40 protein-coding genes and 2 pseudogenes (1 of these 42 running past the window's edge) are annotated in these 57671 nt (G+C 65.1%); 16 read left to right on the top strand and 26 right to left on the bottom strand.

Features of this window, described 5'->3' with window-relative positions; translation table 11 throughout:
* The 13 genes from GEV06_11650 to GEV06_11590 all read right to left on the bottom strand — a co-directional run.
* On the bottom strand, positions 1-1360 hold the 5' portion of the coding sequence (locus tag GEV06_11650; protein ID MPZ18551.1) for a hypothetical protein. Its footprint begins 143 nt before the window's first position; 1360 of the gene's 1503 nt are visible here — the first part of the coding sequence; it begins with the start codon at positions 1358-1360; the stop codon falls past the left edge of the window.
* Entirely contained in the window at positions 1357-2586 is a 1230-nt protein-coding gene (locus GEV06_11645) for a glycosyltransferase (protein MPZ18550.1), read from the bottom strand. Before GEV06_11645 ends, GEV06_11650 begins: the two co-directional genes overlap by 4 nt.
* Positions 2583-4301, bottom strand: a complete 1719-nt coding sequence (locus tag GEV06_11640) for a glycosyltransferase (GenBank protein ID MPZ18549.1) — start codon at positions 4299-4301, stop codon at positions 2583-2585. Before GEV06_11640 ends, GEV06_11645 begins: the two co-directional genes overlap by 4 nt.
* A complete protein-coding gene (locus GEV06_11635) occupies positions 3857-5257 on the bottom strand; it encodes an oligosaccharide flippase family protein (GenBank protein ID MPZ18548.1) in 1401 nt (466 codons plus the stop codon). The genes GEV06_11640 and GEV06_11635 overlap by 445 nt, the downstream gene beginning before the upstream one ends.
* Positions 5250-6371 carry a glycosyltransferase gene (locus GEV06_11630; GenBank protein MPZ18547.1) on the bottom strand — a complete coding sequence of 374 codons (1122 nt, stop codon included), beginning with the start codon at positions 6369-6371 and terminating at the stop codon, positions 5250-5252. The genes GEV06_11635 and GEV06_11630 overlap by 8 nt, the downstream gene beginning before the upstream one ends.
* 31 nt (positions 6372-6402) lie before the next feature.
* The gene (locus GEV06_11625; protein ID MPZ18546.1) at positions 6403-7155 is read right to left on the bottom strand and encodes a hypothetical protein; all 753 of its coding nucleotides are present in this window, start codon (positions 7153-7155) and stop codon (positions 6403-6405) included.
* Between the two features lie 22 nt (positions 7156-7177).
* Positions 7178-8767, bottom strand: a complete 1590-nt coding sequence (locus GEV06_11620; GenBank protein ID MPZ18545.1) for a hypothetical protein — start codon at positions 8765-8767, stop codon at positions 7178-7180.
* 22 nt (positions 8768-8789) lie between these two features.
* Entirely contained in the window at positions 8790-10226 is a 1437-nt protein-coding gene (locus tag GEV06_11615; GenBank protein MPZ18544.1) for an exopolysaccharide biosynthesis polyprenyl glycosylphosphotransferase, read from the bottom strand.
* 1073 nt (positions 10227-11299) lie between these two features.
* A complete protein-coding gene (locus GEV06_11610) occupies positions 11300-12244 on the bottom strand; it encodes a hypothetical protein (GenBank protein ID MPZ18543.1) in 945 nt (314 codons plus the stop codon).
* On the bottom strand, positions 12228-14123 hold the full coding sequence (locus GEV06_11605; protein MPZ18542.1) for a hypothetical protein: 1896 nt from the start codon (positions 14121-14123) through the stop codon (positions 12228-12230). The genes GEV06_11610 and GEV06_11605 overlap by 17 nt, the downstream gene beginning before the upstream one ends.
* Positions 14124-14219: 96 nt before the next feature.
* Entirely contained in the window at positions 14220-15164 is a 945-nt protein-coding gene (locus GEV06_11600; protein ID MPZ18541.1) for a TonB family protein, read from the bottom strand.
* Positions 15165-15249: 85 nt separating this feature from the next.
* Entirely contained in the window at positions 15250-17010 is a 1761-nt protein-coding gene (locus GEV06_11595; protein MPZ18540.1) for a TonB family protein, read from the bottom strand.
* Positions 17007-17381, bottom strand: coding sequence for a BlaI/MecI/CopY family transcriptional regulator (locus GEV06_11590; protein ID MPZ18539.1), 375 nt, complete (start codon positions 17379-17381; stop codon positions 17007-17009). The genes GEV06_11595 and GEV06_11590 overlap by 4 nt, the downstream gene beginning before the upstream one ends.
* Positions 17382-17857: 476 nt before the next feature.
* Here GEV06_11590 and moaA point away from each other — a divergent pair, with 476 nt between their 5' ends.
* Positions 17858-18880 (top strand): GTP 3',8-cyclase MoaA, encoded by a 1023-nt coding sequence (moaA, locus tag GEV06_11585; GenBank protein MPZ18538.1) that lies wholly within the window; start codon positions 17858-17860, stop codon positions 18878-18880.
* A 118-nt stretch (positions 18881-18998) separates the two neighbouring features.
* On the opposite strand, the gene GEV06_11580 is transcribed toward moaA, so the two are convergent.
* From GEV06_11580 to GEV06_11560, 5 genes are all read right to left on the bottom strand, one after another.
* Positions 18999-20027: a zinc-binding alcohol dehydrogenase family protein gene (locus tag GEV06_11580; GenBank protein MPZ18537.1), complete on the bottom strand. Its 1029-nt coding sequence runs from the start codon at positions 20025-20027 to the stop codon at positions 18999-19001.
* An 83-nt stretch (positions 20028-20110) separates the two neighbouring features.
* Positions 20111-20473, bottom strand: coding sequence for a cupin (locus GEV06_11575; GenBank protein MPZ18536.1), 363 nt, complete (start codon positions 20471-20473; stop codon positions 20111-20113).
* Between the two features lies 1 nt (position 20474).
* Positions 20475-21038: a hypothetical protein gene (locus tag GEV06_11570; protein MPZ18535.1), complete on the bottom strand. Its 564-nt coding sequence runs from the start codon at positions 21036-21038 to the stop codon at positions 20475-20477.
* 65 nt (positions 21039-21103) lie between these two features.
* A complete protein-coding gene (locus GEV06_11565) occupies positions 21104-22531 on the bottom strand; it encodes a hypothetical protein (protein ID MPZ18534.1) in 1428 nt (475 codons plus the stop codon).
* 439 nt (positions 22532-22970) lie between these two features.
* Entirely contained in the window at positions 22971-25064 is a 2094-nt protein-coding gene (locus tag GEV06_11560; GenBank protein ID MPZ18533.1) for a radical SAM protein, read from the bottom strand.
* 384 nt (positions 25065-25448) lie between these two features.
* On the opposite strand from GEV06_11560, the gene GEV06_11555 reads away from it, so the two are divergent.
* Both GEV06_11555 and GEV06_11550 read left to right on the top strand, forming a co-directional pair.
* A complete protein-coding gene (locus GEV06_11555; protein MPZ18532.1) occupies positions 25449-27848 on the top strand; it encodes a hypothetical protein in 2400 nt (799 codons plus the stop codon).
* Between the two features lie 74 nt (positions 27849-27922).
* Positions 27923-28852: a glycosyltransferase gene (locus GEV06_11550; protein MPZ18531.1), complete on the top strand. Its 930-nt coding sequence runs from the start codon at positions 27923-27925 to the stop codon at positions 28850-28852.
* A 13-nt stretch (positions 28853-28865) separates the two neighbouring features.
* On the opposite strand, the gene GEV06_11545 is transcribed toward GEV06_11550, so the two are convergent.
* The 5 genes from GEV06_11545 to GEV06_11525 all read right to left on the bottom strand — a co-directional run bounded on the left by GEV06_11545 (position 28866) and on the right by GEV06_11525 (position 34029).
* Positions 28866-30716, bottom strand: a complete 1851-nt coding sequence (locus tag GEV06_11545) for a nitrite/sulfite reductase (protein MPZ18530.1) — start codon at positions 30714-30716, stop codon at positions 28866-28868.
* 154 nt (positions 30717-30870) lie between these two features.
* Positions 30871-31641, bottom strand: a complete 771-nt coding sequence (cobA, locus tag GEV06_11540; GenBank protein ID MPZ18529.1) for a uroporphyrinogen-III C-methyltransferase — start codon at positions 31639-31641, stop codon at positions 30871-30873.
* On the bottom strand, positions 31641-32321 hold the full coding sequence (locus GEV06_11535) for a bifunctional precorrin-2 dehydrogenase/sirohydrochlorin ferrochelatase (GenBank protein MPZ18528.1): 681 nt from the start codon (positions 32319-32321) through the stop codon (positions 31641-31643). Before GEV06_11535 ends, cobA begins: the two co-directional genes overlap by 1 nt.
* A gap of 204 nt (positions 32322-32525) precedes the next feature.
* A complete protein-coding gene (locus tag GEV06_11530; protein ID MPZ18527.1) occupies positions 32526-33266 on the bottom strand; it encodes a phosphoadenylyl-sulfate reductase in 741 nt (246 codons plus the stop codon).
* Between the two features lie 559 nt (positions 33267-33825).
* Positions 33826-34029, bottom strand: coding sequence for a dodecin domain-containing protein (locus GEV06_11525; GenBank protein MPZ18526.1), 204 nt, complete (start codon positions 34027-34029; stop codon positions 33826-33828).
* Between the two features lie 277 nt (positions 34030-34306).
* Between GEV06_11525 and GEV06_11520 the strand changes: the two genes are divergently transcribed.
* From GEV06_11520 to GEV06_11505, 4 genes and pseudogenes are all read left to right on the top strand, one after another.
* Complete coding sequence (locus GEV06_11520; protein ID MPZ18525.1) at positions 34307-35149, top strand: DUF1175 family protein; 843 nt, start codon at positions 34307-34309, stop codon at positions 35147-35149.
* On the top strand, positions 35146-39891 hold the full coding sequence (locus GEV06_11515) for a hypothetical protein (GenBank protein MPZ18524.1): 4746 nt from the start codon (positions 35146-35148) through the stop codon (positions 39889-39891). Before GEV06_11520 ends, GEV06_11515 begins: the two co-directional genes overlap by 4 nt.
* Positions 39892-40100: 209 nt before the next feature.
* A complete protein-coding gene (locus tag GEV06_11510) occupies positions 40101-40841 on the top strand; it encodes a hypothetical protein (protein ID MPZ18523.1) in 741 nt (246 codons plus the stop codon).
* A gap of 1037 nt (positions 40842-41878) precedes the next feature.
* Positions 41879-43207 (top strand): annotated as a pseudogene (locus GEV06_11505) (peptidase).
* Positions 43208-43470: 263 nt separating this feature from the next.
* Here the strand turns inward: GEV06_11505 and GEV06_11500 are convergent.
* Positions 43471-43559 (bottom strand): annotated as a pseudogene (locus GEV06_11500) (ABC transporter ATP-binding protein).
* 5 nt (positions 43560-43564) lie between these two features.
* Between GEV06_11500 and GEV06_11495 the strand changes: the two are divergent.
* From GEV06_11495 to GEV06_11465, 7 genes are all read left to right on the top strand, one after another.
* A complete protein-coding gene (locus GEV06_11495; GenBank protein MPZ18522.1) occupies positions 43565-44269 on the top strand; it encodes a hypothetical protein in 705 nt (234 codons plus the stop codon).
* Between the two features lie 3 nt (positions 44270-44272).
* Positions 44273-45082 (top strand): DUF1223 domain-containing protein, encoded by an 810-nt coding sequence (locus tag GEV06_11490; protein ID MPZ18521.1) that lies wholly within the window; start codon positions 44273-44275, stop codon positions 45080-45082.
* A 147-nt stretch (positions 45083-45229) separates the two neighbouring features.
* A complete protein-coding gene (locus tag GEV06_11485; protein ID MPZ18520.1) occupies positions 45230-45583 on the top strand; it encodes a hypothetical protein in 354 nt (117 codons plus the stop codon).
* 152 nt (positions 45584-45735) lie between these two features.
* The gene (locus GEV06_11480) at positions 45736-45951 is read left to right on the top strand and encodes a hypothetical protein (protein MPZ18519.1); all 216 of its coding nucleotides are present in this window, start codon (positions 45736-45738) and stop codon (positions 45949-45951) included.
* Between the two features lie 102 nt (positions 45952-46053).
* Positions 46054-48873: a hypothetical protein gene (locus GEV06_11475; GenBank protein ID MPZ18518.1), complete on the top strand. Its 2820-nt coding sequence runs from the start codon at positions 46054-46056 to the stop codon at positions 48871-48873.
* A gap of 143 nt (positions 48874-49016) precedes the next feature.
* Entirely contained in the window at positions 49017-50270 is a 1254-nt protein-coding gene (gene dgoD / locus GEV06_11470) for a galactonate dehydratase (protein ID MPZ18517.1), read from the top strand.
* Positions 50271-50416: 146 nt separating this feature from the next.
* Entirely contained in the window at positions 50417-51454 is a 1038-nt protein-coding gene (locus GEV06_11465) for a prolyl oligopeptidase family serine peptidase (GenBank protein ID MPZ18516.1), read from the top strand.
* A gap of 174 nt (positions 51455-51628) precedes the next feature.
* Here GEV06_11465 and GEV06_11460 read toward each other — a convergent pair whose 3' ends face one another.
* Both GEV06_11460 and GEV06_11455 read right to left on the bottom strand, forming a co-directional pair.
* Positions 51629-52807 carry a DUF1080 domain-containing protein gene (locus tag GEV06_11460; protein ID MPZ18515.1) on the bottom strand — a complete coding sequence of 393 codons (1179 nt, stop codon included), beginning with the start codon at positions 52805-52807 and terminating at the stop codon, positions 51629-51631.
* A gap of 18 nt (positions 52808-52825) precedes the next feature.
* On the bottom strand, positions 52826-54175 hold the full coding sequence (locus GEV06_11455; protein ID MPZ18514.1) for an amino acid carrier protein: 1350 nt from the start codon (positions 54173-54175) through the stop codon (positions 52826-52828).
* 131 nt (positions 54176-54306) lie between these two features.
* Between GEV06_11455 and GEV06_11450 the strand changes: the two genes are divergently transcribed.
* Both GEV06_11450 and GEV06_11445 read left to right on the top strand, forming a co-directional pair.
* Positions 54307-57222 (top strand): hypothetical protein, encoded by a 2916-nt coding sequence (locus GEV06_11450; GenBank protein MPZ18513.1) that lies wholly within the window; start codon positions 54307-54309, stop codon positions 57220-57222.
* A 17-nt stretch (positions 57223-57239) separates the two neighbouring features.
* Positions 57240-57671: hypothetical protein (locus GEV06_11445; GenBank protein MPZ18512.1), on the top strand; the 432-nt coding region annotated here is incomplete at its 3' end.

Genomic DNA, 57671 nt, shown 5'->3' with positions numbered 1-57671 from the left:
GCCCCGCCGCCACAACGCCGAGCGGCGCCATGGCGAGGAGGGCGAGGCCGCCGCACGCCAACCCCACGCTGTCAGCACTCGCCGCCCGCCGGTAGTACTTCCATATCTGCATGAAGACCAACCACAGAGCCATGAAGTAGAACAGCGAGCCGACAAGCCCGAACTGGACGAGCGCAGCGACGATGGTGCTGTCTCGTATCGAGATGTAGCTCTCGATCGTCCGAGAGATTTGGCCCATGCCCAGACCGAGTGGCCGTCTCGTGACGAGGTCGAGAGCAAGCTGATGGCCGGTAATGCGGGCCCGGGCGCTCGAATCCTCGCCGAGCTGCCCGAAAGTCGCGATTCTGGCATCGAACCGTTCCGCCATTTCCGGCGTCACGAACAGCGGCCCGGCGAGCACGATGGCCAGGCCAACCGTCAGGCCGACACGCAGCCGTTGCGCAGGTCTGAGCGCGGCCACCAGGAACAGCACGCCGACCAGACACGCCACCCACGCCGAGCGCACGTTGCTGAGAAGCAGCGTGACCCCGGCGATGCCCGCGGCCGGAATATCCCGCGCGCGCGGTTTGGCGATCCAGAGCAGCAAGGCCATGCCGAGAAAGGGCGCGAGCGCGCCCGGACTGTGCATGGTGCTGAAGACGCGTATCCCAAAGGGCTCGGGAAGTCCAATGGTCCCCATCTCCGCGTTGATCATCCAGCTCGTGTCCCACGGCGGGGCGGTCGTGTACTGATAGATGCCGTAGGCACCAGCCACCATTGCCGCGCGCTGAAACGTGGTCACGACCCGACGCTCGATCGCGCGCAAATGATCGGACTGCGTCGCGATATACAGGCCAAGCAGCAGCGGCGTGAAGTAATTGAGCGATTCCAAGAACGCGTCGAACCACCACGCCAGGAACCCGAACGGCACGCCGACGCCCGCCCCCATCGCCGCGAGAATGAACACCTCGCGCCCCAGGGGGCGGTCGGAGACGGGGCTGCGGCCTCGTCGAAGCACGCGCCCCATGTACGGCACGAACGAGAGCGCTGTCACGAGATAGGGCGTCAGGAGCACCATGCTCGGGTCCTGCCAGTTCGCGTAGAGGTCTGACACGCGGCGGACGAACGCGGTCAGGACCCACAACCACAACACAAAGCCCACATACGCCACCGGGCTCGTGCGGAGCAGGCGCCACCCGACCGCGACACCGCCCACGAGATACGCGAACCTGAGGGGCCCACCGGTGCGCGCCGCCATGAGCCCCCCGATCACCAGCCAGAAGAGGATCTGTGGCCACACCGTCGACGGCGTCTGTGGTGCGTCTCCGGCGTCCCCTCCCTGTCTCCGCTGCGCTCCGGCGAGGAGGTCGTGTACGCTCATGCGCCGTTTCTCCCCGCGAGGATCGACCCGTACACGTCTTCCAGTCGCCGCACGTGCCGGTCGAGCGTAGGTGGCGCTGACCAGAACGTGCGATACGCGGCCTGCCCCATCTGTGCGGCGCACGCCGGCTCCGCCATCACCCTCGCCACCTGGCGACAGAGATCGTTGATGTTGCCGCCCTTGAACCACAGGCCGGTCACGCCATGCGTGACCCAGTCGCGCGCGGCGCTCGTGTCCGGCACGATGGAGGGCACGCCCATGGCGGCGGCCTCGGCAACGACCAGTCCCTGCGTCTCGAACCACAGCGAGGGGAACACGAGCGCCCTGGCCGCGCGCAGGCGATCACGCACCTCCACAGCGGAGAGCCACCCCGTCACCTCCGCCCACGGGCACTGCTTGCGAACTGCCGTCTCCGACGGTCCCGCGCCGACGAACACGACCGGCGCGCTCAGCCGTCGCGCGCATTCTGCGAGTAGGTGTGGTCCCTTTTCTGCCGACAACCGTCCGATGTAGATCAGGCTGTTGTTCCGGTCGACGGGAACCCGCTCCGACCGTGGCATCTCGGTGAAGTTCTGCACCTGGTGCAGCCGGCTGCCGGGCGGCAAGAACTTCTTCAAGATGGGCTCGCTCGCGGCCGAGACCGAGACGAAGTCGCCACCCGGCGGCGGAAGCCCGAGTGACCGCTGCACGATCTGCCGGCCCACCCGCCACAACTTGTGCCCATAGCTATTCGCATCGCAGTTGCTCGTCACGCACGCGACCGAGAGCGGCCGCAGATGGCAGCGCTGCCCCTTCCGGTAATGGAAGAACGTCCCGTTGGGGCACACGGAAAAGAAATCGTGGAGTGTGATCACGACCTGAAACCCGCGCGACGCAGCCACCCGCACGACGGCCGAGGAGAGCGCCTTCGTCCACGAGTGGACGTGCACAATGGTGCGGGTGGCATCCAAGGGCGCGAGTACCTCGGCCAGGTGACGGGCGGCCGCCTGATTCCACACGCTCCGCGCGGCGGCGCGCAGGCGATTCGGATCTCGCCACACGTCAATCTGGTCGAGGCACACATGGCTCAGTCCCGGCACATCCTGAAGGTCCTCGGCGACGGGCCCCACCGCGGAGAAGAGAATCACCTGATGACCGCGTGCGGCGAGCCCCTTCGCGCTTCCAAGTGCGATGTTCGAGGCGCCGCCGTTCACGTAGGCGAAGTCGGTCGCCACGACAATGTTCATAGCCTCATGTCATGATCGGCACGTCCAGAAACCGAGAGTCCGTGCTGAACAGGCTCCGTCCGTCGTCCGGGCCCATTGACGCCTCCGCGCGACGCCGACGGCCGAGCGTCCGCGCGCAGGACCGCGGTATACGCCTCCTCCAGACGGTCCACCGCTCGTTCGATCTCGAATTCGTCTTCGACGCGCCGGCGATTGTGCCGGCCCATCGAGCGCTGCAGCGCTGGCGAGGTCAGGACCTCGATCAAGGCCGCCGCCAATCGGCGTGGATCTCGCGGCGGCACGAGCCGCGCTCCCGCCTCGTCGAGGAGAAACGGCGTGCCGCCCGTGGAGGTCGCCACGATGGGCACGCCGCACGCCATCGCCTCGAGCAGGCTCGTGGCCAACGGTTCCCCGTACGAGGGCAGGCAGTACACCGAGTGCGCCTGCATCAGGGCAGGGACATCACGGCGATCCACGGGGCCCAGGAGGCGGATTCTGCCGTCGTTCATCTCGGCGACGCGCGCCCGCACTTCTTCCCACTGTTCACCGGGCCCCGCGATGACCAGCGTGACGTCCGGTACCGCGCGCGCAACCTCGCCAAATGCATCCAAGAGCGTGAAGATCCCCTTGCGATAGATCACGCTCGTAAGAAACAGCACGGACGGACGCGCGGGCACCGCGCGGCGCTCGGGGAAGCCCGTGAGATCGATGCCGTGCGGAACCTCGAAAATGCGCCCTTCGTGCCGGCTCGGTTGCGCGATGCGCGACCGCGCCGCCGGCGAAGCAATCAACAGACCCGCCGCTCGTGCCTGCTGCAGTCTGGCAAGCCCACTCAGAATCATCGCCTTGACGCCGGAACGCTTCCGCCGGCCGAGGTCCAACCTGTCGGCTTCGCTCTGCCACGTCGGCACGAACGTCCCCAGGACGATCGGCGTGCGCACCCCGATGAACACCAAGCTCATCCCCGTGAAGACCGGGTTCATCTGGTGAATCACGTCGAACGAGACGCGGGCGCGCAAACGCGCGAACAGCACGCGCATGCGCACCATGAACCTGAGCCGATCCCAAATCGACAGCCGGCTGCCCGGCAGGAGCTCGTACACGTGAAAGTTGGCGGGGAGCGCGGCCAGCACATCCACCACCTGCGCCGCCACGTGCAGCTCGTGTCCGCGCTCCGCCAGTCTGCTGAGAAAAGCAAACGACACCAGCCCGTCGCCGTGCGGCCGGTGGTCGGTCAGCAGCTCCGACGGATGCGCAATGAAGATCGTGAGGCGGCGGCCGGTGCGCGATCTCATTTCACCCCCGCGGCCGTCCGCGGCCGGAGCACCGAGCTGACGATCTCCGCCCGATAGCGCGCGAGCACCGCGAGATCCGTTCCGTTGATCCACAGGCGGGGCATCGGCACGCGCAAGATCCATCGGTAGCAGGCGAGTGTCAGCCCCAGGCGCGTGATCGCGACAGTCAAGAGCGTGAGCGCCGCACCGACCAGGCCGAACCGCGGCACGAGCACGAGAAGAAGGGGCACGGTGAGGCTGATACCAGCGACCTGGATCCCTGTCACGATGCCGGGGCGTCCAGCCGCAAGGAAGCCCTGCCGGAGCATGTTTCCAAACCCCCCAATGATGATCCGGAAGACCAGGATAGGCAGAATCTGGGCAGCCGCCGCGAACGCCGAGCCGTACAGCACCCGGAGCAACAAGGGGCCAGCGGTGAGCACCGTGATGCCGATGGCGCATCCGGCCATCGAGCCCATCCGCGCGGATTGCGCCACCTTCCTGGCCATCTCGCGTGGCTCGAGACCCACCGCCCGAGGGAAGACGATCATCGAGACGGACTGGTTCACGGCCGCCACGACATTGGCGAGGCTCAGGGCCACGACGTAAATGCCCATCGATGCCGAGCTCAGCAGACCCACGACGAGCGCTTGATCGAGGTAGTGGGCGAGGATGCCGGCGAGATCGGCGCCGTACGAGCGACCGCCGTAGTGAAGCAGGCGTCGCCACATGTGTGTCACGCCGCGCAGCGTGGGACGATAGTCGCGCGCGACCGATACCAGCATCCAGACGAAGGGCGGTACCCCCGCGAGCACGTAGGTGGCCGCTGCCGATACCGGGGTCAACACGCCGTACCAGGTCTGGACGCCGAGACCGACGACGACGAGGCTCGGTGGAATCAGTTGTGACAGATTCGACCGGCCGAAGTGGCCGCTCGCCTCCCACGCGGATCGGCCCAGCATCGACAGCGCGTGGATGGGCACCACCAACAGGCACAGCTGCGCCACGAAGATGGTGTGCTCCGGCTGGCGGCGTAGCCAGAGCGGGATGACGTGCCAGGCAATCGCCGTTCCGATAATCGTGGCCAGGAAGCACAAGAGCGCGGCGGATCCCGCCAGCGCCGACGCCTGTTTCGGATCACGGCGCACGTGGTAGATGAGCGCCTTCGGGAGACCGAAGGCCGTCAGGCCGCCCACCAGTGTCGGCCAGAGGATCATCGCCGCCAGCTCTCCGCGTCCCTGCGGCTGCAGCGCGCGCGCCGCGAGAATGCCCGTGATGGTGTTCAAGCCGATCCACGTGAACCTGGACGCGATGGACCGCAGCGCAATCATCGACAGCGGCCACCTGCCGGCGCGCCGTCCCCGCTGGTGAGCCCCGCCGTCTGGGGTCGCGCTCCCGCGCGCGATGTCCTCAGCCATGCGCAGCCAACAGCCTTCTCACGTGGCCCGAGGGCGCCACGGTGTGCAAGAAGTCGCGAATCCGCCGCACGAAGACGGGCCGGTCGTATGCCGCCGCATGCGAACGCAGTCTGTCGGGCGCCCACTCGCGGCGCTCGAGCCGTTCGATCGCGTGTGCGAGCGATTCCGGCGTGGGCGCATCGAAGAACACGCCGGTCTCGTCCTCACGCACGGTTTCCGCTGCCCCGCCGCCCCGCCAGGCGACGACCGGCCTGCCGGACGCGTTGACCTCGAGTGGCGCCATCCCGAAGTCTTCTTCGCCGGGGAAGAGCAACGCTCGACAGGTCGACGCCGCCTCGGTCACCACGTCGTCAGGCTGTCTTCCCATGAACGTGACCGTTGGCCCGGCCATCTGCTGGAGCCGTGCCCGGTCTGGGCCATCACCGATCACGATCAGCTTCCGTCGCAGCAGGTTGCACGCCTGCACCGCGAGATCGATGCGCTTGTACGCGGACATGCGGGCCACGATCAGGTAGAAATCCCCCGTCTCACGGCTGATTCGGAACCGATCGACATCGATCGGCGGGGGAATGACCGTCGCGTTGCGGCCGTAACAGGTGCGAATCCGTTCGGCCACGACCTGGGAGTTCGTCACGAAGAAATCCGGCCGTGTCGCCGCGTGGAGATCCCATCGCCGGAGTGGCGCGAGCACCATGGACAGTGCGCGCTTCTCTAGACGGCTGAATCGCTCGCGCGCGAGATAGTCGTCGCGGCGCCAGATCCACCGCGTCGGCGTGTGGCAGTAGCAGACGTGCAGCGCGTCGGGTCGCGTGCGCACGCCCTTTGCGTACCCGAAGCAACTCGATACGACGAGATCGTACGCCCGCAGGTCGGCCCCCTCGATCGCGAACGGGTACAGCAGGAAGTAGTGCCGATAATAGCGACCCGGCTCTGGCAGGTGCTGCATCCATGTCGTGCGAATCTCTCGGTCGCGCAGGGCGGGAATGAGCTTCGCGGTCGCTGCGAGCGTCGTGTGCAGCCTGGCGCCGGGCAGCGCGGCCGTCAGCGCGGCGGCCACGCGCTCGGCGCCGCCCATCTGCGCGAAATTGTCGTGAAAGATCGCGATGTCGCCCACAGGGTGTTCCTGTTCACATGGAGCCGACGCGCTAGCGCGTCAGGGCATTGATCACCCAGCCGAGCGACCCGAGGGTGATAAAGCGCTCGACCTTGCTAATGCGGTTCTGCGGCACGAAGAGAAAATCGCCTGGCAGAACCAGGGGGTTCTCCGTCATGTTCTCCGGACGCTGGAGGGCCTTGGCATTCACCACGCGCGTGACCACCTTCTCGTCGTTATAGCGGCGAAACAGCACCACTTGTGAATGCTTGGCACTTCTGGTGAATCCGCCGGCCATGGCGATCGCCTCGAGCAGCGTCACGCGGCCGCGCAGCTCAAACTGGCCAGGTTCTCCGACCTGCCCCCCCACGACGAAGCGAGGCTTCTGAAAGTCCTTCAGCTCGACTTCGAGCTCCGGGTCGCGCAAGCGCGCATTCGCGTGCTTGACGATGGCTCGGCGCGCCTCGGCGGTGGTCAAGCCCCCGACCCGGACCTCTCCCACAATCGGAAGCGTCACGAACCCGTCCGGCCGCACCATCACCGTCACGTCGTACTCAGGCGTGTAGCGATACTTCACGTCGAAGACATCGCTCGGCTGCAGACGGTAGAACGACTCGGCGGCGGCGGCCGAACCGCGTGCCCCTGTGGGACTTCCCGACCCGCCTGACCGCGCCCCCCCCACGATTTCAATGGCGGCTGCAGCCGGATCCCGAGCCTGTTCAGCCGCCGCCGGCAGCGCTCCAGGAACGGGTGCCACGACGAGCAGCAACAGGGTGACGAGAGGGCGTTTCTCTCTCTGATACATGGCTGGCTCACGTTCTCAAGGGTTAACGCGATTCAACGGCCGCCGGTGAGACGCCGAGGATGGAGTGCGTCTCCGACTGGACTCGACGCCTCGACAGCTGGAACACGAGGAACTCACGTGCGAATGCCGCGCAGACGGCGAGCATCCCGGCCATGATCGCGCCGGCGACCACGCCCAGCCGCACATTGGGGCTGGCGGGGATATGCGAGACCACCGGCGACTGGGCCAGCACCACGTTCGCGATCCGTTGCCGGTCCAACACGTCGGCCACGCGAGCCTCCTCCTGCCGCTTGGCAAAGAGCTCGTACCGGCTCTTCGCATCGGCGACGTTGCGGAGGAGCTGTTCGTAACGTGGGCCGGCCTCCGCGAGCCCGATCAGGCGCTCGCGCTGTTTGGCAAGCGCGCGTTTCAGCTCGGCCGCCTTGCTCTGGAGACCCGCCAATTGGAGGTGGGCTGCGGCGCGCTCACGTTCCAACTGCTGCCAGGCAGGATTGATGCCGGTCGATTCCTCGTTCGTGCTCATCGTCAGGGCGCGCTCGAGCGCCTCCTTCGTATCGGCAACCTTCTGGTCCACCTGCTGGACGAACCGGTCGTTGGCATTGAACTTCATCAAGAGCTCGGTGCGCTCGTTGCGCAGGTTGACGAGCGTCTCGTGCAACCGCTCCACCAAGCGGACGTTTGGGATGTTGCGGAGCGTGGTCGGCACACGCTCCGGCGTCTTGGCCATCTGCGCGTCGGCGACGCGCACCCGACTGCTGTGTTCTTGCGTCTGGGCGCCCAACGCGCGAAGCTCCGCTTCGGTTTCCTGAACGGCTGCGAGCGCTTCCTGCTTCTGCGCGTCCTGGTTCACCAAGTCCGCGCTGCGCGCCAGGGCCGCCAGTTCCTCTTCCGCTTTGTGCAGGTCAACGCTCGCGTCAGCCGACTGTCCCCGAAACATCTCGTAGGTGCCGGGCATGCTGTGCATGGCGACATGGGCGGTAAGATAGGCATCCGAGACGTGCTTGACAACGGTGGCCGCTCGCTCCGGGTCTTTGCTCATATAGGACAGGTAGATGACGCTGGTCTTCCGAAGCGCCTCGGCCCGCAACCCACCCGTCAACCCGCGAACGGCGCGCTCCCTGGCGACCGCGGGCTCCTCGCCTTGATCGATGAGCGGCTGATCCATCCGCAGCTCCTTGACGACCCGGGCCATGACGTCCCAGCTTCGTATCAACTCCAGCTCGGTATTTATCATCCCTTCCGACAATTGCTGGGTGTAGACAGGCGTCGCGTCTTGGCTTGGGCCGACCACAAGAGTCTCCCGCGCATGCTTCACCAGGAATTTCGCGGTGGACTCGTACTTTCTTGGCCACAAGTAGAGGGCGATGGCCACGAGCACCATGACGAAGGCCCACACGATGAGCATCAGCGCCCAGTGCCGCCGCGCGAATCTCACCCAGTCGATGAGATCCTCGGGAAGCACCAGGCGGCCGACATCCTGGGTGAGTGCCATGCTCGCCGCGCCGTCCTGCGAATGAGGGCTGGCAGACTCGCCCCCGTTCATCGTGGCCTGCTGTCCGACGGAATCGAACGAGCTCCGTTGCATCGTCGTGTCAGAGTCCATATATGCCATTGCTCTTCACCCCACCGCGCGATCAGGCGGCCCCTGCGCCCGAGAGAACCGCAGGCACGGTCTTGAGGAGAATGCGCGCGTCCAACGACAACGACCAGTTGTCGATGTACGCCAGATCCATGTTGACCCACGTATCGAAGTTCGTATCACTGCGACCGTTCACCTGCCACACGCAGGTGAGACCAGGACGGACGCTGAAGCGACGCATCAGTCGCGCCTCGCCGAAGAGCGCGACGTCTCGCAACGGAAGTGGCCTCGGTCCGACAACCGACATGTCACCCTTCAGGACATTGAAGAGCTGCGGCAACTCGTCGAGCGACGTCTTGCGGAGGAGATGCCCAATTGGCGTGATGCGGGGATCGCGACGGATCTTGAACACTGGCCCTTGGGCTTCGTTCTGCGATTCGAGGCTGGCCTGTAAGCTCTCGGCGTTGACCACCATGGTGCGGAACTTGTACATCCGGAACACACGCCTGTTGTAGCCGTACCGCTGCTGCGAAAAGAAGACGGCCCCCCCGTCGCCCAGCTTGATGAGCAGGGCGCACACAGCCATCACGGGGGACAACACCACCAGGCCGGCTGCGGCCGCGCAGACATCGAACAGCCGCTTGATCACGGTCCGATAGTCTTCCGTGACCAGCGTCAGGCGCAACGCCGGAAACTCCTCGCCCTGCTCGAACATGGCTCTGGCAAGTGACAAGGAAAAGAAGTCGGACAGGTCGATCTGGACCTCGACGCCGACACGTTCGCAGATGCTGATGGCCTGCTGAATCTTCGCGTAGCACGACCGCACTGGCAGGCTGACGAGGACCAGGTCCACGGGATTGCGCGCCAGGATTGCTTCAAGATCGTCGAGTGTCCCGACAATCCGCTCGCGAACCTCTGGCGGCACCTCGTGATCACCGGGCGAGTCCACGAACCCGAGGAGCTGGTGCTGCACGAATCGTCGGCTCCGGATGCCGTGGAAGAGGGCGCGCGTCCGTGGCCCGGTGCCGACAATGAGGACGTTCACGCGCGCGGCCGCGCGGCGCGACAGGTCGCGCGCGATCATCGTGATGAGCGTTCGCCCGGCGACCTCCACGACCATGGCGGCCACCCAGAATGCCCCGACCATCGAGAGGCGGAACGCGCCGGTCTGGCTCGTGAGCACGAACAGCGACAGCGGCAGCGTGCCCACCGTGCTGGCGTGCACGACGAGCAGAGCCTGGCGCCAGAGAGGCTGCCGCGACGGTGAGGTGTGCAGGCCTGCGGTGGCAAAGGCGGTGTTCCACGCGACCAGGAACAGCACCAGCAGCAGGACATTCTCAACCGTGACGCGCGCCGACAGGAAGTCTTCGACGCCTTCCGGCATGTGGTCGAGATTCGCCACGGCAAAGATCGCCAGCAGGAGCAAGAATGCGCAGAGCGCGTCGAACACGCGGTTGGCCAGCGGTAACGCGGAGCGAAACCTATACGTCATGGCCGCACCTCGGGCTGCCTCCAATGGGCAAGCGGATCCAATCGATGACGTGCCTCGAGATGAGCGTGGGGCAGGGCCGGAGGCTGTGGCCCCTGAAAGCGGCTGCGAGCACGTGGTGACATGACGACCTGCCTTCGTGCGAAGGGACGTGGTTCCCGTCTGGTTGAAGAGCGACTAGATCCCCTCAATCTGGCGCGGGAAGCAATAGCTGGGCTAGCGTCGAGCCAAGCGCTCTGCCTCGGGATGTCACGAACAGCACCGGCATCGCCGTGTGGACCTCCGAAGATGAGGGGCACAATATCACAACCGAAGTAGTGTATCCATCCAAACCCCACTATGGCACCCGGGCGTAAATCTGTGATGACGGCGCGCATCGTCCCTGGAGCCAGCAAGGGCGTTGCCACAAACCGGGCAGGGGGGCCCGGCCGGCCGACTCCCCGCGAATCGCAAGGAAAGTCAAGGCGTTCTTCGCGCCACCGCCCGTCTCGTCGCGCGCCACAGTCGTGCTAGCGCGACGCGCGGCCCCTGACAGTTTTGTGGGTTCCGTTTCAGTCCCACACAACCACGTAGAGGAACGGTCTGCTATTCCGCATGGCGGCACGCACCCGATCCGGACTCCCGGCACGCACTCGGTACGTCGTTGTCGGTGGCGTCGCGGGCCATGTCGGCCGCTTCCACGGGACACTGCGCGCCGGGCCCAGCAGGTGCTACCGCGCTGCTCGGCCACCGCGCGAGACTGGCTGTCGCCGAGATACACGCCCCGCGACACCTCGAGAGCGACAACGCGCATCCCGAGTCCCTTTCTCCGAAGGCAAGCGTCTCGGGACCCACGACACCGCCGTGGCCCAGCATACACGGGCGCGTCGCAGGGTAACCAACCTGGCAAGGCGCGACGACCGAGAATATCGGGCAATATTTAAGGGAGGAGCAACGCCGCCAGCGGGGATGCATCGGCGGCCGAATGCAGCCGGCCTTTCGTCGCGGGCTGCTAGTGTGCTGTCTCAGTGATTCGCGACATAATTCCCGGGCGGGGCTTATGCCACGAATCACTGAGACAGCACACTAGATGGGACTTATGAATGCTGCTGAAATAGACGTGAGTTCTCCAAGAAGTACTTTTCATCCTCGTCATCGAAATGGCTCGAGGAATCCCCGATTCGTCCTCTGCGCGGCCGTACAGAAGTACTTTTGACCTTGTTTAACAATCCCTGCTTGAATAGCATCAATTGCAAATAATGAGTCGCCCGGTTCTTCGGGAGCTCAGGCTTCGTCAGCCGATCAGGAGGAGTCTGCCCAAGGGAAGCGATCACCTTACCCATCGTTTCGCTAAAATCATCCTTCAGATCTTCAAATCTTATCGAACACACGTTCTCTTCATTGAGCCAGGAATGCACGTGGTAGGACCAGTACGTTACCCTGTTCGCATCAATCGAATCGTCGAAGCTCCGAGTACAAGCGAAATGGTCGTTCTGTTCTCTCAGAAATTGCTTGAAGTCGCTCTTGTTCAAGAAATGATATAACGAAACCAATGTATCCCTTCCATTGCGATACACATAGAGCTTGAAAGCGTGTGCGTAAATGTAGCTGACAAACTCTTCATACTTATCTTTAGGTGTGATAATTCTGGTTTCGTCAGGTAACAAGTGACTCTTGATGATAACCCACGTATCAGCCGACAATAACTTCTTGACTACCTCATATATCGTTTCATCCTTTCTCAGAAGCGAACCGATATTGAAGTCTTTCGGAAGTCTGCGATGTGCTGGAAATATCGAATCCTTCAGGTTCGCTTGAAGTGAATCTATTAAGAAGTGCGTCCCTGATCGCCGATGAGAACTCACAAGAATCCACTTATTCATCGATAGGAGTCCTCCTTCACTAATCGTTGATTCGTCGTTGCAGGAACTCGGAGACCAGGTCTGACCGGCGCCCGAAACTATATCACGACCCGAGTAGTGCATTTGCCCCGCGATGCGGCGCCTTCGGCGAATTCTGATCTGGTTATGCGCCCGCATCACGGTCCCGGCACGCGGCCCTGGACGAGGCTCGGGATGCCGTGAGCACAGCCGAGGGGCAACGCGCGCCAAACCGGGGCCCCAACGCGCGGCTTGTGCGCGTTGGGGTGGGCAACGATCCAGGGGCGCCCGCTATCAAGGCAGCGCACCTTGGCTGGTCAGCGGCATCCTCGAGGGCAGCGCCCCCGCTATCTCTGGCGACCCACGTCGCACTGGCTGCGCCAGCAATGACCTTGCCAACGCACAGACCGCGCTCGCCGATCAGAACAAACAGCCCGGCAGATGGCGACAAATCAGGTCTCCATTGATGTGTCTCGGTCACCGGCGTGGCTGGTCGTTCAGGAACGCCAGCAGCTCCTCTGCTTTCGCCTTCATGGCAGGATCTTGCAGCGCCCGATCGAGCTGCGGCCGCGCGCGCCCCGTCCGTGACCTTGACGTAGCACCAGCCGGCGTTGTACGCCGCCTTACCTTGCATCTGCCGGCTCTCCTCGATGGACGCCTGCTGGGCAGCAATTTGGCGTGCCTTCAGATCTGGCGCCATTTCAGCGTTCTCGATCAGGGCGAGAGTGTTCCTCAGCTCTTGCTCTGCGCCCTCGGCGCAGGCACGTGCCTGCGCGAACAGGTTGCCACCGTCTGGCCAGCGCTCGAGCCCTGCAAACGTCAAGCCCAAATACCAGGTGGCCTGGCAATTGCCGCTGTCGAGCTCGACGGCTGCCTCCAGATCTCGATGCGCATCCTCCAGTTTCTTCTGGTCGTACGCAATGATGCCGGCAAGCGTGAACACATCGGTGTGATACCAGCGCTTCTTCGCCTCTTCGATATCGTCGTCCGCCGTCTCGAGCTGCTGCTGGTGATACTTGTTCCACGCGCGCCAATAGTAGGCTTCACCGATGTGAAACGCCCCCAGCTCGATGAGCCTCGTTGCCGTGGCGATCGCCTCGCCGTGTCGCGTCAGGTAGCTCTGCGTCATCGTCTTGCCGAGCAGCGCATCACGCTGTGCTGGCATCAGCTTCAGCGCGTGCTGATAGCTCTCGAGTGCCGGCGCGAACTGGGACGCCGCAAGGTAGGCATCGGCCAGCTGAAGAGCCAGCGCCGGTGACTCCGGAATTCCCTCACGCGCCTTGCGCAGCGGCTCGATCGCGCGCCAGACAGCATCGCGGCGCCTCGAGCCGAGCTCGTAGATTCCGAGGAAATAGTTGGCCTCGACGAAGCGAGGCTCGATTGCCAGCGCCCGCTCGAGCTGCCGCCCATACTGCTGTTCACACGCGCCTATCCGATAGAGCAAGAGCGCCTGTTTCGGGTAAGCGCGGAGCAGGCTCATCGGATCGAAGTCCTCGGCGGGCGGAATGTCGGACCGATACTCACAAGTGACTGCGGCCAGCATATAAGCGCTCACTCTGCTGGACGTCGAGAGCTTGGACAGTGCTGCGTACCATGCCGCAGCGTGCCGACGGCTCTCACGACTGTGCTTCGACAGGGACTGGCCAGATTCCGGACCAAAGCGACCGCGATTCCAGGGCAGCCCGTCCGCCACCTCGAGCAGCAAGCGCGCCTCTTCACCCTTCAACTGAGTGATGGGAAGCTGCCTGGCTCGGTCGATCCATGGTGCTGCTGCCAGGCCAAGCTCCTTCTCCCGGGCGGCCAGCAGCAGGGCCGTGTCGTAGGCGCGCGGCAGCACCTGTTCGCGCTGGAAGTTGGCCTCGAGCAGCGTCTCATAGGCCGCAAACGCCCTCGTCAAGCATCGGTAACAGCCGGCCGCGGCCAGGCGATCTGCCCGTGCGAGACGCGTCCGGTGCTCGCGCGCGCGAGCGCGTGCAGCACACGCGCCGGACAGGAGGCCCAACACCACCACCGCTGCCAGGCACCGCAGGGAGGTCGACATCGACTGCTCCACAAACCCACAAACGGGGACGGGGACAGCCCCCGTTTTCCGCTATTCGAAAAACGGGGGCTGTCCCCGTTTCAGCCGGCAGGCCGATTACTGCAGCGTGAAATTGACTGTCGTCGTCATGACGACGGCGACGGGCTCGCCATTGAGCAGGGTGGGCCTGAACTCCCACTGCAGGACGGCGTCGAGTGCGGCTTGATCGAGCGCCGGAATCGATTTGAGAACCCGCGCATCCGTCACCGTGCCGTCGGTCCCAATCGTCGCCTCGATGACGACCACACCCTCCACACCATTGGCTTTCGCCTCCGACGGATAGATGGGATCCACGTGGTGAGTCTTCGTCGGCGATTCGACCCCATCACCCACGCGCACCAGCTTCGTGGGATCATGCGGTTCGCCCCCCTCGCGACCGCCCTGGACGTCACGAGAGGGCGTCGGACCCCCAGTTTCTACGGTGGCCGCCGTCTGACGGGTCAACCGCCCTGTCGAGCGCAGCCTCCACTCGTAGGTCGTGCCCTTCTCATCGACGTGGTGTGATAGCTCCAGAATGAAGCTGTACGGAGCGGCTGCGGGCGGCTCGAAGCGCCAGGCGCGGCCGACCTCGGCCGCCCACTGACCGTACCCGTCCAGCGGAAGGGCGCCTGCGTCGCGACCGGATGAGCCCTCCCGTGGTGTCTGCGGGACGTAGCGTGTCTCGAGCACATCACCAGATTCGCCCAGCACGAGATGCACGATCGCCGTGCCTCGGCCGCCAGCCGCCTGGAGCTCCGCCAAGACATCCGCGGGCACGGCGTTTGCCGCCTTCTCGATGCTCTCGCTCTCCTTGCGCACCTTGGGCGGGCGTAACAGCAGTGCGTTTACGAAACCCTCGCGCTCGAGCGGCGTCATCTCCGGATCGTCTGCCACGAGCGCTTCGGCCTCTTCTCGTGAGACAGCGCCGGATTGTGGCGTACCCGCCCAGAGGGTCACTCCAATCGCGCCAGCGAGCGACACGCTCAGAACCATCGTGCGGCTCATCAGATACCGTCTCGACATGACACCTCCTGCAGTGGAGAAAACAAAAACGGGGACAGCCCTCGTTTTCCGCGAGGCGGAAAACGGGGGCTGTCCCCGTTTCTACCTAACGTAGGGTGAAGTTCACGGTCACGGTAACGATAACGGGCACGGCGACGCCGTTGACGATGGTTGGCGTGTACGTCCATTGCAGCACGGCGTCGCGCGCAGCCTGGTCGAGCATTGGCACGGACTCGAGAGTCCGGGCATCCGTGACCGTGCCGTCCGTCCCAACGATCGTTTCGAGGATGACTATTCCCTGCACGCGCGCCGCTTGCGCCTCCGCTGGATAGATCGGATCCACATTGTGGATCCTCCTCGGCTGCTTGATGGCGCCGCCGATGCGCAACGGCTTCCTGGGGTCGGCCACTCCGCCGGTACCCGCCGGCGGCTCGGTGCGAACCTGCAGCCTTGGTTGGATCACGACCTGCCTGTTGTCGTTGTCGCGCTCGACGTCATAGACCATCCTGAGTTTGCCTTCTGGCTCGCCTGCCTGGATGTGGCTCGGCAGGCTGCTTTCGTCGCCAGGGCTCACCGGGCGGTCCGTACCCTTGCCGAACGCCACGGAAACGACGGTCGCCATTGGCTGCGGCAGCGGCTCGTACTTCCACTGTAGAGCGGCCGTGCGTACCGCCTCCGCCACCTCGCCGGGTACGTGGCTTTGCCCCTCGGCCGACGCGCCCTCGATGATCTTCGCGGACGCGACTTGCGCATCGATGACGCTTCCCCGCTCGTCCACGGTGATGTTCAGCGTCACCACTCCTCGAACGTCGTCCAGTGAGACGTGCGGCGGATACTGCGGGTCCACGTGTACGATCTTCCTGAGCCCCTGAGCTTCATCCTTCGAAGAAGCCTGTTCGGTGCCGCCCGCCGGCGAAGCGGCGTGCAGCGGGAACGCCGCCACCGTGTAACGCTCCGCACAGATGACGCCCAACGCCAGAGCCGCGAACGACACAAGCACTCTCGCGCGCGACATCTCGACCTCCCTGGATAGCTGTGTCAGTCGTTGGAAGAGCTCGCGCCGGCGAGCAAACGCGGGCACCGGCACGAACGATGTACGGTCTGCGCAGGCCAGCAGCGCTTCCATGTACGGCCGCCGCGCGCCGAGCACGCGAACGGCGTAGGCATCGACGACCTGTTCACGCGCGAGCTGCGTTCGCCCGAGCAGCCACCAGATCGCCGGATGAAACCAGAGGACAGCGCGAACGAGCTCCTCGGCAAGGACCCACACCCAATCGCGACGGATCACGTGAATCAGCTCATGGGCGACAACAGCACGCTGGACCTCAGTCGACATGCCGTGAAGCGCCGCGGGTAACAGCACGACCGGATGCCGCATGCCGAAGGTCACCGGTTGCGGAATACCCGCGACCCAGCGAATGTCCGCGGAGGCGCCGATCTGCTCCCCGACCTCCGCTACGGCGGGTGAGAGCGAGGCCGGCGCCCCGGCACGCCGCAACGCTCGCAAGTGAACGAGCCCTATGATGAGCCGCACGAGCCAGACCGCGGTGCCCGCCAGCCACACCGCCAGAAGCAGCGGCGCCCAGCCAATCGCGACCCACCACGCCTCGCCTCTGGCCGCGGTCGTCGCGAGCGCCGCACCGTCAATGACCGACGCCACTGCGGCCGCAGTGTGGCTCGGCGGTTCGCCCCACGGTTGGAGCAGCGGCAGCCCGAGACAGGCGGCCAGCAGCGCCCGCCAGCACACCAGACGCGCCGCCGGCGTGCGCACTCGCAGCAGCGTCACCAGCGCCGCCCCAACCAGCGTCAACACCGCCACTTGCACGCAGTACGCCCATACGTTGCCCAGCGACAGTGGCAGCATCATTCGCTCTCCTTGATGATTCGGAGCAGCTCCTCCCGCTCCTCGTCTGTGAGGCGCGCATCCTTGGCGAGATGCAAGAGCAGTGGCTCGGCTGCGCCGTCGAAGACACGATTGACGAACTCACGCACCATGCCGCCCACCACCTGATGCCGAGGCTTGGCCGGTCGATAGACGTGCGCGCGCTCTCCTTTGCTCTTCTTCACGTAGCCCTTCGCCTCAAGGATGCGCATCATCGTGAGCACCGTCGTGTAGGCGATCGGGCGACGCGCCCGCAGCGTATCGTGAACGTCTCGCACGGTTGAGGTACCCAGGCGCCAGACCACCTTCATGATGGCCAGCTCCTGCGGCGTCAGCGTCGGGTGTGGCTTTCGCATCTTCTAATTACTAACTTCTTAGTAATTAGTAGACACCGCGTCAAGTGGAAAGTTCCCAGGCTGAAGTTCTGCACGTGGTACGGTGCATTCACCGAGCGCGTCCGGAAGCCGCGCCGAGATAACGGCCGCCTCGGCGAGGCGGCCCTACCTAGTGTCCTGTCCGCGTGATTCGTCACATACGTCCCGGGCGGGGCATCCCGGCTCGCGGCGTTGCTCGTCGGTCGAATACGGCCTGTATGCTCCCTTCTCGCGCCTGGCGAGCCGGGCGCCGCGCTCCGGGACGTATGCAACGAATCACGCGGACAGGACACTAGGAATCGTGGGAACCCGCCAGCTGCTTGATCGCCAGGCGTGTGACGTGCCTTCTTGGGCTTGGCCGGCCAAGGCGTCGCCGGTCTCGACGCATCGCCGCACAATTGCCGAAGCAGATGCACGTCCCAAGGAAATCTGGTCTCGAGGTCCTACTCGCCTGCATAATGGAAGGGATGCTGCACGATCGCTTCGACCGGCCACTCGGGAGCCTCCGGATCTCAGTCACGGACCGCTGCAACCTCCGGTGCCTCTACTGCATGCCAGAAGACGAGTACGTGTGGCTGCCGCGCGAAGACCTGCTGTCCTTCGAGGAGATCGCACGGCTGGTGAGCCTCTTCGGCGAGCTGGGGGTGACGCGTATTCGTCTGACCGGCGGCGAGCCGCTCTTGCGGCGTCACCTGTCGGATCTCGTGCAGCGGCTAGCAAGCTGTCCCACCCTCGAGGACCTCGCGCTCACAACCAACGGCGTCCTGTTCGCCCCGCAGGCAGCGGCGCTCCAGGCCGCCGGCTTGCGTCGCGTGACGGTCAGTCTGGACACGCTGCGGCAAGAGCGATTTCGCGCCCTGGCACGCCTCGATCGCCACGGCGACGTGCTGGACGGGATCGCTGCAGCACGCGCGCTCTTCGGTGGGCTCAAGATCGACACCGTCGTCATGCGCGGGATCAATGACGATGAGCTCGTGGAGCTCCTGGAGTTTGGGCGCCAGATGAACGCGGAAGTCCGGTTCATCGAGTACATGGACGTCGGCGGCGCGACACGCTGGCAGTCCGACCTGGTCGTGAGCCGTGCGGAGATCCTCGAGCGCCTCGCGCGCCACTATGGCTCCATCACCCACCTCGATGAGATCTCATCCGCTCCTGCGCGGCGATTCCGCATCGACGGCCTGACGTTTGGCATCATTGCATCCACCACGGAGCCCTTCTGCTCGACGTGCGACCGCGCGCGCCTCACTGCTGACGGCATGCTGCTCCTGTGCCTCTATGCCACGAGCGGCACCGACCTTCGCGGGCCACTTCGCCAGGGTGCCAGCGACGCCGAGCTCCGTGAGATCATCACCTCCGCCTGGCATGGGCGCATCGACCGCGGCGCTGAGCAGCGCCTCGCGCTCCCAGACCGCAGCACGCTCGTGCCGGTCGACGAGCTGCGCCGCGCGCCGCATCTCGAGATGCACACGCGCGGCGGCTAAAAAGGAACCGGGTACCCTTTCGGGACCGAAAAGGTACCCGGTTCCCTTTTCAGGACGTCGACGACGGCATTGAACGCTGGCTTGGGCTGGCCCTGAAGATCGAAGAGCAGCGGATAGTTCACTCGGCCCCGGAGCGGAAAGTTGTTGGGCCCCGACTGAGCGTCGAAGGGACGAGCACCGCGGCACCATGCACGCGCCCGGTCCTGAATGCTGCGATCGCCTCGTTGGCTTGCTGGAGCGGCCACACGTCGTGCTCTGCTTCGACCGGCACCTGCGGTGCGAGCGCGAAGAACAGCTCGGCGTCACGACGGGTCAAGTTGGCAACAGAGCAGACGGTCCGCTCCCCCCACAGCAGCTCGTACGGAAATGCAGGGATATCGCTCATGTGGATGCCGGCGCACACGACGACGCCGCCCGCTCGGACTGCACGAAGCGCCACGGGTACGAGCGCACCCACGGGAGCAAAAATGATGGCCGCATCCAGTTGCACGGGCGCGGCTGTTGCCGAATCGCCTGCCCAGACGGCGCCGAGCCCGCGCGCGAACGCCTGCCCCTCGACGTCGCCGGGACGCGTGAACGCGTAGACCTCACGCTCCTCGTGGCGGGCAACCTGCACGAGGAGATGCGCCGCGGCACCAAACCCGTAGAACCCTATGCGGCGTGCCTCGCCGGCTCGTGTATAGGAGCGATAGCCGATGAGGCCGGCACACAAGAGGGGCGCCGCCCCGATATCCGAATACGCCCGAGGAATAGGAACACAGTAGCGGGCGTCCGCAATGATGTGGGTCGCATAGCCACCAGCGCGATGCAGACCGGTGAACTGTGCGTCCGTACAGAGGTTCTCGCGGCCGGCGCGACAGTGCTCACAGACGCCGCATGTCCAACCGAGCCAGGGCACGCCGACGCGGTCGCCGATCTGGAAGCGGTCAACCGCCGTACCACGCGCCGCCACAACCCCAACCGCCTCGTGACCTGGGGTGAGCGGCAGCTTCGGCGCCGGCACTTCGCCATCGATGATGTGGAGGTCGGTTCGGCAGACGCCGCAAGCAAGCACCTCCAGCAGGACGTCGTCAGGGCCAGGCAGTGGTGTCGGCAGCTCCACCTCTCGAAGGAGCTGATGAAGTGAATCGAGTTGCATCGCGCGCATCGGACGCAATAGTACCCGGTTCCTCTGCTCGCGGCCCGCCCCGCAGCTCTGGCCTGCTCGCACCAAGGACCAAGGACCAAGGATTACTCGTCCCGATGGACCGTATCTGGCGAAAAGGCGGGCACGCACACGGCGACATACTCGGCACCGCCAGGCTCCGGGCTGCTGTAGCACACCCACTCGCCAGGCGCTGCGACGACAGCTTGGCCTGCGTGCACGTCGACAACACCACCCTCGTGCTCGACGCGGAGCGTGCCGCGTAGCACGAGCGTAATCTCCTCGAAGTCCGGGCGTTGCCCCGGCTCCCGCCAACCCTCCGGCGAGACCATGTACGCGACGCTGACATTGGCGTGGCCGCTGTTCACCCGCCCGGCGAACTCCCGAATGAGCTTCGGCTTGTTGCCGGCCGCGGTCACGATTGTGGGACGCTCGATCAGTCGGGGCATATCAGCGTGGGCGCAGTGGCGGTAGCCGCTGCTGCGAATGGGTTGCTGCTACGTCCGGAGCCGGATCCGCGCTGGCCAGCGAGCCGCGGCCGTGCCGGACTTCACGCTGCACCCGCAACCCTGCCTCAATGGCACGCCTGGTTTCAAAGCTTCCGTCCCTTGCACGCCTGACCTGATCCCCCCTCAAGACTGCGACGGACAGATCCACCCCGTCGAGCTGCTCGACGATGTGCTCGAGCTCGTGAGCCAAGAGCTCGACCGGATCGTGACCACGCGACAGACGCACTTGGGCAGACACGAGCCGTCGTGCGTGGCGGACGAAGGTCGTCACGGCGCGCCGGCGGCCGTGCAAAGCCCTCTCATCGTACCAGACTGCCACGAAGAGTGTCGGTTCGTCGGCAATGCGGGCGCACTGTGCACGGAATACCGGCGATGTCCTCCACATCCGCGCGACAACCCGCTCGAGAGCGGGATCGACGCGCAGGTTGGGCGGCGGACCGGGCATCGAACCGCCCGGCGACATGAGGGCGAGCATGCTCGCAAGAGCAATGACCGCAGAGGGCACGGCACACCCCCTGGCTTGAATCGTCTGCCGCGCCCCCTCGACTCGCCGAAGGTACCGGGAGACGATTACGATTGGGGGCTACCAAACCCTCTCATCCATCGCAGGAACAAATCGTAATCGGCCCGCAAATCGTGCGGGCCGCTGGGCTTGCTGGACTGGAAGGCCACCAGCCGGCCGGCGGCGTCCAGCCGGACGCCTGCGCTTGCTTCGCGCCAGGCCTGCCTGCCCGGATCCGCGCTCACGCGAGTCATGCGTCCGGTCTCGGCGTCGAACAAGAACACGTCCCACGTGTTGTTGTCGTCGACATCGGTGGGCGCGCAGCTACGGGCGCAGACGAGATCCGATGCCTTCGACTGAAAGCCGACGAACCGTCCATCCGCCGACACGTCGGGCTGTAGGCTGCGCCCATTTCCGGACACGCCCCCTCCCGCACGGCGACTCACGAGCGTCGTCTTACCGGTCTCCAGATCGTAGAGGAACACATCCTCGGCGCGATTCCGATCGCCCGCGACGAGGTTCCCCGCCACCGACACGAACGCGACGAACCGACCGTTCTGGTCCAGGGCTGGATGATGGCTCGGCGCCAGTGTTTCGTCACCGTCGGCGCCGCGACTCAAGCGGCGAGTCGAGCCGTCGCGCCGATCTCTCACGTACACGTCCGGCAGTCCATTCGTATCCTGGCGCCACGGCGGGCACGACGTCCTTCCTCCAGCGCACTCGATGTCCGCAGTCGACGTGAAGGCCACGCGTGTGCCATTGGCGCTGAGGCCCGGGGTGAAGCTCGTCCCCAACGGTGCTTGCTCGCCGGCGCTGTTGACGCTGACGCGCTCGATCGCGCCGTCATCGAGGTCGGCGACGTAGATGTCTGCGCCCACTGAGTTCGCATCGGGTAGGTCAACGAGATTCGTCGCGCTCGACTCGAACGCCACCGTCGCACCATCTCCACTGATCGACGGCAAGAAGCTTCCGGCGTCGGGCGTCGAGCCGTCCACCGCGACACTCGCCAGCCGTGTTTCTCCGCGGGCCCGGTCACGCACGTAGACATGAGACTGACCTTCGGCGAGCGGCACATCGACCAAGTTCCGCGCCGAGGAATCGAATGCGACGATGCGGCCATCTGCACTCAGTGTCGGATGAAAGCTTGCCGCGTCGGCCGGCCGCCCGTCCTTCCCTACACTCTCCAAGGTCATTTGGCCCGATCGAGTGTCGAACACATAGATATCGGCGATTTGATTCGTGTCGACTGGGAGCAGGCGCGCGTACGACACGAACGCCACGAACCGCCCATCCGCGCTCACCGCCACGCTGGGCGCCTCGATCTCAATGCGCCAGCCATCCGCTTGCTGCAGCACGAGCGCCCCACTCGTTTCTGCGACAGCAAGGGCGAACGTCGCGAGCAGGCCAATTCCGTGCAGCAGACCCATAACTGTTCTCGGTGAAGTCTCTGCAACCTTCACGCGGCCGCCTCGGCGAGGCGGCCCTACCGTCATCATCCGCCTCCGCGAGGCGACCGTCCGCTCTCACGGTAGGGCGCGTTCGCCGAACGCGCCGTGATCGAAACGACGCACGCGTCGGCAATCAGTTCGCCGAAGCAACCAGAACCGTCACTTAGCAGGGTTGGACGGCAGCGCATCACGGATGGTTCGCTGCCTGGGACGAAAAGGACGCTACACGGAGTCAGTCACGCCCAACATGGGGACATGGCACGAGCGAACTGTTCGGGGTTGGAACCGAGCGTTCGCAGGCGGACAGGTAGAGCGGCGTACACACGAAGGGCCCCGTGACGTTCGGCCACGAGGCCCTTGAGAATCGGCAGGGCGCGTTCGCCGGACGCGCCGTCCGGCCGCCTCGGCGAGATAACGGCCGCCTCGGCGAGGCGGCCCTACCTAAAACATCCTCGGTTTCACGAGACGGTACGCGTGGTGGAGACGCCTAGGCGACCGTCTGCGGTGTCTTGCTCTTCCGGAGCGTATCGAGCGGAATCACGTGATCCTCTTCTTTGCCACCGAGCTGCTCTTTGAGCACCTGCTGGCGATAGAGCTGCATCATCCGCTCTTGCTCGGCCTGCTCCTGCTGTTGCTGCTTGCTCTGTGCACGAGCGCGCAGCTTCTCCTCGCGTGCCGTCTTGGCGATGCCGAGCTCATCGAGGTCGGTTTGGCGGCCAACATTCACCGCCTCCCGATCGAGCAACAGCGAGTGCGCCGTGGTTTCGAGCTCCACCTTCTTGCCACCCGCATAAATCTGATGGCGTCCGTGCTCCTCGTACCACTTGCTCAGCGTGGCGGTCATGTGCATCTTCTCGATGATCTGGCGCCAGCCGATGCCGGTGTTGTACGCGCAGAAGGAAATCTCCCCCATCTGCGTGGCATACGGGATGATGCAGCGCTCGGTGCGGCGGAAGTCGTAGTTGAACAGATCCTGGAACCACATGCCAGCCACGAACAGGAAGTTCCAGCGGTCCGCACGCCGCTTCTCGATGTCCTCCTGCGTCCGCTTGCCGTCCACGCGGCCATAATCGCGGCCCGTCGCGCCGAACGTCTTGTCGAACTTCTTGAAGAGGTCGATGATCTTGAAGTGCGTGGGTGCCTTGAACGGATCGTAGTTCCGCAGCAGCGCGAGCGCCATGCCGACGACCGACAGGAACTTGCCACGCGCCGCGTCGTTGACGCGCGCGACGTCTCGCGCCAGCTGCTCGCCTTTGAGGAACGCCGTTACCGGCACCGCTTCCTTTGTCTCCTTGTCGATCATCACGGCCATGCCCACGCCGCAGTTTGGATGGCACCCGCAGGTGAGCTGTCCCCACTGAGCCTGCGGACCGTGCACGAGGTCAGCCCAGTCCGTGAACGTGCTCATGAAGGAGATCGGGAACCAGTCGCGTATCGGCTCGCCCAGCCCGGTCTGTTGCTTCACGTCGTGTGCCAGGTGCGACAGCGTATAGCGCTGTGCGTGCCGCCGCTCGTCGCTGATCTCCTCGTCACGTCCCGTGAACGAGACCGGTTGGAACGACAGGAAGTTGATCTTCCTCGGATTGTCGATGCCAAACTTGACGATGCGACCGACCTGCTCGTTGTTGATGCCGTTGAGGATCGTCGTCACCGGCACGATGTCCACGCCGGCGCTCCACAGGTTCTCGATCGCCTGCAGCTTCACGTCGAACAGGTTGCCCACGAGACGATGGGAGTTGGCGGCATTGCCAATGCCGTCGAATTGTAGATACACGTAGCGCAGGCCAGCCTCCGCGGCCGCCGTGGCGAACTCAGGACTCTTGGCGAACTCGACGCCGTTGGTGGCAGCCTGGACGCTGTTGTAGCCAACCTTCTTCGCGTAGCGCACCGCGTCGAGGAAGTAGGGCGACAGCGTCGGCTCGCCGCCGGAGAACTGCACCGACATCTGCCGGCGCGGCTTGATCGTGATGGCGTTGTCGAGCAGCGTCTTGATGTCTTCCCACGACAGCTCGTGCACGAACCCCACCTGATTCGCATCCATGAAGCAGGGATCGCACATCATGTTGCAGCGGTTCGTCAGGTCGACCGTCAGCACCGACCCGCGGCCGTACTTGATCGTGCTGGTGCCGTGGTTGTGGAGCTTCTCGTCGTTGTGCGCGGCGATGTCGCTGCCTGGAAACACGTCTTCGAGGTGCTTGAAGAAGGCCGTGTCGATGGCCATCACATCCTCGAAGTGGCCATGAATCGGGCAGTCCTTCACCATGAGGATCTTGCCGTCGCGCTCGAGAACGGTGGCCTTGATCTCGCCCACCTTCTCGTTGAGCAGCACGCTGATGTCCTTCTTGCCGTCGAGGATCTCCTTACGCGCCTCTCGCACGCACTGCGGGCAGAGAGAGTCGGTCTCCCGCGGCCAGCCGAGCGGCGGCTTGACCTTCTGCCACGACTTGAGCAAGGGCTTCTCGGACCAGGCTGGAGTGAATCCAGCACCGGGCCGCAGGTGGTTCAGGGTGTCGAAGGCATACCAGGCGCCATTGGCCAGGTAGCTCAATCCCTTCTCCGCGTACTTGATCGGCTTCGGCATGCTCTCTCCTTCAAGCGACCTCTGGGCAGACTGGTGCTACAGCCGGCAGGGTCGTGATCGGCTGAATTATCAGCCACAGCCGGTCGTGCCCCGTCAAGATTCCCGCGATCGGGCAGTTTTCGGGCCTGAACTGGCAAAAGGAGGGGCGAGGGATCGAGGGGGCTAGGGGTCTAGGGATCAAGGGATCAAGGGATCAAGGGATCGAGGGATCTAGGAGCTACGCCGAAGCCCTAGACCCCTAGACCCCTTGTCCCCTAGACCCCTTGTCCCCTTGATCCCTTGATCCCTTGATCCCTTGATCCCTTGATCCCTTGATCCCTTGATCCCTAGACCCCTAGCCCCCTCGATCCTTGCCCCTTTCGTTTACAATGCTCCTCGGAGCCTATGCAGCGGCATTACGCTTTTTTCATTCAAATCAGCCTTCTCGCACTCCTGCTCGTCACCATTTCGACCGCGCCGGTCGCCGGGCAAACGCCGGGCGACTACGTCCATTGGTATCTCGCCGAGGGCGCACAGAACGCCGTCTTCGACGAAGAGATCCTGATCGCGAATCCGACCGCGGAGAACGCCGAGGTCACCGTGACGCTCCTCCCGGAGCCAGGAGCCGGCACCGAGACATCCGTCCCCCTCGCGGTGGGTGCGCACAGCAGGTACACGCTGCGCCTCGCGCAGTTCTTCCCCAACAACATCAATGGCGCGGTGTCCGCGCGCGTCGATTCCACCAACAACGTACCGATCGTCGTCGAGCGCTCGATGTACTGGCCGAACGGTGAGCGTGGCGCTGGCCACAACGCCCTCGGGCTCACGGCGTTGTCAACCAGCTGGCAACTCGCGGAGGGCGCCTCCGGCTTCTGGGAAACGTTCATCCTTCTGGTCAATCCGCACCAGGTGCCGGCAACCGTGACGCTGACGTTCCTGCCGGCCGCGGGCGGCGCGCCTCGCTCGATGACGCGCGTCCTGCAGCCGCTCTCGCGCAACACCGTGTGGGTCAATGGCCAGGAGGATGTCCCGGCCGAGTTCCGCAATGCGGAGTTCTCGACGACAATCACGTCGGACCACCCAATCGCGGTCGAGCGCGCCATGTACTGGAACGGCTTTGCCGGCGGCACCGACAGCACCGGCACACGCACGCCGGCGCAGACGTGGTACTTCGGCGAGGGCGCCACCAGTGGCAACGCGTCGCTGCAATTCGAGACCTTTCTGCTGCTCGAAAACCCCAACGCGCAAGACACGTCCGTGCACGTCTCGTTCTTCAAGGATGGCGGCGGCGTGGTGCAGCGCGACTTCCCCGTCCAGGCAAAGAACCGCCGAACCATCTCGGTCCGCCTCGACGTGCCGGAGCTCGGCGCGACCGGGTTCTCCATGACGGCGCAGAGCGCCGACCCGAGCCTGCCGATTGTCGCGGAACGGGCGATGTACTGGCTCGTCAACGGAAGCCTGGTCCCTGCCGACGGTCACACCGTGCAGGGCGTTCCAGCGCTGTCGCCCGCGTGGGCCTTCGCCGAAGGCATCCAGGGCGCACTCGCCGGCCTCGCCGGCGGTCCCTATGACACGTTCTTTCTGATCTCCAACCCTCATGCGACGCCGCTGGAGCTGCGCGTGCACGTGGTCCGCTGGGACGGGACAGGCGCCGTGCATCCACTCACCGTGCCGCCCCAGTCCCGCTACACGTTGTACATGGGGGCGACCGACGACAACGGCAGACCGCTCTACCCAGAAGCGAGCAACCAGCGGTTCGCAACCACGATCCGCTCCGTTGGCAGCTCGCCGCTGCCATTCCTGGCCGAGCGAGCCGTCTATTGGGGAGGCTTGGATGGCGGCCACGCCAGCGCGGGTGTGCCGTGGGGTGCACTGCCGGTCGGATCGCCATCGCCGGCCTCGCCCCTGCAGATCTCGTCAGTCGCGCCGGACACTGGCCGCCTCAGTGGCGGCACGCAGATCACAATCCGCGGACGCGGCTTCCAGCAGGGCGCCACGGTTGCCGTTGGCGGTACGGCCGCCCGTAGCGTCCGTGTGATCGACGATGCCACGATCGTGGCGGTGACGCCGGCCGCGCCCGGTAAGCGCACGGGTCCCGTGTCGGTGGCCGTGACCAATGCCGATGGTCACGGCGAGACCGCCTCCTCTGCCTTCAGCTACAACTTCCATGTGCTGACGTTCGGAGACAGCATCACGGCGGGGACGACCTCGTTTCGCGAGTGCAGTCTCGGGAGCGGCTGCACGATTCAGTCGATGCGTGCCATGACGCCGTATCCCGCAGGTCTCCTGCAGCGCCTGGCGGACGCCCCTCGCTTCGCTGCTGGCGGTGTGACCGTTCGCAACCGGGGTGTCGGCGGAGAGTGCGCATCGAGCGCCAATTGCGGCGGCAACTCCGGTGAGACGCGCTTTCCTGACGTCCTGGACGAGGATCCGGAGTACGACCTCGTCGTCTTGCTCGAAGGCGTCAACGATCTCTCACGACCCGACCCGTCGACGGCAATCGAACGGGCGCACGGTGCACTGCGCAACATGGTGCGCGAAGCACAGGCACGAGCGAAGGTCGTTGTCATTTGCAAGCTCACACCGGTCGAAGACGATGAGATAACCGGCGAGCCCCGAAGGAACCCCGCGTTGGTCGCACAGCTGAATAATCGGATCGAGGCCCTCACGCAGGCGGAGGGCATCTTCCGCATCAACTGGAGTGGGATTGAGATGAGCGCCGACGGGCTGCATCCGTCCCAGGACGGGTACAACGCCATGGCACAGCAGGTCTACAACAAGATCAGTCAGATCCTGGGCCAGTGAGCTTGCGCCCGACCTAAAAGTCGGGCCTACAGCGCCCAGGCACGAGGACGACCGCCTGTAGGTAAACCACGCCGATGCCGCCGGAGGTCTCCATCCTGATCGCGAGTTGGAACGCCGGCGCGTACATTGGCCGCTGTCTAGGCTCCCTGGATCCCGATCGCTACGAGGTCATCGTCGTCGACAACGCATCGACGGACGGTAGCGCAGACGAGGCGGCGCGCGCGTCACCGCGTGCGACAATCGTTCGCGAGGCGCGCAACCTTGGATTTGCCGGCGCCGTGAATGGGGCGGCTGCACGGGCCCGTGGCCGCTTCTTCCTCTTGCTGAACCCCGATTGTCGAGCACAGCCGGGAGGCATCGATCGTCTCGCGGCATTTCTCGACGCGCACGTTGATTACGGCGCCGTCGGAGGGTGCCTCGTCGATGAGGATGGCGGCATTCAGCGGGGCTTCACCGTCCGCCGCTTTCCCACGCTCGCAACGTGGGTAGTCGATTTGCTGCTGATCGATAAGCTTTGGCCTGGCAACCCGATCAGCCGGCGCTACCTCGCACTCGATCTCGACCTCACCAAGCCGCAGGACGTGGATCAGCCGGCCGCTGCCTGTCTGATGCTGCGTCGTGAAGCATTCGCCGGCGCCGGCGGCTTGGATGAGCAGTTCCATCCAGCGTGGTACGAGGACGTCGATCTCTGCCGGAGCTTGAAACGTGCCGGTTGGCGCATCGGCTACACGCCAGACGCGCCGTTCGTGCATGAAGGCGGCGTCGCGATGCGCGCGCTGGGCCTGGGGGCATTCTCACGCGTGTGGTATCGGAACTTGCTGAGGTACGCGGACAAGCACCACGGCACTGGCACCCGTGTCACGCTGCGGGTACTCATCACGGTGGGCATGATCATGCGCGCGGCTGCGTCGATCGTCACCGGCCGCCCGCAGGATGCCAAGGCGTACCTCGGGGTACTTCGGGATGTTGTCCGCCCGACCTTTAGGTCGGGCGAGCCCACGTAGGCACGCGGGCACCTCACGCGCTGCACTCCCCATCGAGGATCACCTGCTTGTACTCGGTGTCCTCACCGAGGTCGATGAAGTCCTGGGGCTGCGCCTGCTCGGCGGACAACTGCTCGAGGTCCGCGAGCGTCTTCTTGACGACCGCGAAATCGATACGGCGGAAGAACTCGCCGGCAGTCTCCTCCGGTGCATGCTGATCGCGATACAGGGCAATGAGACGCTCCAGCGCCTCAGGACCTCGACGCGCCGGCACCTTGGCGGCGACACGGCCGAAGTTGGCTCCCTCGGCAGCCACACCGCCGCCGACCATCACAAAATATTGTGGTACGGCGCGATCCCCCAACTTGCGAATGCTGCCTTGGAACCCGATGTCGGCGACGTGATGCTGACCGCAGCCGTTCGGGCAGCCGCTAATCTTGATGTGCGACGACCGGGCCGCCTCGACGATCTCTGGGTGCGCCTCGAGGTGGTCGGTCAGCAGGCGTCCCAGCCCCCGCGACGCGGTCACGGCCAGTCGGCACGACTCGGCTCCCGGGCAGCTGACGACATCCGCGATTGTTTGCGCGTCGGGGCGACCGAGGCTCGCCGCCGCGAGGTGGCGATAGAACCCCGCTACTTGCTCTTCCCGTACCCAACGGAAGACGAGGTTTTGATCCGGCGTCATCCGGACCATCCCGTCGCCAAACGCCATGGCCAGGTCTGCCAGCACGCGAAACTGCTGCGCGGTCACGTCGCCGAGCGGCACGCGCGCGAGAACGCTGACGTACCCCTCTTGCTTCTGTGGAAGGACATTGGTCTCCTGCCACGCGGCAAAGGCGCGCGCATCCCAGACCAGCCATGGGCTCACCTGCGGCATGATGCCAGGCCCCTTCACGGACGATGCCGCTGCCCGCGCCGCCGTCGCCTCGAGCGCCGGCGCCTCTGGTGATCCCCAATCTGGCGCATTCTCAACAGGTGGATCGTTTGGATCGAACGGAAGCGGCGTGCCGCCGCCCTCCGCGCACAGCTCCTCGTACGCGCGCAGCACCTCCTCGCGGTACTTCTCCCACCCCATCGCCTTGATCAAGAACTTCATGCGGTTCCGCTGCTTGTGCTCGTAGTCGCCGAAGCGATGGTAGACGCGCAGGATCGCGTCGGCGACGTTGAACATGCGAGCGGCCGGCACGTACTCGAACAGCGCCATGCCGGAGCGCGGCAAGATCGACGTGCCGCCACCGACCGTGACGCGGAATCCGTGCTCGGTGCGGCCGTCCACCTCGCGCACCTGCGCCCACCAACCGATGTCGTTGATGGAGGCAAACGCGTGATCTTCCTGACAGCCTTCAAAGCCAATCTTGAACTTGCGCGGCAGGATCGCGCTGAGCGGACCCCTGAGCAAGTAACGCGTGAGCGCCTCCGCGTACGGTGTGACGTCGAACACCTCGTCCCGCGCCACACCGGCAAACGGGCAGCCCGTAATGTTGCGGACCGAGTTGCCGCACGCCTCGCGGGTCGTCATGCCGCTTGCCGCCAGATCCCGCATGACATCCGGCACATCGTCCAGCTCAATGAAGTGGAACTGGATGTTCTGTCGCGTCGTGATGTGGCCGAACCCGCGCGAGTATCGCTCGGCGGCGTCTGCCAAGGCGCGAAGTTGGTCCCCGCTGAGGATGCCTTGCGGAGCCTTCACGCGCAGCATCTGCAGCGTGCCCTCTTGCCGTTGGCCGTAGGTGCCACGCACGAGGCGATACTTCCGCCACTCGTCGGGCGAGATCTCCCCGCGCTCGTAGCGGCCGAGCACCTCGACGAAGTCGTCGACCTCTCGCTCATCCGCAAACGAGAGCTGCCCTCGCCCCAGCGTCTTGATGTCGTCGATAGCCGCCATTGTCTTTCTCCTTGCGCGCCGTAACCACAAAGCTCACGAGGCATCAACCCGAAGATCACGAAGGATCAACCACGAAGATCACGAAGAGAATTCATGGGTTCTTCTTCGTGTCCTTCGTGTTCTTCGTGGTTAATCCTCCATGCTCTTCGTGGTTCTATTCTCTGCACGCGAAGCCCTCGTAGTCCGAACCTTCCTCTGCTTCCACCGTGTGAATCAGCGCGCGCAACCGCACCACCTCGCCGACGATGATCGTTCCCGGCAGATCGCCCGGCGGCAGTGCCGCATTCCCAATCTCACCAAGCGTGCCTGTCCACGTGCTTTCACTGGACGTCGACGCGCCAAAGACGATGGCCGCCGGCGAGGTCGGCGCCCAGCCATGAGCCATGAGCCGGCGCGCAATGTCATCGCGGTGCTGGATGCCCATGAGCACGACAATCGTCACATGCTGCGGCGGCGCCGCACCGAGCAGCTCGCCGTAGACCTCTGGATCATGGCCCGATACGAGCAGCACGCCTGACGCATAACCACGGTGGGTGACCGGAATGCCGGCCAGCGCCGGTGCGGCGGAGGCGCTCGTCACGCCGGGCACGACCTCCACGGGGATACCTGCGGCACGCAGCGCAACCGCCTCCTCCCCGCCGCGTCCCAGCACGAACGGATCGCCGCACTTGAGCCGCACGACACGCTTACCCTGCCGCGCTGCACGAATCATCAGCTCGTTGATGGTTCCTTGCTGGATGGAGGGTCGGCCGGCGCGCTTCCCGACCTGAAAGCGTTGGGCTCGAGGCGCAAGCGCGAGCGCTTCGGGCGACACCAACGCGTCGTAGAGCACCAGATCTGCTTCCTGAAGACAACGTGCGGCCTTGCGCGTGAGCAGCTCGGGATCGCCCGGCCCAGCACCAACGAGAAACACACATCCACGCATTACGAAATCCTTACCCCTACCTCGGGCTCGACCGCGCGCCCCGCCTGGCGCTGGCCCTGGCGCCCGGTAGACGCGGCAACGCCGCGGCCTCCCGGCAACGCGACCCGAATCGGCTCGTAGAGCCGGTTCAGCGCATCGAGCAGGAGCGGTCGGCGGGTTGGCATGGGCACGCGCTCGGCAAGCCACTTCGCACGCACGGCGCGCGCCAGCGATGCCCATGTGTCGAGCTCACGCGGCAGCAGGCCGTCCAGGCCCTCCCGCACCAGACCGGCCAACGCGGGCGCGTGGCCGCTCGTCGAGATTGCCACCGTCACGTCGCCCCGCCGAAGCACCCCACCCAGGTACGCCCCGGCATTCGGCGGATCGTCGACGGCATTGACGAACAGGTTGCGCGCCTCCGCCGCCTCCGCGACCGCGCGATTCACCGCGGGCGGCGCCGCGGCGACGATGAACCACTTGCCATTCAGATCCTGGGGCGCGAACGCGCGACGGATCAGGGTGACGTTGGGACCCGCGAGCCCCGAGCGGATCGCCGGCGCAACGACCGTCACTTCGGCACCCGCCTGCAGCAGGCCGTCCAGCTTGCTCTCCGCGACGGTGCCCCCGCCGACGAGCAACACTGGCCGGCCAGCCAGCTTGAGGAAGACCGGAAACAACCGAACGTCAGTGCTCACGCACATACCTCTTGGTCCTCATACCACCTGGCCCGCAAGGTAGGGCGCGTCAGCCTCCCGCGCCGTCACGGCCGCCTCGGCGAGGCGGCCCTACCCACAACGTCGGAGGCAGGCCCCTTCCCCCAGTCAGGGCGCCTGCCCCCGTCTCCGCGCGCTCCCGCGGACGAGCCCTCCCCAAAAGGATTCGTCCACATCACGCGGCGCAGATTCTTACCCGGTTACCTGCGCGAGCCGCCACACCGCGCGGTCGTGCAAGCCGCACTCGGTCTTCGACCGTCCGCGCCACCGTCCGGCGCGCTCGTTCTCCCCGGGGGCGACCGGACTCGTGCACGGCATGCACCCGATGCTCGGATAGCTCTCTTGGTGCAGCGGGTTCACTGGCACCTCGTGCGCTTCGATGTAGCTCCAGATCTCCTCTTTGGTCCAGCGCCCGAGCGGATTGACCTTCACGAGGCCGAACTTCGCGTCCCACTCCACCACGCGAGCCGTGCGGCGCTCAGGCGTCTGGTCGCGCCGGATCGCGCTGATCCACGCGTCGAACTTTTGGAGCTCGGCACGATGCGGCACCGTCTTGCGAATCGCGCAGCAGGCGTCCGGGTCGCGCGCCCACAAGGCGGCCCCGTGCGCTGCAGCTTGCTGCTCAACCGTGAGCGCTGGCCGTACGCCGCGAATCGTGACGCCGTAGCGCGTCTCCAGTGTGCGCCAGAGCGCGTAGGTCTGGGGGAACAGCAGGCCGGTATCGAGGGTGAACAGATCGATCGGAAGCCGGTTGGTGCCGATGATATCGACCAGCACGCATCCTTCGGCGCCAAAGCCCGTGGCCATCGTCAGCCGCGGCGCGAACTGGTCGCAAGCCCAACCGAGGATGTCGGCGGCGGACCAGTCTTCCAAACGGGTAGCGGCCTCTTCAAGCTGCTCGACACTCAGTGGTGCATTCACAACGTCTGTCATCACGCCACCTGTTCCACGATTCGCCGGCACCAGAAAAAACGCCCGAAAAAACAGAAAGGCCCGGGAGCTCGTTCACCTGAGCCCCCGGGCCTTTCGAAGCCCTTGCGTGTGGTGCGTCTCGTCTTTAGTGCACTTGTTCAGTCTGTACGCACAACCCGCAGCCCAAGGGGCCAATTCTGGCCATCCAACAACAACAGACGCAGTTGGGCTGCGCGATACGCATTGACATTACTCTACCACAAGATTCTATCTTCGCCTCGAGCACACCGAGTCTTTACTTTCAGTACGCTACAAGCCCCATGGACGCCAGGTCAAGCCGCAGTGTTGTCATAGTGCGACGCAATCGGGCTCTCTGGCAATTTGACGCCCGCCTTGTCGGCTGGGATCCCGCCCCATTTCTGCTCACTCGTAGCAAAGAGCGACAATCGGGTCGGTCTTCGTGGCGCGGGCGTGCTGGGAGATGGCTCGCGACCATGCCCACGGCGAAAAGCCGCAGCGGGACCGCCGCGAAGCTCAGCAGCTCGTTGGGCCGTATGGCAGTTCCCGTGTGCGTGCTGCATTAGTCGTCGAGCACGAACGTCACCATCATGTTCACCTGATACTCCGTGATGCGGCCCTCGTCACAGCGCACGTGCTGCTCTTTGATCCACGCGCCACGAATATGGCGCACCGTCTTGGCGGCTCGGTCGAGACCCTGCTGTATCGCGTCCTCGAAGCTCTTCGACGAGGTCGCGCTGATCTCGGACACCTTCGCAACCGACATTCTGGCTTCCTTCCACGCCTGGCGTTCGCGTCGCTACATGCAACCCGACGACCCGGCCGATGAGACCCCTCAGATCATCGATGGCGGTCCAACCTATGCGTGATCAGCTTTGTGTCAGCATACATCTGATTTGTGTGATCGGTACGTCTTCGACGGCTGAGCTGTGGCAGTCGTCGGCAGAGGAAACGAACGTGTTGCTCGTGCGGCTCACTCGCACCGGAGGGCGACGATCGGGTCGGTCTTCGTGGCGCGGCGCGCGGGGAGGTAGCTTGCGGCCATGCCCACGGCGAGAAGCAGCAGCGACACAGCCGCGAAGCTCAGCGGATCGTTGGGCCGTATGCCGATGTTCAAGCACGTTCTCCTCGCGAGCGGCGCCGTCCTAGCGGCCAGCTTGACTGCGGCATGCGGTGCTGGTCCCGGGCCTGGCGAGCGCGTGGATGGCGCGGCACGACGATCCGGTACGCCAGCCTCGTCTCCGCGCGAGAGGGGCGGTGACAGTGCGCGTCGGTCGCCTGACGCCGCGGATCGCGAAGCATTTCGCGCATGGTTCGTGCTGCTCGCAGATGCGCAGTTCTACCGGCCGACGACTGACGTGACCGATTGTGCGGGACTCGTGCGTCACGCCGCACGCGAGGCGCTGCGCCCGCACACCACGGAGTGGCTCCGACGCATGCGCCTTCCCATGACGCGCGTGTACCCCGAAGTCGTCAACCGTCCGGCGGCGCGTGATGGGATGGTGCCGATCTTTCGCGTGTCGGACGACGGCGATGTACGCCATGCCGAGTTCGCGGATGCGCAGACGATCGTGCGCGACAATGCCACGCGGGTCGGTCGCGATGTCGCCGCGCGGCGGCCAGGCGATCTGCTCGTCTTCTACCAGCCCCAGCAGGACGAGCCGTATCACCTGATGGTATTCGTGGGGCGGTCGGTCTTCGAAGAAGAAGGGAACGACTGGGTCGTCTACCACACAGGTCCGATTACCGAGGAAATAGACGAGGCCGCGCAAGGCGAAGCACGAAAAGTCCGGCTCGGCGATCTAATGCGTCATCCAGAGCCGCGGTGGCGGCCGCTCGCCGTCAACCCGCGGTTTCTCGGTGTGTATCGTCTGCGGTTACCATGAGGGCGCACTTCTTTATGACTCGTGCCGCGGCGATCCTCCTGTTCGTATCGTGTCTTGGCACGCCCGCGCTCGGCCAGGAAACCAAGCCGCAGCGACGCGCCGGCTTCTCATTGGCGAGCAGCGAGATCTTCAACACACGTGAGCGCGCGCAGGTGTGGCTGACGTTCCAGGAAGTGGACCACCTGGACTTTCGCATCTATCGCGTCAAGGACCCCATCGCGTTCTTCGAAGGTCTCCGGGACCCGCACGTGCTCGGGAGCCCCGAGCCGGTCGTTCCCCAAGAGGAGACCTGGCTCGAGCGGATCGCTCGATGGAAGGCTGCCCGCCGGCAAGAGCTCCGCGACTTCCTGCGCCGGCAGGTGAGCCTCGAGCAGCGGCAGGCGCGCCGTGCGCGCCTCGACCGTGCCGCCGTGCAGCAGCGCCAGGTCCTCAGCTACAACGCCTTTGCCCAGGTCCCGCTGCTCAATCGGGAGCGACTGGTGGCATCGTGGCGCGAGCAGTTGCCCCCCGTCCGCGAGGCAGAGTACCGGCACTTGCCTCTCGACCTTCCAGGCGCCGGTGTGTACGTCGTCGAAGCCGTCAATCCGCCGCTTCGCGCGTACACGATCGTGCTCGTCTCCGACATCGGCCTCGTCACCAAAGCGGCGCCCGGCCGCTTTCTCACGTATGCCGTCAACCGCTTCACGGGCGAGCCGGTGCCCGATTGCCGCGTGCGGTTGCTCGCCGGCCAAAAGCCGATCGCCGAAGGCGCGTCGAATGCAGACGGCCTCTTCACGGCCAGCGTCGGTCAGATCGCCTCTGACCAGGTCGTCGCGGTGGCGCACTGCGGCAGCCAGGCCGTGGCCACCGATCCCTATGCCTGGAACTTCAGAGCGCCCGCAGCGGAGCCGGTGGCCTACGTCTACACAGACCGCCCCATCTACCGCCCTGGCCACGAGGTGCACCTGAAAGCCATCCTCCGCTCGCGGGAGGGAAGCCAGCTGCAGCCGTTCGGGTCGCCGGAGGTGGAGCTGCGCGTGAAAGATGCGCGCGACAAGGTGCTGTTGCGGAGCACGCGGCGCGTCGACGCGTTTGGCGCCATCGCGGCCGACCTCACACTGCCACCCTCCGCCGCTTTGGGCTACTACACCATCGCCATGACGAGCGGTGGCGAGGAAACCTATCTCGGGTCGTTCGAGGTTCAGGAGTATCGCAAGCCCGAGCTCGAGGTGACCGTCGACTCGTCTGCGAGATTCGCGCGACAGGGCACGCGCGTGCGTGCCACGGTCCGCGCGCGATATTACTTCGGTCAACCCGTCAGCGGCGCGCCGGTCAAGATCGTTCTTCACAAATCGTTCTACAGCTCCCCGCTCCAGTGGGTGGACTCGGCAGACGAGGCCGATGAGGAGGGCGGGCCGGTTTACGGCTACGGTGGCGAGCAGATCTTTGCCACGACCGCCAAGCTCGATGCCCGCGGAGAGGCGACCGTGGAGGTCCCACTTGCCGTGGACGACCAAGCCAGTGATTACACGGCAACGATTGAAGCGCGCGTCACCGATCAGAGCGCGCAGGAAGTCTCGGGGGCCGGGCGCACGGTTGCCACCTACGGCGATTTTCTCATTGCGGCCACGGCCGGCCGTTTCGTCTTCCGTCCCGGAACGCCCGCGTCGCTCAGGCTTCGGGTCGTCGACTATGCAGGTCAACCCCAGGTGAATCTTCCGGTGAACGTCTGGCTCGCACGCCATTGGTATACCTATGATGACGCCGCCGGACGTAGCGAGGAGCGCGAGGAGGTGATGGCTCAGGGGGTTGTGTCCACGGACGCCTCGGGGCGGGCGGTGTGGAACACCAGGGTCCCCGCTGAAGGTGGGAGCTATCGTCTCTACGCAAGCGCGCGCTCGGGCGATCGGATCGTCAAGAGCAGCACCTGGCTGTGGGTCCCGACGACCGGAGAAGAGAGCACGTGGGATCGCGAGCAACAGCTCGAGCTGATTCCCGACCGTAAGAGCTATCAACCGGGGGATACCGCACGATTCGTCATCCGTGGCGCTGATGCCACCGGACCGATGCTCGTGACCAAGGAAGGGCGGACGATTACGTGGCATCGAGTCTCGCGGCTGCCGGCCGGCGCGCTGCTGGAGGTCCCGATCGAAGAGCTGGATCTGGGTAACACGTGGGTCAACATGGTGTTCCTCAAGGATGATCGCGTGTACCAGGCGGAGCGGCGTGTCGACGTGCCACCCGTGACGCGTGGGCTCCAGGTGACGGTCACCGCTCGAGCGGCACTCTCGAAGCCGCGGGAGCCTGGCGTCTTCACCATTCGAACGCTCGATAGCTCCGGCAATCCGGTGCCAGCGCAGGTGAGCGTTGGCGTCGTGGACGAGGCCGTCTACGGAGTCAAGCCGGATACGACGCCGGATCCGCTGCGCGTGTTCTATCGCAACGAGTACAGCCGGGTCGGCACGCAGTTCTCCCGCAACTATTCGTTCATCGGCTATGCCGGGACGCGGACGCTGAAGCTCGCGACGAGACGTCGGCCGCTGACACTCGCCGACTTCAAAGCGGAGCGCCCCGAGCGCCCCTTCGTTCGCAAGCAGTTTCCGGACGCCATCTACTGGGTGGCCGACCTGATGACAGACGATACGGGAACGGCCACCGTGCAGGTCGACTACCCCGACTCGCTCACGACCTGGCGAGTGACGGCGCGTGCGATCACGACGGATACACGGGCGGGCACCGCGGTGGCGCGCGCCACGACCACCAAGGACGTCATCCTTCGGATCGTGCCACCGCGCTTCCTGACAGAAGGCGACCGCGTGCGAGTGCCGACCGTCGCACACAGTTATCTCGAGGGGGCCACCAAGGTCAATGTGTCGCTCCAAACGAAGGGCCTTGCCAGAGACGAGGGCTTTGTCGACACGCAGAGCTCCATTCTCAATCAAGGGGGAGCACAGCGCCACTCGTGGCCGCTCGTCGCCCAGCGGCCTGGAAATGCCACCCTCCTTGGATCGGCGCTGACCGCCGGACCAGACTCCGACAACGTCGAGCTCACGCTGCCCGTCCTCCCCTACGGGCTTGCACGGGAAGAGGGCGTCTCCGGGTTGCTTCACGCAGAGACGGCCGACCGTGTGTCGCTCGCGGTCCCGGATCGTGCCAATCCCGCCGCGCGGCAGATTCGGGTGACCCTGGCTCCATCACTGGCGGGCGCGATGCTCGGCGCCCTCGATTATCTGGTGAGCTACCCGTACGCGTGCACCGAGCAAACCGTCTCGAGCTTCGTGCCGAACCTGTTGGTCTTGCGTACCCTCACGGATCTGCAGATCGCGCCAACGGAACGAGCCGAGCTCGTCGACCGCAGGTCAGCCGAGGGGCTGAAACGGCTGGTCGACCTGCAAAATGACGAGGGCGGCTGGGGCTGGTGGAAGACGGCGGAGAGCGATCCGTTCATGACGGCCTACGCGCTCTGGGCGTTGATCGAAGCGCGGCGCTCCGGGCTCGCGGTCGATCAATCACGACTGCAGCGTGCGGCGGACGCGCTCGCTGCCCTGTACGCCGCGTATCCGCGCGCCGTGCCAGAGTTGAAGGCGTACGCAACGTATGTCCTCGCCCTCGGGCGCGGGGAGGGCCTCGAGGCGGCGGCATTCGACCAGCGCGCCGCGCTCGAGACGCTCTGGGCGGCTCGCGGCCGTATGAGCGCTTACGGGCGTGCGCTCCTCCTCCTTGCGCTCGATCTTGCCAAGGACCGACGCGCGTCGACACTCGCGCGAGAGCTGCTGGACACCGCGATCACCAAAGGCGGGCTCACGTGGTGGACGACCGAGGGTGATCCCCTGCTCGGCGATTCCTGGATCGATACCTCTGTCGAGGCCACCGCTTGGGCTGTGCGCGCGCTGGCCCCGCACGCGCCAAAGGATCCGACCCTCGAGCGCGCGGTGCGATTTCTCCTGGCGAGCCGGACCGGCGGGTATTGGCTTTCCACCAAGCAAACCGCGATGGTGCTGTACGGGCTCCTCGACTATATGCGGGCGCGCCGTGAACAGCCGAGCACGTACAGCGTGGACGTGATGGTCAACGGTCAGCGTGCTGGTCAGCACACGTTCACGCCGTCTGATTGGACGAGTCCGGATCCGATCGTTGTCACAGCGCCGGCGCAGGAGGGAGCAAACGACATCCGCCTCGTGAGGAAGGGCGATGGCGCGCTGTATTGGTCGGCGGCCGCTCACTACTACGACACCGCGGAAGGACTGCCGGCGACGGGAACCCGCAAGCTCGCCATCAGCCGGCAGTACTCTCTGCTAGCGGCCTCCTCGTCTGACGGCAAGATCGTCTACCGGCGCCAGCCGTTTCGCGGTGTCGCCAAGCCTGGAGATCTCGTGCTCGTGCGGCTCGTGGTCGCAGGATCCCGCGACTGGCGGCACCTGATGATCGAGGACCCGCTGCCAGCCGGCGCGGAGGCCGTGGCAAATCCAGAGCGCTACACGCTGGAGCCCGCCGATGAAGACGAGGGGCGATACGACTGGTTCGTTGGATATCGGGAGCTGCGCGACACGCACGTTGCGGCGTTTCTCGAGCAGCTCCACGATGGGCGTCAAGAGTTGACGTATCTGCTCAGGGTCGTCACGCCCGGTGAGTTTCGATCGATGCCTGCCAGGGTCGCGCCGATGTACCAGCCAGGCCTCTTTGCATCGACCACGGCCGCGCGGGTGACGGTGGCTGAGGCAGACGAAACGCCGGAGGCTGCGGCAAAGGGCGGGGGGAATTAGGGATCAAGGGATCAAGGAATCAAGGGATCGAGGGTGGAGACTTGCTCAAACGGGGGTGTAGACAAGGTTTTACGGGTGCTCGGCCACGGGCCGGAAAGGCCCGAGCTACATATGCCTGAAGAGCCCCCCTTGATCCCTTGAGCCCTTGAGCCCTTGAGCCCTTGATCCCTTGATCCCTTGATCCCTTGAGCCCTTGAGCCCTTGAGCCCTTGTGCAAACAACCTGAGGCGTTGAAACCTGTGATTCCTGCGCTGACCAAGATGACGCTCGCAATTGCGGTCGGCCACGCCCTGGCGGCAGCCTGCTACTGGTGGCTGCTCCAAACGCCGGAGTCCACGGTCTTCCTGCTCCTCGTCTCGGCCTCCGCCGCCATCCTCGCCCTCGCACTGCTGGCAATCTCGGCAGGCACCGCGCTCCACTGGCAGCGGGAAGGCACCCGCCTGACGGAGGCGTTGCGTCGAAGCGCCACGGTTCTTCCAGCGTTCGCCGTTGCGCTGTTGCTTCTCGGACTGATGATGCTCCTCACGCGGTATGGCGACGTGTGGTGGAACACTCACCGCGGTGAAATCGACGCGTGGTTCATCACAACCTTCGGCCTAGCCGATGTCGGATGGCTGCATCGCGGCTTCTTTCTGTTCACGCGGTTCGTCCGGTGGGTGGTGGCACCATCGATTGCCGCGGGTCTGCTCGCGGCGGGCAGCGCCGAGGGCGCGCGCAGCTTGGGCCATCTCCGGTGGCTCTGGCAGGCGTGCGGCCCAGGGAGGCTGCTGTTCGCCCTTGCCGTGCTGGCCGTTCTCGTGTGGCTCCCCTGGCGCGCGATCCACTGGCGGCCGCCCGGCCTCCCTCCCAATTGGATTGAGCTGGCGTTCATCGGAACGAAGCTGGCGCTCTTCTACCTGCTCGTTTGCCTCGCCTGGGCTCTCTTGCTCCTTCGCGCGGCACGCGCCTGAAAAAGGAACCGGGTACCTTTTCGGTCGCGAAAAGGTACCCGGTTCCTTTTTCTCGCGATGTACACTCCGCATCGGGATCGCACACTGCCCGCTGCGCTCGGACGGAGGTTCCTATGCTCGATTCGTTGATCCGCAACTTCTCTTGCCCGATTGCGCGCCCCGCCGCCCGCTCCACGAGGTGGGGGCGGGCAGCGGTCGGGACGCTCGCCGTGACCCTGGCAGCGCACGTCGCGCTCGCACAGCCGGCGCAGGATGAACCGCGAGGTGCCCCGCCATCCATCGCGGAGAAGACCGCTGGCATGAAGAAGCTCGACGGCTTCATCCCGCTCTACTGGGACGAGCGGGCAGGCCAAATCTGGATGGAGATCTCCCGGCTCGACGTCGAGATGCTGCACTCGGCCGGCTTCGGCTCCGGCCTCGGCTCCAACGACATTGGCCTCGACCGCGGTCAGCTCGCTGGCTCGCGCATCGTCCTGTTCGAGCGCGTTGGGCCGAAGGTGCTGATGGTGCAGCCGAACTACCAATTCCGGGCGTCGAGCGACAACGCCGCCGAGGTGCGCGCGGTGAGAGACGCCTTCGCGCGATCAGTGCTCTGGGGCTTCACGGTTGGCGCCGAATCGGACGGGCGCGTGTTGGTGGACGCCACCGAGTGGCTGGTGCGTGACGGGTTGAGCCTGGCGCGACGTCTGCGCCCCGGTACCTACCGCTTCGACGAGACGCGGAGCGCCGTATACCTGCCTGGCACGTTCGGCTTTCCGAAGAACACCGAGATCGAGGCGGAGCTGACCTTCGTGCAGGAGCGGCAGGAAGGTGCTCCGGAAGGGGGCCCAGCGCCAGGCCCGGGAGCAGATTTCGCGGGTGGTGGCTTCTTCGAAGGGGTCGCCGACGTCGCGGCGACGGACGAGGCGGCCAGCATTCGCGTTCACCACTCGTTCATCGAGCTGCCTGATGGGAGCTACGAGCCGCGCCGCCACGACCCGCGCGCCGGCTACAGCCCCGTCCGGTTTCAAGACTACGCTGCGCCTCTCGGCGAGCCCATGGACGTGCGGTTCATCCGGCGGCACCGCTTGGCCAAAGTGGACGCAACGGCGAAGGTGAGCGATCCGGTGGAGCCGATTGTCTACTACCTCGACCCCGGCGTGCCAGAGCCGATTCGCTCCGCGCTTCTCGAGGGTGCGCGCTGGTGGAACCAGGCGTTCGAGGCAGCGGGCTACCGCGACGCGTTCCGCGTGGAGATGCTGCCGGAGGATGCGCATCCGCTCGACGCGCGCTACAACGTGATCAACTGGGTGCACCGATCGACACGCGGTTGGAGCACAGGTGCATCGATTACCGATCCGCGCACGGGCGAGATCATCAAGGGCGTCGTGACGCTCGGCTCATTGCGCGTGCGCCAGGATTATCTGCTCGCCGAAGGCCTGCTCTCCCCGTACAAGGAGGGAACCGAGACACCGCCCGCGCTTAGCGAGTGGGCGCTCGCCCGGATCCGCCAGCTCTCGGCACACGAGGTTGGCCACACGCTTGGCCTTGCGCACAACTACTACAACAGCCGGGCCGGTCGTATCTCGGTCATGGACTACCCGCACCCGCTCGTCACACTCGGGTCCGACGGCTCCCTCGACTCCTCGAGTGTCTACGCGCACGACATCGGCGAGTGGGACAACGCTGCGATTGCGTACGGCTATCAAGACTTCGCGCCAGGCACCAACGAAGAGACAGAGCTGGCGTCGATCCTGGACGAAGCCTGGAAGCAGGACGTTCGCTTCCTGACCAATCAGGACACCGGCAACACGCCGCAAGCCGATCAATGGGCGAACGGCACCGACCAGGCAGCGGAGCTGACGCGCATGCTCGAGGTGCGGCGCGTCGCCCTCGCGCAGTTCGGCGAGCAGTCCATCAAGCACGGCAGACCGATGGCCACCATGGAGGAGGTGCTCGTCCCGCTGTTCTTGCACCACCGCTACCAGGTCGAGGCGGCGGCGTCGACGCTCGGCGGCCTCGAGTACGAGTACGCCACGCGCGGCGATGGTCGCCCGCCGACCCAGCGCGTGCCCGCCGCTCAGCAACGTGCCGCGCTCGACGCCCTCGTTACAACGATACAAGCGGCGAACCTCCGCGTCCCGCAGGCGATCGTCGAGTCGCTGCCGCCGCGGCCCATGGGGTACGGGCCGCATCGGGAGCTCTTCCCACGACACACGGGTGGCGCGTTCGATGCGATCACACCGGCGGTGGTTGCCGCCGACCTCACCATCTCGAACGTCCTCGACGCCGAGCGGGCCGCTCGGCTGGTTCAGCAACACGCGCTGGACCCGTCGCTTCCCGGCCTGGGCGACGTGATCGACGGGCTCGTCGAAGGGAGCTTCCGCGCGGAGGTCTCGACGCCGTACGACGCGCAGATCAAATGGGCGGTCGAGCGGGTGCTGGCCGAGCGGTTGATGGATCTGGCAGCGGGGGCACGAATGGCGCAGGTGCGGGCAGTCGCCACGGACCGGCTGCGACAGCTGGTCGCGACCGCGCCTCGCGAGTCCGGCGAGACAACGAACGACACGGAGGGGGCGGAGCCGGCGCGGAGCTTGCTCGCGGCCGACATCACGCGATTCTTGGAGCGTCCAGCGGCACCCGTCGAGGAGCGACCAGCCGCTCCCGTTGCTCCACCCGGGGCACCGATCGGTGATCCAGGGCCGGACTGGCTTCCGCCGACGGAGGCGTGCGGCTGGGAGTAGATGGACGCGAAGTGGCTCTATCCGATTTCACAGAACTGGCCCTTGTCGGCCATGAGCGCGGGGGACACAATCGACCCGAGAACGGACGCTTCGATGAAGGGCCGCTACCAAGGAGGTAGGACGCGTTCACCGAACGCGCCGTGGCGGGTGTTCGCTGAAATGTCGCTGCTGCTGCTTTGCGCGGCCCTCGTCTCTGGTCTCGCGTCGGTACAGGTGGGACCGCGAGACGGCCCTCCCGCGCCGCCTTCGCCGTCCTCGTCGCGGCCCCTGAGCGACGAGCGAAGGGTACGATCGTCGTTCGCGGACATCGAGCTGGCGCCGATCGAGACGCGGTCGGACGGGACCCTCGCCTTGCGCCTGTCGGTGCGTCTCCGCGCTGGCGTCCACATCCTCGCACCTGGCCAGCGTGGCTACTACCCGCTCTCGATCTCGTTTCCCGAGAAGTCACCGGTCCAGGCCGGACGGCTGGAGCTGCCAACGCCGGAGCCACACGTCTTCACGCTGACGGGTGAGCGGTTTCTCGTGTATCGCGGAACGTTCCCCGTGACCCAGCACGTGACCGTGTCATCCGACACACGTCCTCGCCGGCTGGCCCGCATTCCTGCGCTGCTGCGTTATCAAGCCTGCGACGACCGCGTGTGCTTCAAGCCACAAACGGTGGAGCTGGTCTGGACCGCAGAACGACCAAGAGAGGAACGGAGGTGATTTATGAAGTCCCGGAGTCTCGTCGTGTTCAGCGTCCTGACCCTCCTGCCCTTCGCCGCCTGCCTGCTGGCGGTTCACGTGGAGGCCAAAGAGGAGAGCAGCACCGCGGGCAGACCAGTGCTCATCGAGCTGTTCACGTCCGAGGGGTGCTCGAGCTGCCCGCCTGCGGACCAGCTGCTCGCCACGCTGCTGGCGGAGCAGCCCGTTCCCAAGGTGCAGATCATCCCGCTCGCCTTCCATGTGGACTACTGGAACGACCTGGGATGGCGTGACCGGTTCTCCTCGTCTGCACACTCGCGCCGGCAGAGCACGTATGCGGAGAAATTGGAGCTCGAGGGGCCGTATACACCGCAGCTCGTCGTTGACGGCGTCACACAGACAGTCGGCCACGATCGGAACGCTGCCTTACAACTCATTCACGAGTCGGCGGCGGCACCGAAAGTGGACGTCACGCTCGACGTGGCTGCTGATCGCTCGCGTGGGGATCGCGCGTCGGTCGAGATCGAGGTCGCCGCTCCAGGCGGTCACGTGGAAAAGAGCGACGTGCTGTTGGCCGTGACCGAAGACGGCTTGGTGACCAACGTCGAGCGGGGTGAGAACGCGACGCGTCGTCTGTCGCACGTGGCTGTCGTTCGCTCGTTCGATCGCGTCGGATCGTTCGACGGGAAGAAGGCATTCACCAAGAGCCGCCGAATCGATCTCGATCGAGACTGGCAGCGCGAGGCGCTCAAGGTCATTCTCGTCGTCCAGGAGAAGGATTCAGGGCGCGTCATTGGTCTCGCGGCGCGTCAGCTCTCAACGCCAGCCTCATAGGAGGACCGCGAACATCGACATCGCACGAGTCGGCCGGTCGTTTGTCGCCGTCGCCCTGATGGCCTTTGGCGTCGAGCACGCCGTCTATGGCGATTTCATTACCGGCAGGGCGCCCGCGTGGCCCGCCATGCTGCCCGGGCAGCTCGCGTGGGCGTAATCTTCATGATCATCTGCGGGATCGAGCATTTCGTGCTCGTCGAGTTCGTGCACACCCTGGTGCCCGCTTGGATTCCTGGGCCGTTCTTCTGGACCTACTTCGCGGGCATCGCCCTCATCGCTGGAGGCGCCGGGCTCCTTGTCGAGAAGACACGGCGATTGGCCGCGACGCTCTCGGGCATCATGATCTTCATCTGGGTCATCGTGCTGCACATCCCGAGAGCAGTCACGTCGGCCGGCGATGGCAACGAGTGGACCGCCGTCGTCGAAGCCCTCGCGATGAGTGGAATCGCCTTCGTCTTGGCAGGGTCTACGACGGCCCGCCGCCTGAACGACGCGCCGTGAGTTGCCGATTCGCCTGCGGACGCCTCGGCGAGGCGTCCCTACCGCTGCGATGGTAGGGCGCGCTCGCCGAGCGCGCCGCGCAGGTCCAGCCGAAGTAATATGGGGTCGTGACCTCCCATAAGTCGACGTTGTCTCCGGAAGCTCGCCAACAAATGAAGCGGTGGCTCGACAACTGGAAGCGCGTTGGGCCGATCCTCGAGGCTGAGCGCTGGGAGCACCTCGCCACCATGACCGACGAAGAAGCACAGCGCGTTTCAGGCTACGTCCTGGATCTCTGGCGCCCGGATTGGGAGGGTGATCAAGGCGAAGAGCTCCTGCTCCATCAGCGCGTCTTCACCCGCGCGCGTGAGCGCGGATCCAGACGATGAACGCCAACCACCTCGTGAGAGCCGCTGCGGAAGTGCTCGCATGCCTCGGCGCGGCCGGTGTTCCGGCCTGCATAATCGGCGCACTCGCGGTGCATCGCTGGGGTGAGGCACTTCGATGCACAGTTCGGCAATACCGAGGGCGGCGTGACCAACTTGAGCTTGAAGTCTGGAACGAACCAGCTGCACGGCACCGCGTACTTCACCAAGATGCCGGCCGATCTGTTCGCCAACGATTTCTTCGCCAACGCCAACGACATTCCTCTGCCCGACTTCTCCTACAACCGCTGGGGTGGGACAGCGGGCGGTCCGATCCTGCGGCAGCGGACCTTCTTCATGTACGGCTACGAAGGCATCGATGAGGCACGGCCACGCAACAACGGCACTCCGACGGTCCCGACCGAGAAGATGCGCAATGGCGACTTCTCGGAGCTCCTCGCGCTCGGACCGGAATATCAGATCTACAACCCCTTCACGAGACGAGCGGTTGGCGATGGACGGTACGAACAGGACCCCTTTCCCGGCAACATCATCCCGCCAGCGCTCATCAACCCAGTCGCACAAGAGATCCTTGGCTACGTCGCCGCGCCCAGGACCGCAGGCAATCCGGACGGCACGAACAACTTTCAGCGGCCCGAGCTGAAGGAGAACACGGCGTACGGCACGCACACGATCCGCATCGACCACGTGGCGACCGACAAGCAGCGCATGTACGGACGCGTGAGCTGGTACGACCGCGACAGCGACTACAACAACTACTTCGACACCATCGCGACGGGCCAGGAGTTTGGGTTCGCCTCGCGGCAGGTTGCGCTGGACCACGTCTACGCCTTCAATGGGACCACGGTGCTGAACGTGAGGTACGGCTACGACCGGTTCATCCGCAGCAGCGACTCGAACTCCGGCAACCACGGTTTCGACTTGGCGACCCTCGGCTTCCCCGCCGACTACAACAACGCCATTCCAGCGGACATCCGGCGCTTTCCGCGCATCGACATCGAGGGATATCAGAGCACGGCCGTGGGCGGCTTCGACCGGCCAACCGAGACGCAATCGTTCATCGCCACGCTGAACAAGTCAGCGGGGACCCATTCCCTCCGGACGGGCATGGAGTTTCGGCGCTACCGCGAGACGCAGACGTTCTTCGGCAACGATCAAACCGGTGAGTTCAACTTCGACTCGACGTGGACCCTCGGGCCGCTCGACAACTCGCCGTCGTCGCCCGGTGAGCTCGGCCAGTCGTTCGCGTCGTTCCTGCTCGGGCTACCGAGCTCCGGCTGGGTGAACCGCGCCGCGAGCTACGACGAGCGGTCGCAAACGTGGGGCTTCTTTGTACAGGACGACTGGCGCGTCGGCCCCCGCCTGACGCTCAATCTCGGCCTGCGCTACGAATTCGAGACGCCGATGGTCGAGGCCGAGAATCGCAGTGTTCGCGGCTTCGATGCGACTGCTGTTCAGCCGATCGAGGCGGCGGCGCGCGCAGCGTATGTGCGCAATCCGACGCTGGAGATCTCCCCCGATCAGTTCGACGTCCGCGGCGGCCTCCTCTTTGCGGGCGTGGACGGGCAGCCGCGCGGGCTTTACGAGACGCCCAAGAACCACGTCATGCCACGCCTCGGCTTTGCCTACCAGCTCGATGAGGAGACCGTCCTGCGCGGCGGCTACGGCATGTTCTACGGCTTTCTGGGCCAGCGCCGCGGCGACGTGATTCAGAGCGGCTTCAGCCAGAGGACGAACCTCGTGCCGACCCTCGACAACGGTCTGACGTTCGTCGAGACGCTGTCGAACCCGTTCCAGAACAGCATCCAGGAGCCGCTTGGTGCGGCGGAGGGCATCGAGACTTTCCTCGGGCAGAACATCTCCTTCTTCGATCCGGAGCCGCGCTCGCCCCGCATGCAGCGCTGGCAGATCGGCATCCAGCGCGAGCTCCCCGGAGGCTGGGTCGGAGAAGTCGCCTACGTCGGCAACCACGGAACAGATCTCGAAACGTCGGCCGACACCTGCTGCAGGCGTAACCTCAACGCGATCCCCCAGCAGTATTTGAGCACGAGCCGGGTCCGCGATCAGGCGACGATCGACTACCTGACCGAGCAGGTCCCCAATCCGTTCTTCGGCCTGCTGCCGGAGACGGCCATCGGAGCGCTGCGCGGCGAGACCATCGCTCGCGAGCGGCTGCTTCGGCCCTTCCCGCAGTTTGGTGATGTGATCACGACGACCAACCTCGGCTCGTCCTGGTATCACGCACTGCAACTCCGCCTCAACCGCCGCTTCGCGGCCGGCTACACCCTCGAGGGGAGCTATACGTTCTCGCGCTTCACCGAGCAAGTGGAGTTCCTGAATGCGGACGACCCGCAGCCGAGCGAGTTCATCGGCGTCCACGATGTCCCACATCGACTCACGCTGAACGGCATCTGGGAGCTCCCGTTTGGCGAGGGCCGCCGGTTTGGGGCACAGGCGAGCCGCGCTGTGTCGACGCTCACCAGCGGTTGGCAGGTCTCTGGCATCTACACCTATCAACAAGGCCGCCCCCTCCAGAACTGGGGCAACATCATCTTCACCGGCGACCCCGAGGACATCGCGTTGTCTTCGAGCGAGCGGTCGGTCGAGCGCTGGTTCAACACGGAGGCTGGATTCAATCGCGCCAGCGGCGAGCAGCTCGCCTCGAACGTTCGCACGTTCCCGCTCCGGTTCGACTTCCTGCGGAGGCCCGCGATCAACAACCTCGACCTCTCGCTCGTCAAGAACACACGAATCATCGGCGACAAGTCCTTGCAGATCAGGCTGGAAGCGCTGAACGCGCTCAACCATCCGTTGTTCCCTGCGCCCAATATCAGTCCGACGGCAGCGGCGTTCGGCTCGGCGGTGGCGTCGACCCAGGACAACTATTCGCGGAGGGTCCAGGTGATGGTGAAGTTCCTCTTCTAGCGAGCCGCGCCCTACCATCGCGCACGTAGAGACGCCTCGCCGAGGCCTCCGGTTCGCGGCGCGGGAGGCTGACGCGCCCTACCATGGCGCCGGTAGGGACGCCTCGCCGAGGCGTCCGTTCGGGCCGTGATAGATTGACGCCCATGAGTGTGACACGCCGTCAAGCTATCGCCGGGATCTTCGCCGCTTCCGGCATCATGGTCACGACGGACGAACAACTCGTCCGCGCCCAGCAAACGCTGAAGGACGCGCCTATTCCGGCCAAGGACGCGCTGAAGGTCACGAAGCTGGAGACCTTCCTGGTCAAGCCGCGCTGGCTGTTCCTCAAGATCCACACCAACGCGGGCATCGTCGGCCTCGGTGAGCCGATCACGGAGGGGCGCGCCGTGACGTGCGCGGCCGCCGTCAAAGAGGTCGAGGCCTATCTGGCCGGCAAGGACCCGCGCGCTGTACAGCACCATTGGCAAGCCATCTATCGCCACGCGTTCTACCGCGGCGGCCCGATTCTCACGAGCGCGCTGTCCGGCATCGACCAGGCCCTCTGGGACATCAAGGGCAAGGCGCTTGGCATTCCGGTCTACGAGTTCTTCGGCGGACCGACCCGACATCGGGTCCGCGTGTATGCCCATGCCAGATCCCCAGAGCAGATGACGCAGGCCATCGGACAGGGGTTCACGGCTTTCAAGACCGGCCCCGCCAGCCGGCGCCGCGGCACCTCCGGCCGCATCTGGAACCGCTACATGGAGACGCCGGCGGAGGTGGACTACGCTGCCGAGCAGTTCGCCGAGCTGCGCAAGACCGTCGGCGACGATGTGGACATCGGCATCGACTTCCACGGCCGTATCTCTCCAGCCCTCGCGAAGGTGTTGATCGAAAAGCTCGAGCCGTACAGCCCGATGTTCATCGAAGAGCCCTGCCAGGCGCAGAATCACGACGTCATGGCGGAGATCGCGCGCGGCACGTACCTGCCGATTGCGACTGGCGAGCGCGTCTTCACGAAGTGGGGCTTCCGCGAGGTCCTCGAGAAGAAGGCGGCCACGATTCTCCAACCAGATCTGAGCCACGCCGGCGGCATCAGCGAGGTGCGGATCATCGCGGGCATGGCCGAGGCGTATTACGCCGCGATTGCCCCGCACAATCCGCTGGGGCCGATCTCACTGGCGTCCGGCGTTCAATTGGCGGCGTCGATCAACAACTTCCTCATCCAGGAACAGGTCTCACTGGGCGAGGGTTACCTGACGAAGCCGTTTACCGTGCGGGAAGGCTATCTCGATCTGCCGACCGGTCCTGGTCTCGGGGTCGAGCTCGACGAGAACGCGATGGCCGACAAGATCGGCCATGACTGGCGCAACCCCGAGAGCTACGACGAAGACGATGGCTCCGTCGTGGATTGGTAGGGCGCGGCCTCAGTGGTCCGGTGCATAAATACGGCCACGCACCGAGGGCGCCGAGGCGCCCGGCCCGCAAGGCGCGAGGAGGAAGAATACCGGGAGTTACGGCGTCGGGCCCGAATAGTGCATGATGAGCGGCGGAGGTACTCTTGATGCACCGCGTTGCGCCGTTGGTCGTGTCCGTCGCTGTTCTCGTTTGTGTGTCGCCCGCCTTCGCACAGCCCGATCCGGAACCCGCCGACGAGTTGGCAGAGCTGAGGCAGTTGGTGCGGAGTCAGCGTGCGACTTCACATCGGTTCGACGCTCTGGAGAAGAAAATCGACGACGTGCTGTGGCACTTCCGCCTCGGAGAGGTTGCCGCCATCGACAAGGTGCGGCTCACCAGCGCCCCGGTGCGGATGGACAATCCCACCGGCCAGGGTGCGGGCAACCCGCTCATCATCTACGCGTACACGTTCGTGCCGAAGTCGCTCGACGCTTCGTCCAAGGCGCCTCTCCTCGTCTTCGTTCACGGCGGCGTGCACGGCGACTTCGACACCGGCAACGCCCACATAGTCCGCGAGCTGATCGATCAGGGCTACATCGTGGTCGCACCAGAGTATCGCGGAAGCACGGGGTACGGCGGCGGCTTCTACGATCAGATTGACTATGGTGGAACCGAGATCGACGACACCTACGCGGCGCGCAACTGGGCGGTGGAGAATCTGACCCAGGCCGACCCGACGCGCGTCGGAATTCTCGGCTGGAGCCATGGCGGCTTCCACACGTTGTTCAACGTCTTTCGGTGGCCCTCGGCCTATCAAGTCGCCTACGCCGGCGTGCCGGTGAGCGACCTCGTTCAGCGCATGGGGTACAAGTCACAACGCTATCGCGACCTCTTTGCTGGGTTCATCGGCAAAGAGGCGGTCGATAACCCGATGGAGTACCGAAAGCGGTCGCCCGTCTATCACGTCGACAAGCTCCAGACGCCCCTTCTGCTTCACACGAACTCGAACGACGAGGATGTGAACGTCATGGAGGTCGCGCACCTGATCGCGGCGCTGAAGGCGGCAGGCAAGTCGTTCGAGTCGAAGGTGTACGAGGACGCGCCGGGGGGGCATGCGTTCAACCGCCTCGACACGAAGCTGGCACGCGAGTCACGTGCGGAGGTCTATGCGTTTCTCGCAAAGTACCTGTCGCCCGGGCGCTGAGGGCCTGTCAGGGAATAAGTGTGCCGTTCTGGGTGTCGAGGCGCCCGTCTGGCAAGGCGCGAGGAGTGTGCGCATACCGGGAGTATGTAAGCGACGAGCAACGCTGCCAGACGGGATGCATCGGCAGCCAGAATGGTGCACTTATTCCCTGACAGGCCCTAAGAGGTTCAGCGCTCAGTCGAGTCGTTTGACGAAGATGTTCGCGAGCTCCATGGCCGCCTCACCTGATTGAATGAGGAAGGGGCCACGCTCAGGGACACCCGGCTGCTCGACATTGTCCACGAGTGTGTGCCCGTCCACATCCACCGTGAGGCGTTGTCCCTTCATGGTGACCAGCGCGCGATGCCAGGCGCCGCGGTCGCCACTTGGCAGCGGTCGCGGCACGACGGCGACGCGTGCCCCTCGAGGTGGAGACCAACCCTCGCCGGGCGCCAACGCCCGCATCACGTCAGGCCCGCGCTCGCTGGTGTACCGCCAGTCCACCATGAGGACGATGTCGCCGTACTCCTCCTCGCTCCAGAGGGCCCCGGACGCTGCGCCATTCGCTCCCGCGTACACGATCGTCCAATCCTTCGCGTACCAAGCCGAGCGGGTGCGCGCGACCGGGCGCCATCCGCTCAAGTCCTTACCGTTGTAGAGTGAAACGAAACCCTCGTCTGGTCGAGCGACCTCATCAGGTTTCAGTCCGCTCGAGGCCGGCAGCTCCTTGATCCGGACGTTCCGGAATAGCGCAAGCGACCCTTCCGATTCGAGGGCGATGTAGCCCTTCCGCGGCGTGATGTCGTAGCCGCCAGACACCTCCTTGCCGTTGACGGCCAGTTTGACGGTTCCGTTGTTCGCGGTGATGCGGTAGTGATTCCACTGCCCTGCTGGACGCGCGCGCTTCTCGCTCGGGAGGCTGCGCATCCATCCAGCCGGGTGCGGACGGTCTGGCGTCATTCGAGCACCGTGAATCGCGAATACGTCGCCATGGCTGGTAGAATTCGCCGTCTCGCTCCCGTCCAGCACTTGCACCTCGACCGCCCGCAAGAACGGCCCGCCGCGCGCAGGCAACGCATCGGCCCACACGAAGACACCCGCGTTGCCCTTCGGCTTCAGGTGCTGCCATTCCAGCTCGAGGATGAAGTTCTCGTACATGCGGTCGGTGCGCAGCTCGCAAATGGGCGCGCCCGTACAGTGCACGATGCCATCTTCAACGGACCACGTATCCGGAGCGCAATTGATGTTCACCCAGCCAGAGAGATCCCGGCCGCTGAACATTGGCACGTCGCCGACGGGATCGGGCGTCTGTGCGACGAAAGGCACGCTCACGCCGGTCAACGCCACTAGGAGGACAGCGCCGATGGATCGCATGTCTCGTACTCCCACAACTCAGGAACCGCGCTTCCCGAAGAACTCGCGTTGCAACCGCAGTAGGAGCGGGAGCGACGCTAGCACGGAGATCAGATTCGGAATCGCCATGAGGCCGTTCAGCGTATCCGCGATGTCCCAGACGAGGTGCAGCGAGCCCACTGCACCGAGGAAGATGAAGAGGAGCCAGACCAGACGGTAGGGTACTGCCGCCCCTGCACCGAATAGGTACACGATCCCAGTCTCGCCGTAGTAGCTCCAGCCAATCACCGTCGAAAACGCGAACAGGACGAGGCTTGTCGTAACGACGATGTTGCCCCAAGTTCCGGGCAGTCCGAGGGAGAATGCCTGACCGGACAGCGCAGCGCCGGTTTCCCCGGAGCTCCAGGCGCCCGTCACCAGGATGACCAGACCGCTCGTCGTGCACACGAGCAATGTGTCGACGAACACCTCGAAGATTCCGTAGAGCCCCTGACGCACCGGATGGTCGGTCTGCGCGGCAGCATGGACCATGGGCGCGCTGCCGAGGCCCGCCTCGTTCGAGAAGAGCCCGCGCGCCACGCCGAAGCGCAGGGCCATCATGATCGTGGCGCCGGCAAAGCCGCCGGTAGCCGCCGTTCCGCTGAACGCGCCGTCGAAGACCAAGCCGAGCGCGGCCGGTATCTCCGTGACGTGACGCCCCAGAATGACGAGCGCGCCGCCCAGGTAGAACAACGCCATGCCCGGGACGAGAATCTCCGTCACCTCTCCGATGCGGCGAATGCCGCCGAGAATGACGGCGGCCGTGACCAGCGCGAGCGCCACGCCAGTCAACCACGGGGCGACGCCGAACGTCGCGCGCAGGCTATCGGCAACCGAGTTGGCCTGCACCATGTTGCCGATCCCGAACGCCGCCAGCGAGACGAGGCCCGCGAAGATCGTGCCCAGCCACGGCACTCCGAGCCCGTTCTTCAACGTGTACATCGCGCCGCCGCGCATCACGCCGGCGGCGTCCGGCTCGCGATAGTGGAGGGCAATGACGATCTCGGCGAACTTCGTGCACATCCCGAGCAGGCCCGAAACCCACAGCCAGAACAGCGCGCCAGGTCCGCCGATCGCGATCGCGGTGCCGACACCCGCGATGTTGCCAACGCCCACCGTCGAGGCGAGCGCGGTCGCTACTGCCTGGAAGGGCGACACACTACCGCGCCCCTGGCCCTTTTGCGTGAGCTTGCCGAGCACTTCGCGGAGCGCGACGCCAAGATAACGAAACTGAACTGCCCTGGTGACGATCGTCAGGAGGATGCCCGTTCCAAGGAGCAACCCAATCGTGGGCCAACCCCAGACGAGACCATTGAGCCACGCGTTCCCCGCTTCGATGAGCTCCAGCACCCGCTTCCCTCCTGCGCGCGCTCGACGCGCGTCCGCGCAGTATAGAGGGTTCCGATTGACTTTCGCTTTTTATTTGCCTATCCTGACTGTCGCTACCGCCGGGCAAGTGGCTCGGCAGGCGCCTCCCGGCGATGTCGTCGTTGTCACGCACCGTGCGCGATCTCGTCGCCGGGTCTGGGTTGACGTTCCGTGGGGCCCATACTCAGCCGTCAGCATTCCGTGCCGCGCCGTCGTATAGTCCCTACGAGACCTGCCACCCGGGGGAGGCGTGTATGCTGCGCTCGATCTCGCTCCGTCTGCTCGTGCTCACCGCGGGCATCTTGGCAACCACCGCACCGGTGGTCGCACAAACTCAAACCGGCACCATCACGGGCCTCATCAGTGATGAGCAGCGCGCCATCCTGCCAGGTGTGACGGTGACGCTCGAGAGCCCGGCGCTCATTCGGTCGCAGTCAACCGCCACGAACGAGCAGGGAACGTACAGCGTCATCGCGTTGCCACCCGGCGTCTACACGGTACGCTTCGAGCTCGATGGTTTCCAGCCGGTCGAGCGTGCCGGCATCCGCGTCAACGTCGCCGTGGTCACGAGCGTCGACCAAGCGCTCACGGTCGCCTCCGTCACGGAGGCGGTGACCGTCTCTGGTCAATCGCCGGCCGTCGATGTCAAGAGCACGAGCAAGGGCACGAACTTCGACGCCGATCTGCTCGCCAATATCCCGCAGGCGCGTGAGATCTGGTCGACCGTCGAACAGGTGCCGGGTGCGACGATGAGCACGTTCAACGTCGGCGGGACGGCAAGTGCCCAGCAGAGTGTGATGCAGGTCCACGGGTCCGCGGCCGGCCAACAGGAGTACGCCATCAACGGCCTGAAGTTGAACTGGCCTGGCGGCAACGGTGGCGCCACGGCGTTCTACTTCGATCACGACAGCATGGCCGAGATCAACGTGATGACCAACGGCGCGCCAGCGGAGGTCGCCACCGGCGGCGTGTACATGAACATGGTGACGAGGTCCGGTGGCAACCGCTTCGCCGGCGGGTCGAGCATCTTCTGGGAAGACGACTCGTTTCAAGGCGACAACGTCACCGACGAGCTGCGCGAGCTGGGCGCCTCGAGTGGCAATCCCATCAACTTCATTTACGACTTCAATGCGCACGCCGGCGGTCCGATTCGCCGCGACAAGATCTGGTTCTTTTCCTCGTATCGGCGCTTCGACATCAACACGGGCGTGCTCGGCATCCTGCGGCCGGACGGCTCGCCCGCCGCAGACATCAACCACCAGTCCAACGTCCTCGGCAAGGTGACGGCGCAGATCAACGACCAGAACAAGCTGAGCGCAGATTACAGCTTCAACTATCAGAATCGCTTCTTCCGCCGCCCCACGGGCGATCTGGTGGAGGAACAGGCCTCTTGGCGTCAGATCGAGCCGGCCAGCATCGCGCAGGCGCAATGGACGTCGGTTGTCACGCCGAGGCTGTTCCTGGACGCGCGTTACGGGTTCCTTCACCTCATCTTCCCACTGCGTTACCAAGACGACGTGGGCCCGAGCGACTTCGCGCGACAGGACATCGTCCGCCAGACGCTCAACGGAGCCGCCATCTACGACTTCGAGAACAAAGCCACTCGACACCAAGCCAACCTCTCGGCCTCCTATTTCGTGGACGACTGGGCCGGATCCCACACGTTCAAGACGGGTTTCGAGCTCGGCCGTGCCTTCAATCAGAACTTCTACGCCGCCAACGGCGACTACGTGCTGCGGTACTTCGATGGCGCGCCGCTCGAGGTGCAAACCTACAACACCCCGGTCACCTCGAAGAACTACATCGACACGCTCGCGCTCTACGTGCAGGATGCGTGGGCCGTTACCCAGCGGCTGACCATCAACTATGGCGCGCGGTTCGAGCGACTCGTTGGGTACGCCCCTGAGCAGTCGCGTCCGGACAACGCCTTCTTTCCGGCGGAGCGCTTTGCCCGCATCGATGACATCCCAAGCTGGAGCGACGGCGCGTGGCGTATCGGTGCGTCCTACAACCTCACCGGAGACGGCAAGACCGCTCTCAAGGGCTTCGTCGGCAGGTTCATGGTGCAAGAGGGCACCCGCCTCGTGGAGCAGGTGAACCCGAACAATCTCGGGGGCGACTTCAGGAGCTGGGCCGATCGGAACGGGAACGACGTCGCCGAGCTCGACGAGCTCGGGCCACCCACGCGGCCATATGGAGGACGGGTCAACCGCATCGATCCCGATCTGGAACAGCCGTACTCGGACGAGCTCACTGTCGGGATCGAGCGCGAGGTCGTCCGGAATCTCTCGGTCGCCGCGACATACTATCGCAGGCACAACGGGCGCCGCTTCAGCGGCGTCAACCTCGCGGTGACCCCGAGCGACTACACACCGGTGCAGGTCGATGGTCCGGAAGGTCCTCTCACGGTGTTCGATCAGGGTCCTGCGACCCTTGGTCTGGCAGACCGGATCATCACGCATGCCGACGGCTTGGATGACACCTACAACGGCATCGAGCTGACGGTCACCAAGCGGATGGCGGATCGCTGGCAGTTGCTCGCTGGCCTCACAGTCGGCAAAGACGAGGGGCTCTTCGATCGTGGCCTCAACGACGACCTCAACGATCCCAACTTGAATCTCAATCGTGAGGAGGGGGCCATCGGTCTCGACAGCACGTACATCGGGAAGATCATCGGTACGTATGTGCTGCCTCGCGACTACACGATCAGCACGAACTTCCGGTACTTCACGGGCCAGCCGGTCACCAAGCAGGTCCAGCTCCGTGGTCTGAATCAGGGCAACGTTAGCGTGCTGGCCGAGCCTCGCGGCACCACGCGGCTCGACAACGTCACCATGTGGGATCTTCGCGGCTCGAAGGTCTTCTCGCTCCGGAACGGAATCCGTTTGGAAGCGATGATCGATGTGTTCAATCTGCTCAACCAATCGAGCAAGACCACCATCAACCCGAACGCGGGCCCGACCTTCGGCCAGCCAATTGCCATCCTGTCGCCCCGCATCGCTCGGCTCGGCCTGAAGCTCACCTTCTAGAAAGGAGTCGCGCCACTGTGACCTCACGCGCGCAATTCACCAGTGTTGCGCTCGCCTGCACGCTTGGCCTCGTCGGAGGCGAGCAAAGCAACGAGCCGGCCGGCTCTCGAGCCGAACAGACGAAGACAATCACGATCGACGATCTGATCGAGATCAAGCACCCGTCGCAGGGCATCTGGTCGCCAGACGGCGGCCGCGTGGCATTCATCTGGGACCGTGCAGGCGTGCAGAACCTGTTCGTGGCCGACGCCGGCTCGGGCTCCCCTGCGGCGCCTCGCGCCCTTACGCAGTACGTAGAAGACGTGATCGATTCGCTCGCCTGGCGTCCCGACAGCAAGGCGATCTCCTTCGCGCGCTCGGGCGACCTGTGGGAGGTGGCAGTCGACGGTGGCGAGCCGCGCGCTGTCTGGACCACCGAGGAGACGGAAAGCGACATCACGCTGTCGACC

Source organism: Luteitalea sp., assembly GCA_009377605.1.
Lineage (GTDB): Bacteria > Acidobacteriota > Vicinamibacteria > Vicinamibacterales > Vicinamibacteraceae > WHTT01.
Note: the sequence above shows the minus strand (reverse complement) of the source record. Positions and strands in the feature narration are given on the sequence as shown.

Bases quoted from the DNA above. Each gene is read 5' to 3' on its own strand.
- GEV06_11645 (MPZ18550.1), bottom strand. From the start codon at position 2,586: ATGAACATTGTCGTGGCGACCGACTTCGCCTACGTGAACGGCGGCGCC.
- GEV06_11640 (MPZ18549.1), bottom strand. From the start codon at position 4,301: ATGCGCCATCGGCATCACGGTGCTCACCGCTGGCCCCTTGTTGCTCCG.
- GEV06_11635 (MPZ18548.1), bottom strand. From the start codon at position 5,257: ATGGCTGAGGACATCGCGCGCGGGAGCGCGACCCCAGACGGCGGGGCT.
- GEV06_11625 (MPZ18546.1), bottom strand. From the start codon at position 7,155: ATGTATCAGAGAGAGAAACGCCCTCTCGTCACCCTGTTGCTGCTCGTC.
- GEV06_11620 (MPZ18545.1), bottom strand. From the start codon at position 8,767: ATGGCATATATGGACTCTGACACGACGATGCAACGGAGCTCGTTCGAT.
- GEV06_11615 (MPZ18544.1), bottom strand. From the start codon at position 10,226: ATGACGTATAGGTTTCGCTCCGCGTTACCGCTGGCCAACCGCGTGTTC.
- GEV06_11605 (MPZ18542.1), bottom strand. From the start codon at position 14,123: ATGTCGACCTCCCTGCGGTGCCTGGCAGCGGTGGTGGTGTTGGGCCTC.
- GEV06_11600 (MPZ18541.1), bottom strand. From the start codon at position 15,164: ATGTCGAGACGGTATCTGATGAGCCGCACGATGGTTCTGAGCGTGTCG.
- GEV06_11595 (MPZ18540.1), bottom strand. From the start codon at position 17,010: ATGATGCTGCCACTGTCGCTGGGCAACGTATGGGCGTACTGCGTGCAA.
- GEV06_11590 (MPZ18539.1), bottom strand. From the start codon at position 17,381: ATGCGAAAGCCACACCCGACGCTGACGCCGCAGGAGCTGGCCATCATG.
- moaA (MPZ18538.1), top strand. From the start codon at position 17,858: ATGGAAGGGATGCTGCACGATCGCTTCGACCGGCCACTCGGGAGCCTC.
- GEV06_11580 (MPZ18537.1), bottom strand. From the start codon at position 20,027: ATGCGCGCGATGCAACTCGATTCACTTCATCAGCTCCTTCGAGAGGTG.
- GEV06_11575 (MPZ18536.1), bottom strand. From the start codon at position 20,473: ATGCCCCGACTGATCGAGCGTCCCACAATCGTGACCGCGGCCGGCAAC.
- GEV06_11565 (MPZ18534.1), bottom strand. From the start codon at position 22,531: ATGATGACGGTAGGGCCGCCTCGCCGAGGCGGCCGCGTGAAGGTTGCA.
- GEV06_11560 (MPZ18533.1), bottom strand. From the start codon at position 25,064: ATGCCGAAGCCGATCAAGTACGCGGAGAAGGGATTGAGCTACCTGGCC.
- GEV06_11555 (MPZ18532.1), top strand. From the start codon at position 25,449: ATGCAGCGGCATTACGCTTTTTTCATTCAAATCAGCCTTCTCGCACTC.
- GEV06_11550 (MPZ18531.1), top strand. From the start codon at position 27,923: ATGCCGCCGGAGGTCTCCATCCTGATCGCGAGTTGGAACGCCGGCGCG.
- GEV06_11545 (MPZ18530.1), bottom strand. From the start codon at position 30,716: ATGGCGGCTATCGACGACATCAAGACGCTGGGGCGAGGGCAGCTCTCG.
- cobA (MPZ18529.1), bottom strand. From the start codon at position 31,641: ATGCGTGGATGTGTGTTTCTCGTTGGTGCTGGGCCGGGCGATCCCGAG.
- GEV06_11535 (MPZ18528.1), bottom strand. From the start codon at position 32,321: ATGTGCGTGAGCACTGACGTTCGGTTGTTTCCGGTCTTCCTCAAGCTG.
- GEV06_11530 (MPZ18527.1), bottom strand. From the start codon at position 33,266: ATGACAGACGTTGTGAATGCACCACTGAGTGTCGAGCAGCTTGAAGAG.
- GEV06_11525 (MPZ18526.1), bottom strand. From the start codon at position 34,029: ATGTCGGTTGCGAAGGTGTCCGAGATCAGCGCGACCTCGTCGAAGAGC.
- GEV06_11520 (MPZ18525.1), top strand. From the start codon at position 34,307: ATGCCCACGGCGAGAAGCAGCAGCGACACAGCCGCGAAGCTCAGCGGA.
- GEV06_11515 (MPZ18524.1), top strand. From the start codon at position 35,146: ATGAGGGCGCACTTCTTTATGACTCGTGCCGCGGCGATCCTCCTGTTC.
- GEV06_11495 (MPZ18522.1), top strand. From the start codon at position 43,565: ATGGACGCGAAGTGGCTCTATCCGATTTCACAGAACTGGCCCTTGTCG.
- GEV06_11490 (MPZ18521.1), top strand. From the start codon at position 44,273: ATGAAGTCCCGGAGTCTCGTCGTGTTCAGCGTCCTGACCCTCCTGCCC.
- GEV06_11480 (MPZ18519.1), top strand. From the start codon at position 45,736: ATGAAGCGGTGGCTCGACAACTGGAAGCGCGTTGGGCCGATCCTCGAG.
- dgoD (MPZ18517.1), top strand. From the start codon at position 49,017: ATGAGTGTGACACGCCGTCAAGCTATCGCCGGGATCTTCGCCGCTTCC.
- GEV06_11465 (MPZ18516.1), top strand. From the start codon at position 50,417: ATGCACCGCGTTGCGCCGTTGGTCGTGTCCGTCGCTGTTCTCGTTTGT.
- GEV06_11460 (MPZ18515.1), bottom strand. From the start codon at position 52,807: ATGCGATCCATCGGCGCTGTCCTCCTAGTGGCGTTGACCGGCGTGAGC.
- GEV06_11450 (MPZ18513.1), top strand. From the start codon at position 54,307: ATGTCGTCGTTGTCACGCACCGTGCGCGATCTCGTCGCCGGGTCTGGG.